The 56,020-nt window shown below is 47.2% G+C and carries 62 protein-coding genes, 1 tRNA gene and 1 pseudogene (2 of these 64 only partly in view); 18 read left to right on the top strand and 46 right to left on the bottom strand.

Translation table 11 applies throughout. The features are described 5' to 3' along the window. The 5 genes from MHB80_RS11760 to MHB80_RS11740 form a co-directional block, all read right to left on the bottom strand. On the bottom strand, positions 1-503 hold the 5' end (the start) of the coding sequence (locus MHB80_RS11760) for a glucose PTS transporter subunit IIA (protein ID WP_341282309.1). Its footprint begins 1,384 nt before the window's first position; the window shows 503 of its 1,887 coding nt (coding positions 1-503); it begins with the start codon at positions 501-503; its stop codon lies off the left edge, out of view. Between the two features lie 163 nt (positions 504-666). Beyond that, positions 667-1,284, bottom strand: a complete 618-nt coding sequence (locus tag MHB80_RS11755; RefSeq protein WP_341282308.1) for a hypothetical protein — start codon at positions 1,282-1,284, stop codon at positions 667-669. A gap of 106 nt (positions 1,285-1,390) precedes the next feature. Then, on the bottom strand, positions 1,391-1,831 hold the full coding sequence (locus MHB80_RS11750) for a CoA-binding protein (RefSeq protein WP_341282307.1): 441 nt from the start codon (positions 1,829-1,831) through the stop codon (positions 1,391-1,393). 49 nt (positions 1,832-1,880) lie between these two features. Next, complete coding sequence (gene aroA / locus MHB80_RS11745) at positions 1,881-3,176, bottom strand: 3-phosphoshikimate 1-carboxyvinyltransferase (protein ID WP_341282306.1); 1,296 nt, start codon at positions 3,174-3,176, stop codon at positions 1,881-1,883. After that, positions 3,177-3,704, bottom strand: coding sequence for a shikimate kinase (locus tag MHB80_RS11740; protein ID WP_341282305.1), 528 nt, complete (start codon positions 3,702-3,704; stop codon positions 3,177-3,179). Positions 3,705-3,842: 138 nt separating this feature from the next. Between MHB80_RS11740 and MHB80_RS11735 the strand changes: the two genes are divergently transcribed. Next, positions 3,843-4,166, top strand: coding sequence for a hypothetical protein (locus MHB80_RS11735; protein WP_341282304.1), 324 nt, complete (start codon positions 3,843-3,845; stop codon positions 4,164-4,166). A gap of 27 nt (positions 4,167-4,193) precedes the next feature. Here the strand turns inward: MHB80_RS11735 and gndA are convergent, their stop codons facing one another. The 7 genes from gndA to MHB80_RS11700 form a co-directional block, all read right to left on the bottom strand. Then, the gene (gene gndA, locus MHB80_RS11730) at positions 4,194-5,606 is read right to left on the bottom strand and encodes an NADP-dependent phosphogluconate dehydrogenase (protein WP_341282303.1); all 1,413 of its coding nucleotides are present in this window, start codon (positions 5,604-5,606) and stop codon (positions 4,194-4,196) included. A gap of 291 nt (positions 5,607-5,897) precedes the next feature. Next, on the bottom strand, positions 5,898-6,494 hold the full coding sequence (locus MHB80_RS11725) for a hypothetical protein (RefSeq protein ID WP_341282302.1): 597 nt from the start codon (positions 6,492-6,494) through the stop codon (positions 5,898-5,900). 240 nt (positions 6,495-6,734) lie between these two features. Next, positions 6,735-8,456: a DUF4179 domain-containing protein gene (locus MHB80_RS11720; RefSeq protein ID WP_341282301.1), complete on the bottom strand. Its 1,722-nt coding sequence runs from the start codon at positions 8,454-8,456 to the stop codon at positions 6,735-6,737. Next, positions 8,410-8,967 (bottom strand): RNA polymerase sigma factor, encoded by a 558-nt coding sequence (locus tag MHB80_RS11715; protein WP_341282300.1) that lies wholly within the window; start codon positions 8,965-8,967, stop codon positions 8,410-8,412. The genes MHB80_RS11720 and MHB80_RS11715 overlap by 47 nt, the downstream gene beginning before the upstream one ends. 222 nt (positions 8,968-9,189) lie before the next feature. After that, positions 9,190-10,341 carry an ABC transporter permease gene (locus MHB80_RS11710; RefSeq protein ID WP_341282299.1) on the bottom strand — a complete coding sequence of 384 codons (1,152 nt, stop codon included), beginning with the start codon at positions 10,339-10,341 and terminating at the stop codon, positions 9,190-9,192. Then, positions 10,334-11,494 carry an ABC transporter permease gene (locus MHB80_RS11705; protein WP_341282298.1) on the bottom strand — a complete coding sequence of 387 codons (1,161 nt, stop codon included), beginning with the start codon at positions 11,492-11,494 and terminating at the stop codon, positions 10,334-10,336. The genes MHB80_RS11710 and MHB80_RS11705 overlap by 8 nt, the downstream gene beginning before the upstream one ends. A gap of 13 nt (positions 11,495-11,507) precedes the next feature. Further along, positions 11,508-12,452, bottom strand: coding sequence for an ABC transporter ATP-binding protein (locus tag MHB80_RS11700; protein ID WP_341282297.1), 945 nt, complete (start codon positions 12,450-12,452; stop codon positions 11,508-11,510). Between the two features lie 227 nt (positions 12,453-12,679). On the opposite strand from MHB80_RS11700, the gene MHB80_RS11695 reads away from it, so the two are divergent. From MHB80_RS11695 to MHB80_RS11685, 3 genes are read left to right on the top strand one after another with little or no spacing between them, the layout of a single operon-like run. After that, positions 12,680-13,849, top strand: coding sequence for a sensor histidine kinase (locus MHB80_RS11695; RefSeq protein WP_341282296.1), 1,170 nt, complete (start codon positions 12,680-12,682; stop codon positions 13,847-13,849). Between the two features lie 15 nt (positions 13,850-13,864). Beyond that, positions 13,865-14,560 carry a response regulator transcription factor gene (locus tag MHB80_RS11690; protein ID WP_341282295.1) on the top strand — a complete coding sequence of 232 codons (696 nt, stop codon included), beginning with the start codon at positions 13,865-13,867 and terminating at the stop codon, positions 14,558-14,560. Between the two features lie 4 nt (positions 14,561-14,564). After that, positions 14,565-15,227: a DUF1054 domain-containing protein gene (locus tag MHB80_RS11685; RefSeq protein ID WP_341282294.1), complete on the top strand. Its 663-nt coding sequence runs from the start codon at positions 14,565-14,567 to the stop codon at positions 15,225-15,227. A 132-nt stretch (positions 15,228-15,359) separates the two neighbouring features. On the opposite strand, the gene MHB80_RS11680 is transcribed toward MHB80_RS11685, so the two are convergent. Continuing rightward, the gene (locus MHB80_RS11680; RefSeq protein ID WP_341282293.1) at positions 15,360-15,635 is read right to left on the bottom strand and encodes a hypothetical protein; all 276 of its coding nucleotides are present in this window, start codon (positions 15,633-15,635) and stop codon (positions 15,360-15,362) included. Positions 15,636-15,774: 139 nt separating this feature from the next. On the opposite strand from MHB80_RS11680, the pseudogene MHB80_RS11675 reads away from it, so the two are divergent. Then, a pseudogene (locus MHB80_RS11675) lies at positions 15,775-16,083 on the top strand (DinB family protein); the annotation flags it as partial. 165 nt (positions 16,084-16,248) lie between these two features. Here the strand turns inward: MHB80_RS11675 and MHB80_RS11670 are convergent. Then, the gene (locus tag MHB80_RS11670; protein ID WP_341282292.1) at positions 16,249-17,424 is read right to left on the bottom strand and encodes an MFS transporter; all 1,176 of its coding nucleotides are present in this window, start codon (positions 17,422-17,424) and stop codon (positions 16,249-16,251) included. A gap of 21 nt (positions 17,425-17,445) precedes the next feature. Then, positions 17,446-18,732: an MFS transporter gene (locus MHB80_RS11665; RefSeq protein WP_341282291.1), complete on the bottom strand. Its 1,287-nt coding sequence runs from the start codon at positions 18,730-18,732 to the stop codon at positions 17,446-17,448. 123 nt (positions 18,733-18,855) lie between these two features. Between MHB80_RS11665 and MHB80_RS11660 the strand changes: the two genes are divergently transcribed. Further along, on the top strand, positions 18,856-20,325 hold the full coding sequence (locus MHB80_RS11660) for an aminotransferase class I/II-fold pyridoxal phosphate-dependent enzyme (RefSeq protein ID WP_341282290.1): 1,470 nt from the start codon (positions 18,856-18,858) through the stop codon (positions 20,323-20,325). A gap of 119 nt (positions 20,326-20,444) precedes the next feature. Here MHB80_RS11660 and MHB80_RS11655 read toward each other — a convergent pair whose 3' ends face one another. The 3 genes from MHB80_RS11655 to MHB80_RS11645 form a co-directional block, all read right to left on the bottom strand. Then, on the bottom strand, positions 20,445-20,759 hold the full coding sequence (locus tag MHB80_RS11655; RefSeq protein WP_341282289.1) for a DUF1292 domain-containing protein: 315 nt from the start codon (positions 20,757-20,759) through the stop codon (positions 20,445-20,447). A gap of 216 nt (positions 20,760-20,975) precedes the next feature. Then, a complete protein-coding gene (locus tag MHB80_RS11650) occupies positions 20,976-21,539 on the bottom strand; it encodes a stalk domain-containing protein (RefSeq protein ID WP_341282288.1) in 564 nt (187 codons plus the stop codon). 227 nt (positions 21,540-21,766) lie between these two features. After that, positions 21,767-21,970 (bottom strand): hypothetical protein, encoded by a 204-nt coding sequence (locus MHB80_RS11645; protein WP_341282287.1) that lies wholly within the window; start codon positions 21,968-21,970, stop codon positions 21,767-21,769. Positions 21,971-22,108: 138 nt separating this feature from the next. Here MHB80_RS11645 and MHB80_RS11640 point away from each other — a divergent pair, with 138 nt between their 5' ends. Then, positions 22,109-22,834, top strand: coding sequence for an MBL fold metallo-hydrolase (locus MHB80_RS11640; RefSeq protein WP_341282286.1), 726 nt, complete (start codon positions 22,109-22,111; stop codon positions 22,832-22,834). 101 nt (positions 22,835-22,935) lie between these two features. Here MHB80_RS11640 and MHB80_RS11635 read toward each other — a convergent pair whose 3' ends face one another. The 4 genes from MHB80_RS11635 to MHB80_RS11620 form a co-directional block, all read right to left on the bottom strand. Continuing rightward, complete coding sequence (locus tag MHB80_RS11635) at positions 22,936-23,187, bottom strand: DUF3892 domain-containing protein (RefSeq protein WP_341282285.1); 252 nt, start codon at positions 23,185-23,187, stop codon at positions 22,936-22,938. Positions 23,188-23,498: 311 nt separating this feature from the next. Further along, the gene (locus MHB80_RS11630; protein WP_341282284.1) at positions 23,499-23,621 is read right to left on the bottom strand and encodes a cyclic lactone autoinducer peptide; all 123 of its coding nucleotides are present in this window, start codon (positions 23,619-23,621) and stop codon (positions 23,499-23,501) included. Next, the gene (locus MHB80_RS11625) at positions 23,599-24,147 is read right to left on the bottom strand and encodes an accessory gene regulator B family protein (RefSeq protein WP_341282283.1); all 549 of its coding nucleotides are present in this window, start codon (positions 24,145-24,147) and stop codon (positions 23,599-23,601) included. Before MHB80_RS11625 ends, MHB80_RS11630 begins: the two co-directional genes overlap by 23 nt. Further along, positions 24,107-24,769 carry a hypothetical protein gene (locus MHB80_RS11620; protein WP_341282282.1) on the bottom strand — a complete coding sequence of 221 codons (663 nt, stop codon included), beginning with the start codon at positions 24,767-24,769 and terminating at the stop codon, positions 24,107-24,109. Before MHB80_RS11620 ends, MHB80_RS11625 begins: the two co-directional genes overlap by 41 nt. Before the next feature lie 130 nt (positions 24,770-24,899). Here MHB80_RS11620 and MHB80_RS11615 point away from each other — a divergent pair, with 130 nt between their 5' ends. Both MHB80_RS11615 and MHB80_RS11610 read left to right on the top strand, forming a co-directional pair. Next, positions 24,900-25,742 carry a Ku protein gene (locus tag MHB80_RS11615; protein WP_341282942.1) on the top strand — a complete coding sequence of 281 codons (843 nt, stop codon included), beginning with the start codon at positions 24,900-24,902 and terminating at the stop codon, positions 25,740-25,742. Beyond that, positions 25,739-26,626 carry a DNA ligase gene (locus tag MHB80_RS11610; RefSeq protein ID WP_341282281.1) on the top strand — a complete coding sequence of 296 codons (888 nt, stop codon included), beginning with the start codon at positions 25,739-25,741 and terminating at the stop codon, positions 26,624-26,626. Before MHB80_RS11615 ends, MHB80_RS11610 begins: the two co-directional genes overlap by 4 nt. A 301-nt stretch (positions 26,627-26,927) precedes the next feature. Here MHB80_RS11610 and MHB80_RS11605 read toward each other — a convergent pair whose 3' ends face one another. Together MHB80_RS11605 and MHB80_RS11600 are read right to left on the bottom strand one after the other, a co-directional pair. Further along, positions 26,928-27,305, bottom strand: coding sequence for a hypothetical protein (locus MHB80_RS11605; protein WP_341282280.1), 378 nt, complete (start codon positions 27,303-27,305; stop codon positions 26,928-26,930). A 2-nt stretch (positions 27,306-27,307) separates the two neighbouring features. Then, positions 27,308-27,496, bottom strand: a complete 189-nt coding sequence (locus tag MHB80_RS11600; RefSeq protein ID WP_341282279.1) for a hypothetical protein — start codon at positions 27,494-27,496, stop codon at positions 27,308-27,310. Between the two features lie 951 nt (positions 27,497-28,447). Between MHB80_RS11600 and MHB80_RS11595 the strand changes: the two genes are divergently transcribed. Continuing rightward, positions 28,448-28,639 (top strand): hypothetical protein, encoded by a 192-nt coding sequence (locus MHB80_RS11595; protein ID WP_341282278.1) that lies wholly within the window; start codon positions 28,448-28,450, stop codon positions 28,637-28,639. Here the strand turns inward: MHB80_RS11595 and MHB80_RS11590 are convergent. The 4 genes from MHB80_RS11590 to MHB80_RS11575 all read right to left on the bottom strand — a co-directional run bounded on the left by MHB80_RS11590 (position 28,630) and on the right by MHB80_RS11575 (position 30,369). Further along, a tRNA-Val gene (locus tag MHB80_RS11590) sits at positions 28,630-28,702 on the bottom strand. The genes MHB80_RS11595 and MHB80_RS11590 overlap by 10 nt on opposite strands. A gap of 157 nt (positions 28,703-28,859) precedes the next feature. Further along, the gene (locus MHB80_RS11585) at positions 28,860-29,567 is read right to left on the bottom strand and encodes an expansin EXLX1 family cellulose-binding protein (RefSeq protein WP_341282277.1); all 708 of its coding nucleotides are present in this window, start codon (positions 29,565-29,567) and stop codon (positions 28,860-28,862) included. Between the two features lie 174 nt (positions 29,568-29,741). After that, positions 29,742-29,987, bottom strand: coding sequence for a YolD-like family protein (locus MHB80_RS11580; RefSeq protein ID WP_341282276.1), 246 nt, complete (start codon positions 29,985-29,987; stop codon positions 29,742-29,744). Between the two features lie 238 nt (positions 29,988-30,225). Beyond that, entirely contained in the window at positions 30,226-30,369 is a 144-nt protein-coding gene (locus tag MHB80_RS11575) for a hypothetical protein (protein ID WP_341282275.1), read from the bottom strand. Positions 30,370-31,137: 768 nt separating this feature from the next. On the opposite strand from MHB80_RS11575, the gene tnpA reads away from it, so the two are divergent. The 4 genes from tnpA to MHB80_RS11555 all read left to right on the top strand — a co-directional run bounded on the left by tnpA (position 31,138) and on the right by MHB80_RS11555 (position 34,344). Continuing rightward, positions 31,138-31,539, top strand: a complete 402-nt coding sequence (tnpA, locus tag MHB80_RS11570) for an IS200/IS605 family transposase (protein ID WP_341282941.1) — start codon at positions 31,138-31,140, stop codon at positions 31,537-31,539. A gap of 6 nt (positions 31,540-31,545) precedes the next feature. Beyond that, entirely contained in the window at positions 31,546-32,547 is a 1,002-nt protein-coding gene (locus tag MHB80_RS11565) for an RNA-guided endonuclease TnpB family protein (protein WP_341282274.1), read from the top strand. 443 nt (positions 32,548-32,990) lie between these two features. Beyond that, complete coding sequence (locus MHB80_RS11560; protein WP_341282273.1) at positions 32,991-33,167, top strand: YjfB family protein; 177 nt, start codon at positions 32,991-32,993, stop codon at positions 33,165-33,167. Between the two features lie 187 nt (positions 33,168-33,354). After that, positions 33,355-34,344 carry an S-layer homology domain-containing protein gene (locus MHB80_RS11555; RefSeq protein WP_341282272.1) on the top strand — a complete coding sequence of 330 codons (990 nt, stop codon included), beginning with the start codon at positions 33,355-33,357 and terminating at the stop codon, positions 34,342-34,344. Between the two features lie 144 nt (positions 34,345-34,488). On the opposite strand, the gene MHB80_RS11550 is transcribed toward MHB80_RS11555, so the two are convergent. From MHB80_RS11550 to MHB80_RS11525, 6 genes are all read right to left on the bottom strand, one after another. Then, complete coding sequence (locus tag MHB80_RS11550) at positions 34,489-35,166, bottom strand: uracil-DNA glycosylase (protein WP_341282271.1); 678 nt, start codon at positions 35,164-35,166, stop codon at positions 34,489-34,491. A 27-nt stretch (positions 35,167-35,193) separates the two neighbouring features. Beyond that, positions 35,194-35,856, bottom strand: coding sequence for a ribonuclease H family protein (locus MHB80_RS11545; protein ID WP_341282270.1), 663 nt, complete (start codon positions 35,854-35,856; stop codon positions 35,194-35,196). 241 nt (positions 35,857-36,097) lie between these two features. After that, positions 36,098-36,730 carry a Bax inhibitor-1/YccA family protein gene (locus tag MHB80_RS11540; protein ID WP_341282269.1) on the bottom strand — a complete coding sequence of 211 codons (633 nt, stop codon included), beginning with the start codon at positions 36,728-36,730 and terminating at the stop codon, positions 36,098-36,100. A 195-nt stretch (positions 36,731-36,925) separates the two neighbouring features. Next, on the bottom strand, positions 36,926-37,330 hold the full coding sequence (locus tag MHB80_RS11535; RefSeq protein ID WP_341282268.1) for a LysM domain-containing protein: 405 nt from the start codon (positions 37,328-37,330) through the stop codon (positions 36,926-36,928). 96 nt (positions 37,331-37,426) lie between these two features. Then, positions 37,427-39,409 carry an ABC-F family ATP-binding cassette domain-containing protein gene (locus tag MHB80_RS11530; RefSeq protein ID WP_341282267.1) on the bottom strand — a complete coding sequence of 661 codons (1,983 nt, stop codon included), beginning with the start codon at positions 39,407-39,409 and terminating at the stop codon, positions 37,427-37,429. A 301-nt stretch (positions 39,410-39,710) separates the two neighbouring features. Next, a complete protein-coding gene (locus MHB80_RS11525) occupies positions 39,711-39,854 on the bottom strand; it encodes an RAxF-45 family protein (protein WP_341282266.1) in 144 nt (47 codons plus the stop codon). A 62-nt stretch (positions 39,855-39,916) separates the two neighbouring features. Between MHB80_RS11525 and MHB80_RS11520 the strand changes: the two genes are divergently transcribed. Together MHB80_RS11520 and MHB80_RS11515 are read left to right on the top strand one after the other, a co-directional pair. Further along, complete coding sequence (locus MHB80_RS11520; protein ID WP_341282265.1) at positions 39,917-40,453, top strand: helix-turn-helix domain-containing protein; 537 nt, start codon at positions 39,917-39,919, stop codon at positions 40,451-40,453. A 15-nt stretch (positions 40,454-40,468) separates the two neighbouring features. Next, positions 40,469-40,780, top strand: coding sequence for a VOC family protein (locus MHB80_RS11515; protein WP_341282264.1), 312 nt, complete (start codon positions 40,469-40,471; stop codon positions 40,778-40,780). A gap of 140 nt (positions 40,781-40,920) precedes the next feature. Here the strand turns inward: MHB80_RS11515 and MHB80_RS11510 are convergent, their stop codons facing one another. Together MHB80_RS11510 and MHB80_RS11505 are read right to left on the bottom strand one after the other, a co-directional pair. Continuing rightward, on the bottom strand, positions 40,921-42,006 hold the full coding sequence (locus tag MHB80_RS11510; protein WP_341282263.1) for a PD-(D/E)XK nuclease family protein: 1,086 nt from the start codon (positions 42,004-42,006) through the stop codon (positions 40,921-40,923). Positions 42,007-42,201: 195 nt separating this feature from the next. Beyond that, positions 42,202-42,423 carry a helix-turn-helix transcriptional regulator gene (locus tag MHB80_RS11505; RefSeq protein WP_341282262.1) on the bottom strand — a complete coding sequence of 74 codons (222 nt, stop codon included), beginning with the start codon at positions 42,421-42,423 and terminating at the stop codon, positions 42,202-42,204. Between the two features lie 126 nt (positions 42,424-42,549). On the opposite strand from MHB80_RS11505, the gene MHB80_RS11500 reads away from it, so the two are divergent. Next, the gene (locus MHB80_RS11500) at positions 42,550-42,864 is read left to right on the top strand and encodes a DUF6809 family protein (RefSeq protein WP_341282261.1); all 315 of its coding nucleotides are present in this window, start codon (positions 42,550-42,552) and stop codon (positions 42,862-42,864) included. Positions 42,865-43,199: 335 nt separating this feature from the next. On the opposite strand, the gene MHB80_RS11495 is transcribed toward MHB80_RS11500, so the two are convergent. The 3 genes from MHB80_RS11495 to MHB80_RS11485 form a co-directional block, all read right to left on the bottom strand. Further along, positions 43,200-43,988 carry a Nif3-like dinuclear metal center hexameric protein gene (locus MHB80_RS11495; protein WP_341282260.1) on the bottom strand — a complete coding sequence of 263 codons (789 nt, stop codon included), beginning with the start codon at positions 43,986-43,988 and terminating at the stop codon, positions 43,200-43,202. Positions 43,989-44,066: 78 nt separating this feature from the next. Beyond that, the gene (locus MHB80_RS11490; protein WP_341282259.1) at positions 44,067-46,148 is read right to left on the bottom strand and encodes an alpha-glucuronidase family glycosyl hydrolase; all 2,082 of its coding nucleotides are present in this window, start codon (positions 46,146-46,148) and stop codon (positions 44,067-44,069) included. A 35-nt stretch (positions 46,149-46,183) separates the two neighbouring features. Next, positions 46,184-48,337 (bottom strand): glycoside hydrolase family 52 protein, encoded by a 2,154-nt coding sequence (locus MHB80_RS11485; protein WP_341282258.1) that lies wholly within the window; start codon positions 48,335-48,337, stop codon positions 46,184-46,186. 194 nt (positions 48,338-48,531) lie between these two features. Here MHB80_RS11485 and MHB80_RS11480 point away from each other — a divergent pair, with 194 nt between their 5' ends. Next, complete coding sequence (locus tag MHB80_RS11480; protein ID WP_341282257.1) at positions 48,532-49,491, top strand: AraC family transcriptional regulator; 960 nt, start codon at positions 48,532-48,534, stop codon at positions 49,489-49,491. Positions 49,492-49,554: 63 nt separating this feature from the next. Here MHB80_RS11480 and MHB80_RS11475 read toward each other — a convergent pair whose 3' ends face one another. The 7 genes from MHB80_RS11475 to MHB80_RS11445 all read right to left on the bottom strand — a co-directional run. Next, positions 49,555-50,355 (bottom strand): alpha/beta hydrolase-fold protein, encoded by an 801-nt coding sequence (locus tag MHB80_RS11475; RefSeq protein ID WP_341282256.1) that lies wholly within the window; start codon positions 50,353-50,355, stop codon positions 49,555-49,557. A 31-nt stretch (positions 50,356-50,386) separates the two neighbouring features. Continuing rightward, positions 50,387-51,856, bottom strand: a complete 1,470-nt coding sequence (gtfA, locus tag MHB80_RS11470; protein WP_341282255.1) for a sucrose phosphorylase — start codon at positions 51,854-51,856, stop codon at positions 50,387-50,389. Position 51,857: 1 nt separating this feature from the next. Continuing rightward, positions 51,858-52,541 (bottom strand): PfkB family carbohydrate kinase, encoded by a 684-nt coding sequence (locus MHB80_RS11465; protein ID WP_341282254.1) that lies wholly within the window; start codon positions 52,539-52,541, stop codon positions 51,858-51,860. A gap of 30 nt (positions 52,542-52,571) precedes the next feature. Further along, positions 52,572-53,378 (bottom strand): Nif3-like dinuclear metal center hexameric protein, encoded by an 807-nt coding sequence (locus MHB80_RS11460; RefSeq protein ID WP_341282253.1) that lies wholly within the window; start codon positions 53,376-53,378, stop codon positions 52,572-52,574. A 39-nt stretch (positions 53,379-53,417) separates the two neighbouring features. Continuing rightward, positions 53,418-54,311, bottom strand: a complete 894-nt coding sequence (locus MHB80_RS11455) for a carbohydrate ABC transporter permease (RefSeq protein ID WP_341282252.1) — start codon at positions 54,309-54,311, stop codon at positions 53,418-53,420. Positions 54,312-54,323: 12 nt separating this feature from the next. After that, complete coding sequence (locus MHB80_RS11450) at positions 54,324-55,250, bottom strand: ABC transporter permease subunit (RefSeq protein WP_341282251.1); 927 nt, start codon at positions 55,248-55,250, stop codon at positions 54,324-54,326. 72 nt (positions 55,251-55,322) lie between these two features. Next, positions 55,323-56,020: the 3' end of an ABC transporter substrate-binding protein gene (locus MHB80_RS11445; protein ID WP_341282250.1), read on the bottom strand. 835 nt of this gene lie beyond the right edge of the window; the window shows 698 of its 1,533 coding nt (coding positions 836-1,533); the start codon falls outside the window, past its right edge — the gene reads right to left on this strand; the stop codon is at positions 55,323-55,325.

Below are 56,020 nucleotides of genomic sequence, written 5' to 3'. Positions count from 1 at the left end.
CCAAGCTCTTCAAGCATCCGTTCAATATATGGCGTGAGTCCAATCATAAATATGGAAAATAAGACCGATATAAAGCTGACGAACAGCGGTACAAACCGCGGCCCTCCAAAAAACTGTATGTATTCAGGCAAACGCAAATTTTTAAATCGTTCATAACTAAAGCCTGAGATAATGCCCATCAACGTTCCGATAAACACCGTCGGCTCAATTTCCGGCACAGCTGTCTGCGTGATGCCTACATAAATGAACATCCCGCCGAGTGCCGATAAAGCAGCTGCAAGCGCATTTCCTGTCATGCCAAGCGCAATGCCTACCGCAAACAAATAAGGAAGGTAAGTAAAAATGGCATGACTTGCAGCCTGCAAATAAAGCGTTAGCTGCGGCAATCCAATATAATCCCATGGCAATTGACTGAGGCTCGAAAATATAGCTGCTGCTGGAAGCACAATCATTGGCAGCATAAATGCTCTTCCGAGCTGCTGCAGGCTTCCTAATATATTCACTTTCGTACCCCCTTTGCTGATTAAAATGTCTTTTTCTCGATGGTAAGGCTTTCCGCACGTTTTGTCAAAGTGAAGAGCGGGCCTTTCGGCCCGCTCCTGTTGATGATTCTTCCTTATTATAACGTTACAGCGGCGGGCTTAGCTTACGCCCTGCGTAAATGGCTTAGCGATTTGGGCCAGCCTGCCATCCCAATTGCGCAATGACCGGACCGGACTGTGCATATGCGTTCGTTGCGTGGTACACCGGATTTTGACCTGTCGCCGATTGTACTGGCATGCCGCCATGCGTTTGGTTTTGGTTATTGGACATGCCTGCATATCCGCCGCTTGAGAAGTTTTGGTTTTGGCCTGCATACCCCGTGTGGGACTGTACATAATGCTGCTGCGGGCTCGCTTGGTAGCCTAAGTGCGAGATTACAGGGTTCGTTGCATAATTAGTTGAGCCTAGGTGCGAAGTATAGCTTGAAACATGTGGCTGCGCCGTGAACGATTGGTAACCGCTGTTCGGCTGATATTGATGCTGCATCATGCCTGTATTTTGTTGATGGCTTGGCAAATATGAAGCAGAGCTGTAGCTGTGCTGGTTCGTCGCCTGATTACCGCCGATAGGAGATTGCACAATGCTGCTTTGGTTCTGGTTAAAGGTTGGTTGGCTCAGTTGGCCTTGATAATGCGACTGTACGAAGCCCGCTGGCTGATAGTTGTTCGAAAACTGACCTTGTTGACCCAGTTGACCTTGCTGCCCTTGGAAATATCCTGGCTGTTGCGACATTTGATTCACGTGTTGTCCTCCTCGACATTTAAAAAGAAAGTCTTCATGAACGACATGCTGCATCGCCCCTTGAAGCCTTTCTTATTGTGCTAAGTCGATCGGTTTTTTATTACAGTCAGGTTTTGGATTTTCCTTGTGGGAGCAAAATCGAATCTTCTACCTTAATGCAGCGGTCCATAATCACTTGCAATCCACCAGCTTCAGCAATGCTCGCCGCTTCATCATTAGCTATGCCAAGCTGGAGCCATAAAATTTTCGCACCAATGGCAACGGCTTCCTCCGCGACTTGCGGGGTCTGCTCGCTGCGTCTGAAAACATTGACGATGTCCACTTTAAACGGAATATCACTTAACGTCTCATAGCGGGTTTCACCCAAAATTTCTGCCGCCTTCGCAGCTGGATTAACCGGAATGATGCGATAGCCTTTAGCCTGCATCGCCTGCGATACCATGTAGGAGACACGGTCAGGCTTGTCAGACAAGCCGACCACTGCTACAGTAGCGCTTTGCTCAAGCAGCTGCTTAATTTCCTCGCGTGATGGATTTTCAAATGCCATATGAACCGCTCCTCCCTTATTCCACCTATTTATTTCTTCTACCTCAAGTTTATTCTACCCACTCTACGTTCGCACCAAGCGCCTTCAAATGGTCAAAATAAATCGGGTAAGACTTCGCCACATGGTGCGCGTCACGAATTCGAATCGGCTGCTTCGAGCGCAGTCCGACAATCGAGAGTGCCATAATGACGCGGTGGTCATAATGCGCATTAATCTCGACGCCGCCTTCAACGCCTTCTGGACGTCCGTGGACGATAATTTCACTTTGACGCTCTTCTACATTCGCTCCCGCCTTGCGAAGCTCGTTCAAGTAGTCGGTAATGCGGTCGCATTCCTTATATCGCAAATTTTCAACATCATAGAAACGCGAGGTGCCTTCTGCAAATACAGCTGCTGCTACCATCGCCAGCACCGCATCCGTCGCTTGGTCGCCGTCGAACTCAATGGCTTTCAGCTTGCCGTTGCCCTTGACATGAACAATATCATTGTCATGAGTAAGCGGCACTTCCATCATGCGAAGCACATCCACGATCGCACGCTCGCCCTGCTTGCTTTTCTCAGCGAGACGGTGCACGATAACATCCGATTGCGTCACTGCCGCAGCCGCGAGAATCGCTGCCGAACCTGGATAATCTCCCTGTACGATATAGGTTTTCGCTTCGTAGCTTTGGCCGCCTGGAATGCGATAGCTCATCAAATCCTCGCTCGCATGAATGACGATGCCCGCTTGCTCCAGCACCTCCAGCGTTTGTCCAACAACAACCTTGGATTTCAAATCATTCAGCACTTCAATTTCACTGTCCTCTGCAAGCAGCGGAGTCAGAAACAGCAAGGCGCTCAAAAATTGCGAGCTGACAGCGCCGGACACTTGAATTTTGCCGCCCTTCGCTTGTCCACCCTTAATCGTGATCGGCAGCTTGCCTTCATTATGGGACACTTGCACGCCAATTTGCCCAAGCGCATCAATTAAATCACTGTGGGGGCGTTTGCCTAGCGAATCCGGATAACGGTTTACAAACGTCACATCCGGGCAGAGCGATGCGATAGCCATCAAGAAACGCAGAACAGCTCCCGCATTGCCTACATCCAGCTCCTTTACATCCTTTGGACTGCGGCCAAAGCCGGTTATAACGATTTTCTCTTCGTCCTCTTCTACAACAGCACCCAAATCGCGAATACAGCGGCGCATCGCATCGCTGTCCTCACTGTGAGCGGGATAATAAATCGTGCTCGTGCCTTCAGCAAGAGCCGCAACAAGCAAATAGCGGGTCGTATAATTTTTCGAGGAAAGCGCTTGAATTTCCCCGCTTAGCTTAGGTGTTGGCGTAACTAAAACATCTGTCATTTATTTTGTCTCCCTTGTCTGTAATATAGTTGCGCATACAGCATGCACATTGAGCGATGTCGTATCCAGCACAAGATGCGCAAAATCGTAAGCGTGCCTGCGCTGCTCCATAATCCGATTCACATTCGCGGCAACGTCGCCTTGCAGCAGCGGCCTTGACGAATCGGACTGCACCCTCGCAATAATCTGCTCGGCGCTAGCCTTGAGCGCGACAACGAGACTCCCACTCAGCATCGCCTCACGATTGGCTTCACGCAAAACAGCGCCTCCACCTGTCGCAATAATAGCTGGCTCCTTGCGGCTTAGCAGCTCTTGAATCATGCCGCTCTCCAAATCACGAAAGCCTGCTTCTCCGATTTCCGCAAACAGCTCTGCGACCCGCTTGCCCTGCGAGCGTTCGATTTCCTCATCGGTATCGAATCTTGCATATCCGAGCTGCTCGGCCAGCAGGCGGCTGACGGTCGATTTCCCTGTTCCCATAAAGCCTACCAGCACAATTTTGCCGTGGCGGCCTGCCTCCTGATTCATTCTCTAGTGCCCCCATCAAATTAGTGTATCCTATTAATTTCTTCAACCATCATATCATTTTTTGCAGCGAATCGGGTATAAAAAAGTTCGTTTTGCCGTATCGTTGATAATAATTAGAACGATAGGAGGGCTGCCGTCATGACCAATGATCGTGAACACTCAGCCGCACAGAAGGCGGAATTGCGTATTAGCCGTATTTTAAACCCCAATCATCCGCTTTCCCGCGAAGATGTCATCTGGATGCTCGAATATATTAAAAAAAAGGTGGCTGACGATGATCCTGGTTTAACAGGTTTGTCGCAGCCACGATTGATGCGTAATTTTCATTGCTTTGCTGAAGCGGCCATGAGCCTCATTCATCGCGGACGCGCTTCCGACCAGGAAGCCGATCGTTTGCGGAGCTGGCTGAAGGAAGCGTCCCACGGTTTAATCGCAGCAAAAAGGAGCGAGCCGCACGAATAATGCCGCTCGCTCCTCTTAAGGTCTCGATTAAGATTGAATCCAGTTATAGTGGAATGTGCCTTCTTTGTCCAGACGCTTGAACGTATGTGCGCCGAAGTAGTCGCGTTGTGCTTGAAGCAGGTTCGCTGGAAGACGCTCTGTACGGTAGCTGTCAAAGTAAGCAAGCGCACTTGCGAATGCCGGAACTGGCGTACCGTTTGCTACAGCTACGGAAACCACTTCACGCCATGCGCCTTGGTACGATTCAACGATTTCCTTGAAGTAAGGATCAAGCAGCAGGTTGCGCAGATCCGCATCGCGGTTGTAAGCATCTGTAATGTTTTGCAGGAAGCGGGCACGGATAATGCAGCCGCCGCGGAAGATTTTCGCGATTTCGCCGTATTGCAGGTTCCAATTATATTCATCGGAAGCTGCACGCATTTGAGCAAAACCTTGCGCATAAGAGCAAATTTTACTTGCAAACAAGGCTTTGCGTACGGATTCGATGAATGCCGCTCTGTCGCCTTGGAATGGTTGTTTTGCAGGACCGCTAAGCACTTTGCTTGCTGCTACGCGCTCTTCCTTCATTGCGGACAGGAAGCGGGTAAATACGGATTCCGTAATGATCGAAAGAGGAACGCCCAAATCGAGCGAGCTTTGGCTTGTCCATTTGCCAGTACCTTTTTGACCAGCGGAGTCCAAAATCACATCTACCATCGGCTTGCCTGTTTCTTCATCGTATTTCGAGAAGATGTCGGTTGTAATTTCAATCAGGTAGCTGTCCAGCTCGCCTTTGTTCCACTCGCTGAAAATGCTGTGCAGCTCTTCAACGCTAACGTCAAGCACGTTTTTGAGCAGATCGTAAGCTTCGCAGATCAGCTGCATGTCGCCGTACTCGATGCCGTTATGCACCATTTTTACATAGTGGCCTGCGCCGTCTGGTCCAATGTATGTGCAGCAAGCGTCGTCGCCGACTTTTGCCGAAATAGCTGTAAGGATTGGCTCAACCAGCTTGTAAGCTGACTCTTGTCCGCCTGGCATGATGGAAGGGCCTTTCAGTGCGCCCTCTTCGCCGCCGGATACGCCCGTGCCGATGAAGCGGATGCCTTTATCTTCAAGCGCTTTGGAACGGCGCTGTGTGTCAGGGAAATAAGCGTTGCCGCCGTCGATAATGATGTCGCCTTTGTCCAGATGCGGCAACAGGGAGTCAATTGTAGCATCAGTACCCGCGCCTGCTTGTACCATGATAAGGATTTTGCGCGGCACTTCAAGCGATTGTACGAACTCTTCCACTGTATAAGCAGCAACGAGATTCTTGCCTGCTGCTTCCTGGATCAGGTCGTCCGTTTTCTCGCGGGAACGGTTAAATACCGACACCGTAAAGCCTCTGCTTTCAATATTAAGGGCCAAATTTTTGCCCATGACTGCCAAGCCAATTACACCGATTTGCTGTTTAGACATCTGGTTCTTCCATCCTTTGTTATTGTATTTGGGTCAACAATAGCTCTATTTTACTCCTTTTGTGCAGAGAAGAAAACTAGTAGGGTTTAAAAATATAACCAAAACACCATCAGTTTTATTGACCGCTTTAGAAAGTTTACCTTATATTGCGCCAGAATGCGACCTTCCACTAGCTAACGGCGTTGCCATTCTGAATATATTTTAAGAAAAAATAAAAAAAACGGGAATAACCGCAGTGGCTAATCCCGCTTTATCTATTTTGTACAACCTTTGTTCTGAAATAGACGACGTTTACAATTCAAGTTGCAGCATTTCCAGCCGCAGCTCGCCAAGCTTTGCTTTTGACGAAAGGACAGCAGCCTCATCCTCAGCTCCCAGTGCTTCATGCAGAACGGATAGCTCGTAATCAAGCTCATAGCGCAGCACCGGAACGCGCTCCTCTGCTCGTTTGGATTGAAAAGCTTTGATCATTTCTTCCATGGTGACAAGCGGCTTCTTCTGATAAATAATCCGATGTTCCATACCGGACACCTCCACAAGTCGTATAATCTCACCGAACATAATGCTCTCAATGACGATTTGACGATCCTTCATTCGCTTGACCACCGCATGACCTCTGGAATCATTAATGAGCTTTTCCAGCAGCTCCGACAACCTCTCGTCCCGGATTACATAGTCTCCCACCATCTTGTAGCTATCCTTCATCCGCTGAAACTTAAGCTTCACCAGCTTGCGGCCTGTTCGAATCGAGATGAGAAACTGGACCTCCGTTTCGCTCCAATACAAGGAGTACCCTTCCTGAATGAGATCGCGGATGAGATTTTGGATTTGCCGCCGTTCAAATCGCAGCTCCAAATTGCAATACTCGACTTCGTGGCTCTTATTCACGGCAATCCCTCCTTCAAAACTGTGTCGTAACACCTTTCACAAATTTGACTAAATGTTCTGACAATTTGTTCTTGTTTCTATCTTATACTCCATCCTATGTTCTGGCAACTTGGTTTATTGACTAATTTTAATGCAAAAGCTGATTTTGGGCAAAAAAATAATACAAGCCGCCCAAATTGGGCGGCTTGCAGCAAGCGCTGGATGCGCTCGAACTAATCTTTTTGGAGCATCTTATCGTTTTTATGGCAGCAGCGGCGTGCGCAGCTCCTTATCCGGTGCATCCGTCGTGTAGTAATAGATGGACAAATCAAGGCTGTCTCCCTCATAGTTCCGGTAAACCTCTGTCGAGCTGTTAATGCCGTCGCCGGAGAAATTAGCGGTTAGTATTTCGCTAGGCACGCTGTCTCTCCCTTTTCCACGGAACGTCTGGTTGACACCGCCGAACGTTTTGTCGTCGCTTTCGTTTTGGATGAACACATCTGAACCTTTACGGTAATAGGTCCACTTAACTGGATAGCCGCCTACTTCCGTCGTCATGTACTGCTTCTCTTCCTTTATATCGCTCAAATGAATGACTGCATCTTTGTCTGTATGCGTTGTTACCTCATAGCTTTGAATGAGCGTAATCGGGGTCTGCTCCGAAATAACAAGTCCCTGCGGACGCTCAAACCGTATAGCATTGTTATAAGGTTCACTGCCTCCCCAAAGGTAACCTTCTAACAATGTTCCTCCAACATCGAGCTTATAATTTTGGAAAGGGTACTGCATATATTTTTGCTCATGGCTTGTTGTAAGCCTGATTTGGGTTGGCGTAATGACAATCTGATCGATTTTAAAGCTATTTTGCTGCAAATCAATCGGCACCTGAACGTCACGTTTAATCGTGCCGGAAAGCATCTGCTGCTTGTCCAGCTCAAGCGGTATGCTCCACCCTCCGTCAATTTGTCCTTCTTCACGGGCATAGCTGAGGCTATAGGTAAAATCGCTGCTCGTTAAATCACTCAGCTTAAAATATTGCAGCATCGTATATTCACCATTAGGCCCCGGCTTCCCAAATGTCCCGCTGCGGCTTGTTTTAACGAGACTGTCCCCGCTCTTAATTGTTAACTCTGGGAACGCATAACCCTTTACAGTTTCATCTGTAAAGCTGAGCGCGGAGGAAAGCAAAACCTCATCCCCATTTTGCTTGAAAAGCTGGACCTCCAGCTTGCCCATCCCATCCTGATCCAAATTAAAGCGTTGTATGCTATCGCTAGTTAGGTCCAGCTCTATTGGGATGGCGGCGTTCGAAATAAAGCTTGCCCCCGACGCCGAAAAATCCACCTGATCCACCAGCTGCTCTGGCGTCCATTCCGTCTCGAAATAACCACGGTATGAATGGCTGGCCTCATCCCAGCCTCTCATCGAATAGCTGCCTTCAATCGCTTTCCCCTTTGAATCCGTCAATCGCATATCTGAAAAGGATAAATAACCGTCCTCTCCGCCGGCTGGAGCGAGACTGTAAAGCAATACTGTACGGTTGTCATCAACAACCGCCGTATGAATCGTAAAGATCGCGCCGTCCTGTACGGCCGACTTCTCCATTTTTTGTCCCATGCCTTGAGCAAGAGCCGATTGAATGCCGCTTCTGCCATTCAACAGATGAACCCAATCTAGTTGATAGGCAAAAACAGGAGTCGCCGCAACTAATGCAATTGCCGCCGCAATCACTAGACCACGCCTCAGGCTGCGCGGCTTCTTCAACAGGCGCACCGCTTCGCGTCCCGATGCTTCCGCACCGCTGCCCTGCTGCGAGCTTGCTCCGCTAACTTGAAAACCTGCTGTTCCGACTGCCTCCTTGCTGCTGGCAGCAGCTTCAACGCCTGCATGCCCAATTCGCTGCCACATCGCCTCAAAATCAGGATAGGCTGGCGGTTCAGCTTTTTTCAAGCGCTGAATCATTTCGTTCTCTGATGGTTTCATAATGCATGCCTCCTTGTTCATAATTACCGTCTTTGGCCTCCAGCGACTGCTTCATCAGCTTTAACCCTTTGTGCAGCCGCGACTTCACCGTGCCTACAGGAATACCTAGAATGTCCGCTATTTCTGGCATTGTCTGCTCCTGCATATAGCGCAGCGCTATTACCGTGCGGATTTTCAGCGGCAGCTGCTCCACGAGCCTGCTGTATTCTTGATGCGCTTCCCGCTTCTCGACCACCTGCTCCACCGTTTCCGGTTGTCTGCGCGACAGCCAGCCGCTTAAGCTTTCTTTCAGCCTCCCGTTTTTGGAGCGGCGGATTGCATTTAGACAGGAATTAACTGTCAAACGCAGCAGCCACGCTTTCAGCTGCTCAACCTGCCGCCATTCCTTGCGGAATGCCGTCACGAACACTTCCTGGCATATATCTTCCGCGTCCGCTGCATTTCGGAGCATATAGTAGCACGTTTTATAGACGTCCTTGTTATATTGCTCAAACAGCTCTCTTTCCGTCATAACCCGCTTTCCCTCCTCTCGCTCTTGCCATGTACACCCTATAAACAATTAACGGAGTCAAAAGGTTCACTTATCGCTCCTTATTTTTATACCGCTCGATTTTCAGGCATTCTCGGCAACAAGTCGACGCAAAAATAGCGCAAGCACTCCCCACCAGCAGCTGCGCCAGTGAGCAAGTACATGCACTATTGTAAACGATTCAATAGGGAAGCTGAATGCTCATTATTGATGACTTGGACGAAGCACAGCTGCTCCGAAAATAAGCAGGATGACGGCGAACAGCATTAAAATCAGAATCGGCTGGGCAATATCTATGAGCCCGCCACCTATGCTCAGTCGGTCAATGGCCAGCAGCGCCCATTTTTGCGGCATAAAATTGGCCAGCTTCTGCAAAAAATCCGGCATCATCGATAGCGGAAAAAAACAGCCGCTGATCATCGAGGTAGGCGTGACTATGAGCAAATTGATTTGACTCAGCTGATGGGCATTTCGCACGAGTCCCCCAACTGCCGTCATAACGCCTATTGCCGCCAGCATAAAGCATTCCAATACGAAAAGCATAGCCCCGAAGGAAACGCCTGGCGAATATCCAAACACAAAATAAGTCAGCGAAAGCACCAGCACAAGCTGAATGGTACCCACTATTATGCTGCCTAAATAATTGCCTAAAGCAATATCAAGGGCGCGAAGCGGCGCTGTATACATGCGCTGCATCGTCCGCATTTCACGATCCTCCATAATGAAGCCGACAGACTGGCTGACCAGCAGCATGAGAAAAAGCAAAATCGACCCAATCATAATCGGATTGGCAGCAACTACACCTAGCTTCATAGGAGTATGTTGCGCGCTGACCGCATGCCTCGCCTGCTGCTCCAGCAGCTCGCTAAGCTTCCCGGCATCGAGCGCAGCACCGCCAGAGGCCGATTGCAGCAATTCGACGGAAGCTGCCATACTGCGCGCCTGAGTCTCAAGCGAGGATAGCAGCGAGGCGTTCCACAACTGCTCCGTCCAGCGATATAGCACCGGCTGCGGCTGCTCGCCGGCAAGCAAACGCTCCGTAAAATCGGCTGGAATAAAAATCGCCGCATCTGCGTCACCAGTTGCAACAGCTTCCCTAACCAGCTTGCCCGTCGAATCTGTCTGCATTTTCACCTCATAAAGCGAGTCCTGATTGACAAGATCCAGCATGTAAGCGCCGAAAGCTCCTCGATCTGCATTGCTGACAGCAATAATTTCTTTATCCGCTTGCAGGCTGCTGAACAAACCAGCAATAACCGACAAGGCGATTGCAGGAAGCAGCACATTTAGAAAAAAGCCCCGGCGAGTGCCCATCGTTCTGCGAATGAGCTGCATCGCAATTGGCAGGCTACGCATGCTGCTTCACCACCTTAGGCAAGCGAATAATCGCAAAAATAGCCAGTACTGCGGCTATAGCCGCCAAAATACCGATATTTTGCCAAACGAGAACGCGGCTTGATCCATCCATCAGCCCACGCAGCGCCGCATTGGCCCAAAAATTAATATTCAGCTTGCTGATGAGACCCAGCTTATTCTGAACCATCGCAACCATACCCCCGCTTAAAAAAGTCATGCTGAAAATAAGCGTGTTAAACAGCGTCTGCATCGTTTTGACGGTTTTGACAAAAGAAGCTATCGTCAGCGCCAGGCCAGACCCCGCGATAATGGTCAGCAGTGAGATAAGGGCAATTCCCCAGTATGCCCCTCCCCAATCGACGCCGTAAACATACTTGGTAAAAACAATCATAATAATCGTCTGCATCACGCCGAGCAGCGCCGCTCCGCTAATAATGCCGGCTACAACCGCACTGAACGAGGCAGGGATGCCATACAAGCGCTGTAAGGTTCCTTCTCTTTTTTGCCGCAGCAGTGAAATGGCTCCTGTCATGCCGCCATACTGCAAAAACATGATCAAATAAGCGACAGAATAATATTGAATAGCCGATACAGAGCCGAAGGATTGATCCGATCCGCCGCCCAGCGTCTGTACTTCAACGAGTGCGGCGGCATCCGTCTGACGGTTATCCAGCGCGGATAAGCTTTCAGGCCCAAGCACCTTGAAGGCCGCCGCCTGCATGTTCACCTGAGACAGGTACGCACGAACGATAGAATGGGCCGCAATGTTTTTACTCCCGTCATGGCCTTCGAGAGTGTGCCAGCTAACGCTTTCTCCGGCTGCAAGCTTGTCGGAATAATCCGCAGGAATGATAACGCCGTAATCGGCCGTTCCATCCTGCACCTCTTCCCGCACCTGAGCCTCCGAGGAGAGGGCTATGGGACGGGCATATGGAAGGATGTCAGCCCCTTGCCAAAAAGCATCTATACCTTCTCGCATCGTCCCTTGATCGGCATTGTATACCGCCACCTTCGCCGGCTTGATTTCGCTGTCAAAAGCGCTGCCGAGCAAATAGATGAGCAGCAGCGGAAGAGCAGCGAGCACCACAAGCAGCGCGTGCATTCGACTCATTTTTATCCATTCATAGGTTAACGTAATCCACCATGTCCGCATGCTTTCGCACCTCCTATTCATCGCGCAGCGAGCGGCCGGTCAGTTGGAGGAACAACGACTCCAAATTCGGCTCGACGCGGGTCAGCTGGCGCAGCGTAATGCCGTGCTTTTGCAAAATAAACAGCAAATCCTGAAGGACGGAGGGCGAATCCTTCACGGTGACCTCAAGTCTCCGCTGACCATCCTGCTCGTCTATGTGCTTAACTGCTGGATGCTCGCCCATCTCCTTCGCCGCAGCCGGATGGGCCTGATCGACTTCGAAAATAATCCGCTCCTCCTGCCCAACCTGCTGCCTTAGCTGCTCCTTGCTGCCGCAGGCGATGAGCTTTCCTTTATCGACAATGCCGATTCTCGAGCAAATGGCATCTACTTCCTCCATATAATGGCTCGTGTAAATAATGGCCGAACCCAGACGGTTAAGCTCGCGCACCGACTCCAAAATATGATTGCGCGACTGCGGATCGATGCCAACCGTCGGCTCATCCATAATAATCAGCTTTGGGCGATGGGTAATCGCGCAAGCAATGTTAAGCCTGCGTTTCATGCCGCCCGAAAACGTTGACGGCTTGTCTTTTGCCCGCTCCAGCAGCCCGACAAATTGCAGCGACTCCTCCACCCGCTGCTTCAGCAGCTTGCCTCTGAGTCCATACAGCTTTGCGAAAAAGGATACATTTTCCCAAGCGGTAAGCATGTCGTAAATCGCCAGCTCCTGCGGCACTAGGCCAATGAGGCGCTTGACCTCCAGCGGCTGCTTGCGAATTGAAAATCCGCCTACCGTAATTTCGCCGCCGCTCAGAGGCAGCAGCCCCGAAAGCATATGGATCGAAGTGCTTTTCCCCGCTCCATTGGGCCCAAGCAGTCCGAATATCTCGCCTTCGCCAATATCAAAAGTCAAATGGTTGACGGTAATGGTGCTGTCATATTTTTTAACAACATCTTTAAATGTTACTAGGCTCATATAGCCCTCATCCTCCCTATTCATCATCTTGTGTCCATTATAAAACGCCGCTTGCAAGCATACAGCTCTACAAAGTCACAAAATGAAGGTGACGAAAGTCATATCATTAGCGCCTGCTGTATACAGTCGGTTTTTTGGCGATTATGCTATAATGACACGATAGGAATCAAAATGAAAAAACGCCTTAGGACGATAAAAGCCTATTGCGCTGCGGGAGCTAATCCGACATGAATGTACCGTTTCACTGGTTTCGAGGCCTATTGATTGCTGTACCCGCAGTCATCAGCGTATTCTCGATTTCAGCCGCAAGCTATGCCTTTTATACGATCGGCGTCTTAATAGCATTGTCCGTCATTAAACTAGATACGCTGTTTCCTAAATACGCGGTGCTGATTTTGTTTATGGAGCTGCTTGGCTTCGGATGGTTCTCCTATCATTATGGCGGCGTCTTGTTCCTGCTTCTCTTCTCTACTTTAATAGCAGCCTTAAGCACGAAGCCCTCAGCTGGCATGGCCGCAATATGGATCATGGCTGGAGGGGCATGCCTCTGGATCGCCATGCGCGAACTAGCGCCGAGCATGATAGCTGCTATGCTGCTGTTGTGGCTGACGATTGGGGCGGTGCTTCAGGCTACCCAGCAGGTAGAGGGCAAGCGAAGCCAAGTGGAGACGCTGTATGCAGCGCTTGCGCAAAGCCATGAGGAGCTGGAAGCCGCAAGGCGCCGCATGCAGAGCTATGCCTCGCAAATCGAGCAGTACGCGCAGACTGAAGAACGCAATCGCATTGCGCGAGACATACATGATGATCTCGGACATCGCTTAATCCGGGTGAAAATGATGTCCGAGGCCGCGCTGCATCTATTTCAGGCGGACCCTGCTCGCGCACAGACGATGGTCGGACAAATTCGCGACCAGCTGCAGGACAGCATGGAGCGGATGCGCCAAACCGTGCGCAGGCTCGCGGTGCCCAGCGAAGGAGACTCCAGGCAATATGCGCTGGACCGCCTCGTTAAAGATTCCGGCGAAGCGCTCGGCATTGCAGTCGCATTTGAGGTACAGGGAAATCCACTCCCTCTCTACCCGAGCATGGAATTTATTTTGTTCAAAAACGCGCAGGAAGCCATTACAAATGCGGTTCGCCACGGAGGCGCCACAATGGTAATGGTTACGCTGCTATTTCAACCGCACACCGTAGCCTTAACGATCGCCAACAATGGGGCTGTGCCCGAAGGGGCCATTACAGCAGGGCTTGGCATGCGCGGCATGCGGGAGCGTATATCATTAATCGGCGGAAAGCTGTCTTGGCAGGCGGAGGATAGCTTCAGCGTGACGACCGAGCTCCCGCTGCTAGGCGGCGCTAGCGGTGCTGACGAGAAACATGCATTTGTGAAAGGATAGGAGGAGGCCGCTGCTATGATTACCGTATTAATTGTAGATGACGATCCGTTTATTCGGGAAAGCATGCAGGTTATTTTGCAGCTCGACCCTGCGCTCCACGTGGCGGGAGTATGTGCCGACGGCAAGGCTGCAGCTGATTTTGTGCAAAGGACGAAGGTCGATGTCGTACTGATGGATATTCGCATGCCCGGCTGTGATGGCGTCGAAGGCACGAAGCTCATTCGGGCATTGGAGCAGCCCCCTGCCGTACTCATCCTGACCACCTTCGATGATGACGACTATATTGTGCAGGCAATTCGCTGCGGCGCTGGCGGCTATTTGCTGAAGAACGTACCGCCAAGCCGCATTATTAATGGCATTAAAACCGTTTTTGAAGGCTCGCTGCTCATTCATCCCGATATCGCCCGCAAGCTGGCGGGCATGATTACGATGCCAGACACAGAAGAAGCTGCATTGACCGAGCTTTCTCCGGAAGAGCAGACCAGCAGTGAGCTTGCGGCACGTTACAGCTTGACGCAGGCCGAGCAGCAAATTATTCGCCTCGTTGCCGAAGGGCAATCGAACAAGGAAATTGCCGCATCGCTTTTTTTGAGTGAAGGCACGATCAAAAACTACATTTCCGACATGCTTCACAAGCTGGGGCTGCGGGATCGTACGCAAATGGCGATTTTTTATTTGAAATTATCATTCATTCCAAGCAAGGAGAGATAAACGTATGAGCATAAATACGATAGCGAATAGCACGACCGAGCTTAAAGGCTTTACACAAGAGGATTTCGATGTGTTTCAGCTTCAGGGACTAGCGGAGCGGATGGCGGGAATCCAGGAAAAAATCCAGCCTAAGTTCCACGCCATTGGCGAGCGCTTGCGCATCGAGCTTTCCATGCAGGCAGGCGACGAAATGTTTTTGCACGTAGCAAAGCATGCCCGCCGCTCCGTAAATCCGCCTAAGGATACGTGGCTCGCGATTTGCAATAATAAGCGCGGCTATAAGGCGCATCCGCATTTTCAACTGGGCCTTTTTGACGATCATCTGTTTATATGGTTCGCCCTCATTTACGAGACGCCGAATAAATCCCGCATCGCCTCCGCTTACTTAAACGAGCTGGATGAGGTCATCGCGCAGGTTCCTTCCTCCTATGTCATTTCGCTGGATCATATGAAAAAGGAATCCGTGCCCGTCAGCGACATGACAGGCGAGCAATGGAAGCATGCTCTCGTCCGCTTCCGTGACGTGAAGAAGTCAGAGCTGCTCATCGGCCAGCATATTGCGGCCGACGACCCGATTTTGCGCGATGGCGAAGCGCTTGTGAAGCTTGCTTCCTCAACCTATGAATCGCTGCTGCCGCTGTATCGCCGCTCGCTCGTGCAGGAATAAGACACATAAAATATCGCATACGCAAAAAGCCGCTGCCCTTGTCACTTGCAAGGTGAGGCGGCTTTTTGCCGATTAGCAGATTTCGTAGATATGCCCGCTTGATGGAAAACGATTGGTAAGTAAGTAGTCTGGTCACTTGGATATCTTGCGCTTCAACAGCCTTACCAAATAATAGGCAGCTACCCCAACTAACATGACGGGCAATACTTGCAGCCACGCCCAAATAGGAGTGTTGTCCACCCAGCCAGCGGTTACGTTTTTCTGCAAATAGTCTACAGAAGCATATTGTTCCATTATGTCGGGGACATAATGCTCCGTCATATACATGCCGCCGAGTATTTGCGCACCGTAATAAACAATGACAAAGGCAACTCCTGTCAGCAATGCGCGAAAAATCGTTTTTTTCATCTACTTCACCTCTCTTTGCATTCATATCCTCATATTACCATATATTTTTGTGAAAAATTAATTAGCTGTCCCTTTTGTTCTTCATATAAAACACAACTCGAAGCATTCCTTGCTGATGCCCAAAACGACTGAGACAAGCCTTTCCACTCCAATGCCGTTTCGGCGGGAAGCTTTGGAAAGATGTGAAGACGTACTGGAGGAATTCGATACGAACGTCGTCAAGCTAGAAAAGCTGTTAGCCGATTGCGATGAGAAAACACTCGGGGAGGAGTGGACCTTGCGCAGCGGCGACCATATCATTCTGCGCCAACCGCGGGCGCTCGCGCTTCGCACCTTCGGACTCAGCCATATGGTCCACCACCGGGCCCAGCTTGGGGTATATTACCGGCTGCTCGATATTCCGGTGCCTGCTCTCTACGGTGCATCAGCCGACGAAGAAGGCAAATGAATGTAGAATGAATGTAGACGCACCATACAGCCGAACCGTCGCGGGACATCGGTCACTTCTCGTTTGCGTTTAGCCAAAAAGTCCCCTAGAAATGAAAATAGAGCTGCCCGAAGGCAGCCCCAAATAGAATGATTATGTTTGATCTGGATGTCGGTATTGTAGAAATCAGGCTTGCGCTGCTGCCTTCTTTTTATCCATTTGCCGGAATTGTACGAGCAGCAGCAGCGCTGCCAAACATAGAATGCCCCCTGATACATATGGAAGCCTTAAATCAAGCGTGAACAGGAACGTTCCTGCCAGCGGCCCCGCAATCCGTCCCAAGCTGTCCATCGACGAGCTGAGCCCTGAGGCAACGCCCTGTCCAACCGTCGTCTTCTGAGTAATTAATGACGTTACACAAGGGCGAATGAGCGCATTGCCAATGCCGAACACGGCCAAGGAAAGCGTGGCCCACCAAAGCGAATGCGCAGCAAGCAGCATGAAAAAGCCAATGCTGGATATGACAAGCCCGATGGCAATGTATTTGCCCTCTTCGCCTGCTTTGATTCTTCTCCGCACGACACCGCCTTGAATTAACGCACCGACAAAGCCGCAGACGAAAAATAAAATCCCCACCTGCAGCGGCGTTACATCAAAGCGCCTCATGCCGAAAAACTGCAACGTCGCTTCCAATCCTGCCAGCGTAAACGTGACGAAAAAAGCCAGTATGTACAAATATTTTAGCGGCCCGGTAAAAGCTTTCCAGCGCGACTCGCGGCGGCTTGACCCACTGCGGCGCTGCTCCGGTGCAAGCGACTCCTTGAGCTTGGCCCATGCGAGCACGAATGTAATCAGCGCAAGCGCAGAAGCTGCATAAAACGGCGTTTCCAGCGACACAAGGCTCAACAGTCCGCCAAAGCCAGGTCCAATCGTAAAGCCAAGGCCGATTGACATGCCGACCAGTCCCATGCCCTTGGTGCGTTCCTCAGGCGTTGTAATATCCGCTACGTAAGCAACAATAACCGAGGTTACTGCACCGGAAAACAAGCCTCCCAGCACACGGGATAAATACATCAGCGTCAAATTGCCCGACGACAAGCCGAATAAGACAAAGCTTAGAGCGAAGCCAAGTACGCCAATGAGAATGATAGGCCGTCTGCCGATTCGGTCAGACAAGCTTCCCCATACCGGAGAAAGCACAAACGATACAGCCGAATATACCGCGAGCATTAAGCCCGTATGCGCCTCCGCGCCAAGCGGATCTGCTGCTTTAATAATTTCGGGCATGACCGGGATAATAATCCCGAAGCCAATAAATGTTGTCATTAAGGTAGCCATTACAATTAACAAGCGTCTGTCCATTAAGCTCATCCCCTCCACACGTTATGTTATCATAACTGGCTGTTTTCTGGTAATGAACAAATGGAGAACAAATAGGACAAGCAGCATTGCTCCGCTGACTAGAAATGGCGCCTGATGGCCGAAGGTATCCCACAGCTTGCCGGACAAAATCGTGCCCAGCACCATGCCTGAGCCTTCGATCGTCAGGAAGAAGCCCCATACGGCACCGCGCTCCGCCTTCGGAATCGCTTGGGCAATTAAAGCATTCCAGGCCGGAATGATGCAGGCATAGCCAATGCCTACAATCGCCACAATAACAAGTACAAGCGGCAGCGAACGGGTCATGCCAAGCAGCGGCAGCGAGATGGCGGCGAGCAGAAACCCGACATGCAAAAACCATTTTGTCCCGACCCGATCCACAAGCTTCCCTACCGGAATGAGCCCCAGCACCGTAATGGCTCCGCCAGCGATGAGAAACCAGCTGTACTGGGCGGGCGTCAGATGGAGCACCGAACGCGCGAACAGCGTTAAGATCGGTGTAAGCAGGCCAAGCGAGAAGTTCTGCACAAACATCGCCGGGTAAAGCAGCTTGCTGGCATGAAGCGACTTGCCTACTTTGGCAAAATAACGGCTGGCGCGAACTTTGAACGGCTCTCTGACAGCATCGCCTTTTCCTGCTGCATGCGAAGCCGTCTGTGACGCAGACTCTTCCGCTGCACCTGAACGCTGCTTCATGCGCCCGCGTCCGGGCAGAAACATCGTCGTCAGCACAACGACGATCATACCGCCAATGATGAGGCGGAAAGCTGCCGTATACGAGCTGGATAGCAGAAAATTAATCGCAATTGGCCCCGCGCCCACACCAACCAGCCAAGCAACATAGACAACACTCATCGCCCGGCCATTCGCTTCCTCTCCAGCCTCCTCTGTCGCCCCTGTAATGACGCACGGCCATAGGGGGGACGTCCCAATGCCAAGCAGCAGACAAGCGGCAACTATCCAGCTTGTATGATGGGCAAAAGCGACCAGCAATACGGCCGTAAAGGTCAGCACAATACCCGCAAGCATCACGGAGCGGTAGCCCAAACGGTCAATGAGCCAGCCAATCGGGCTGCGAAACAAATTATCGCCAATATATTGCAGCGCCAGTGCCCAGCCAATCGCGTAGGCTGATAAACCAAGCACCGTTCCCATGTACACAGGCAGAATGGAAATGAGCAGCGCTCCCTTTACAAATTCAATAATAAACATAATGATCAGCAGTTGAATAATAAAAGGTGAGCGCCAAATAACGACGCCGGATGGCTTTTTGCCTGTACGTTCTTTCATTTAATATCGAGCCTCCGTTTCTGCCGCAAGCAAGCGTTTAAAAAAAAGCTTCTTGCATTCCGACTTGTTTTTGCTATACTCAACCTTGTTTGTATTTTAACTAGAGAGGCAGGGATGAAAGCGATGGATCATAACAAAACCCCGCTCTTCAGCGCATTACGCCGCCATGCGGAACAGAATCCAACCCAATTTCATATTCCAGGACATAAGAAAGGTTTAGGCAGCGATGCCGAATTTCGTGCATTTATCGGCGATAACGCGTTATCGATCGATTTAATAAATATAGCTCCGCTGGATGACCTGCATCAGCCTACCGGCGTTATTGAGGAAGCCCAGAAGCTTGCAGCCGATGCTTTCGGCGCAGATTATACTTATTTTTCCGTACAAGGCACAAGCGGTGCCATTATTACGATGATCATGAGCGTCTGCCTTCCCGGCGATAAAATCATCGTCCCGCGCAATGTGCATAAGTCCATTATGGCGGCAATTATTTTTGCAGGTGCCCGTCCGATCTTTATCTCACCCGTGCGTGACGAAAATCTCGGCATTGATCACGGCATTACGACACGCGCTGTCAAACGTGCGCTGGACAAGCATCCCGACTCTAAAGCCGTGCTTGTTATCAACCCGACGTATTACGGCGTATGTGCCGATCTGAAGGAAATCGTTGATCTGGTGCATACATTCGATATTCCTGTGCTGGTAGATGAAGCGCATGGCGTGCTCATTCATTTCAATGAAAAGCTTCCCATGTCCGCCATGCAGGCTGGCGCAGATATGGCAGCGACGAGCGTTCATAAGCTGGGCGGCTCCATGACGCAAAGCTCCGTGCTGAACGTGCGCGGAGGCCGGGTTAATCCCCACCGTATTCAAACGATTATCAGCATGCTGACGACAACGTCGACGTCTTATATTTTGCTGTCGTCGCTCGATACGTCGCGCCGAAATTTGGCTCTAAACGGCCACAAGCTGGCTGAACAAGCGATCGAGCTGGCCGAGTATGCCCGCAAGAGCATCAATGAAATTTCCGGCTTGTACTGCTTTGGACGGGAAATATTAGGTGGAGAGGCTACCTTTGATCTCGACCCAACCAAGGTCGCTATTCATGTCCGCCATCTCGGCATTACCGGCTATGAGACGGAAAACTGGCTCCGTGACCATTTCAACCTCGAAATTGAAATGAGCGATATGTATAACATTCTTTGCCTTGTTACGCCGGGTGATACATCCGATTCAATAGAAAAATTGCTGGAGGCGCTGCGTGCGCTGTCGGACAGCTTCCATGAAGGCGCCGAGGCTCGCGAGCTCGTTGTCAAAATCCCGGATATTCCCCAGCTGTCGCTCTCGCCGCGCGATGCTTTCTACGGACAGACCGAGGTCGTTCCGTTCAAAGAGTCGGCTGGTCGGATTATCGCCGAATTTATTTATGTTTACCCGCCAGGCATCCCTATTCTACTCCCAGGCGAGGTTATTTCCCAGAAAAATATTGACTATATTGTGGAGCATGTTGAAGTTGGCCTTCCTGTTAAAGGTCCAGAGGACCGCAACGTTGAATTCGTTAAAGTTATTTTCGAGGAAACAGCTATTTCCTAATATTCGAACAAAAGACACCTGCTGTCCCAAGAGCATTCGCCCTTGGTGACGCAGGTGTCTTATGCATGCACAGCTAAGGTGCATGATGACTTGCTAGGTCAGCGGAAAGAGAGGAAAACCTACTCTTCTTTTGCTGCGTTTTCAGTAACGGCGATTTCTTCATAAATCTTCGTTACGCGATCCCATTCTTCATCGTCTTCGATACCAACGAGGTATGCCTCGTCGTTCTCTTCCTCGATGCGGAAAATAACGCCGTCTGCTTCAGGATCATTGCGATCCAGCAGTACCGCATAAGCGTTGTTCTCGGATTCAAACGTATAAACCATGACCATCTCGCGTTCCTGGCCCTCATCGTCCGTTACAATAAATACACTTTCTTCATGTTCATGGTCTTCTCCGCAACCGCAATCTGCGCCATGATTATGCTCAGTCATTGTTTTACCCCATTTCAGTCAATTATCCATACCTGAGTATCGTACCATGAGACCTAGCAGCGGTCAAACAAGCGTAAACGGCCGTCGCCGTCATCCGGAGGCAAAGCTACCGTTTCGCGATGAAATATAAGAAATTATAAGCTTGAAACTAATAATTTCTTATATTTCGAAAAAGCCCGCGTTTCCTCCACTTGGAAGAAACGCAGGCCGTCGCCGTTATTGCGAAGAAATCAGCTTCTCCGAGACGAGCGTCCAATCGTCGGATGAGCTCATTTTCAGGAAAAATCTCACCGCATATTTCCCCGAATACTCGAAATTATACTTCAAGTCTTCCGTCCGATACCAAAAGTTATCCTTCGTAATCTTATCGGTCTGCGTCTGAATGACCTTCTCGCTGCCATACGGATCAAATATCGATACTTTAACCGCGGCAATATCCGTCTTCAAATTGTCGACCTGCGACAATACGCTGAACGTATACGAGCTGCCCTTGGTCACATTGCCAAACAACTTGCTATCCTGCATCAGTACAATATGTACATTCGGTCTCGTTAAGGTTGCCTTCTTATTCTGCCCATCCCAATTGACGATGGTTTGCAGGCTATTGGCTATTTCCCGAATCGGCAGGTAAGTCTTGCCATCCACCATAATGCCGCCTTCTTCAAGCTCGCTGCCATTCAGGAGAACCTTCACGGTCTGCGAGGCCGCATTGGCAATCATTAAGGTACTGCTGCATAAAAAAAGCGCCAGCAGCAAAATCGCTATTTTTCTGAATTTCATAGGTGAGTACCCTCCATCCGCTTTGTCTGGATATATGGTTATACTCTTCAAAATGAATAGAGTTGCGCTGTTACAGAAACTTTTTCAGCCCTGTACCAGCGCTATATGATGGCTCCAGCACAGGCTTGCGCTCTCCCTTTTTTCACACCATCATTTACAGGGATTTAAGCAGCTTGCCCGCGCGAAAAAAAATGTAGAAATATGCGGTTGCCTTGTAAATATTCCGGTTAATGATAGGTGCGGGTGAGCACGCAAGGAACCCCTTTTCCAACTGCGCCCGGCTCGGACATTCGGTCCAAATACGCGAGTCCCCTTGCACAAGGTGTCGGACACACTTCGCAGACGGGGGATAGCACCAATTTATATTGGTACTGCTTCCGTTCACCTGACGGTTGTTTCTTCTTAACGTTTTTGCCTTTTCCTTTGCTCATTGCTGCTCTGTCCTCCCTGCCGGATCTTGCTCCTGCATTATATGTAGGTACCCGGCAAAGGGTATCTCTATTTGTCAGTTTGCCAATCATTTGATACATTAAATGTAGCGAGATGATTTCGAAGACGGGGGTGTTCCATTGCATATACAAATGATCGGAACAGGGAGTGCTTTTGCCAAGAAATATGATAATAACAATGCGCTAATTGAGGTGCCAGGATTTAAATTGCTGGTCGATTGCGGCATTACGCTGCCCAAAGCGCTGCATGAGACGAATCTTTCGTTCGATGAGCTGGATGCGGTGCTGATCAGCCATATTCATGGCGACCATGTGGGCGGGCTGGAGGAATATGCTTTTCAAATGATGTTCCTTTACGGGAAAAAACCCGTGCTGTACATCGCCTCCTCGCTAGTGGAGCCGCTGTGGGAGCAGACGCTGCGCGGCGGGCTGACGCAAGGAACATTGCAATCGATTGATGATTTCTTTGAAGTAAGACGGCTGGAGGAAGGCGCCCAGCATGAGCTGCATCCAGGGTTGACGGTAAAGCTGCTTAAGACCGAACATATTGCCTTGAAAGACAGCTATTCGTTTATTTTCAATCAGCACTTCTTCTATTCGGCAGATATGAAGTTCAGCCAGTCTTTGCTGGAGCAGCTTGTGGAGGATGGCGTGGATACGATTTTTCACGACTGCCAGCTGATTGCGCCAGGTGTTGTACATGCCTGTCTCGACGAGCTGCTGACACTGCCGGAGCCGCTGCAGGAGAAGGTATGGCTCATGCATTATGGGGATACGATGGAAAATCACATAGGTCATACGGGGAAAATGCGGTTTGTAAAGCAGCGTGAGACTTATACGGTGTAGGTTCAATACGCAGAAATGACCATCAACCATTGCAAAAAGAGCCTGACGTTTTTTCGCGTCAGGCTCTTTCTCTGCTGGCTATGCTCAGATCGGCGTTCTGCTTAAAACATCGGAAGCTGATCCAAATTGTTCGTAGGATCGCCGTCTGCGTCGCCACGGATGTACGTTTCGCCATCTCTGCCTTTGAAAGCATTCACGCCAGCGATTTGCCCTGCCTGCACCTCTTGCAGCGCCGTCTGGTAATCCAGTACACGGCCCGATGACGTTTTAAAGCTCGTCAGATCCCCGTCACCATTTTTCTGTACCGCTACAATTTGCTCTCTTTCCCCATTGCTCCATTCGTTCGCGCTCATATTAAGCTCGCCTCCTTCGTATTGTGAGCGGCAATTACCGCTCGCCACTCGGCATTCAATCGATAGGATGCGTAGCTTTTGAGAATTTTATGCGGGATGGATTATACGCAGAAAAAATTTGAAGCAGACAGTCTTGAATTACCTTCAATTTTCTAACCATATCGCATTTAAACCATTGAAAAAAGAACCAGTCATCGATTTGACATCGACAACTGGCTGCTTAGTTAGGTGATTCATTACTGCCTAATATTCATTCACTTCAAAAAATAGTATTTATCAAGGGTTTCTATTGTGTGCACTTGTGTTCACTACTATTTCAAAAGCTCTTTCGGTGTCTCTGGTTGATTGACGTAAAGAAAGCTTGCTGTTCTTACTGAAAGAACAGCCGCGCCGTCCAGTAATGTAGCCAATTTATATACTAGATTTTTTAGCATGAGTACTCACCACCTTAGCCAGAATTAACGTAACGCACTGCACTAACAATGTTAATGCAATTATAGACGATTCTATCCATAAATTGCTACTTATAATTACAACTGATATCAATTTTAGTACCGGGTAGAAGCGTCTAGAAATTCGCGACTGTTTCTCGATGTCTGATGGAGCGAATAACAGTGCAAGCAGCAGATTGATTGAATTGATTACCAACAGCGTTCCACTCGAAAATGCTGGTGTGAACGACAGCGCCGTCGCCACCCCAATCGATACCACGACACACATCGTTCCCGATTTAAGATGTAGCCCACCTGATGCCTGCCTAAGTACCGCAAACGAGATAAGAGCCGCTAATACACCGCCCAGCTTGCCTGTGAATAACGCTATGAGCAGCGCCCCTGAAATAATAAATAGAGCGTTTAAGATTAATGACAAAGCGTACTGCAGTCGCGCTTCCGAAGCTGGATGCTCTGGGACAATGGCCTTAATGCTTATTGCCAGTCTTCTCGAAAAAGTTTCCAACATTGGACCTGACCTCCTTCAGGTACGAATAAACAAAGAAAAATAACGCAGTTGCAAAATAATAAACGATATTAAGAATCTCGCTGCGCTGATGCAGAATGAATGCAAAACCTATTAAGATCGCAATAATAAAACCTCCGACTACACGCCGTTCATGCGGAAAGCGCATTTTCTCAGAAATTTCCTCCACAAAACCTATTCTAAGCCTGTTTAAGCCCCAAGCTATAGATAAATTAATACAGGCTGTGAACATCTGCAGCAAGTATCCCATATATGGCTGTGCTTTTATCTCGGCTACTGAAAAGAACGGAAATGTGTTTACAATTGCGCCCTGTATCATGGCAAAAATAAAATAGCCCAATCCGGTAATAATCAACGATGCAAAAAACGGAATCTTTTTAACAACACTCAGGAATATTACGAATATGAAAATGTTAATGACTGGAACTACACTTTCAAGCGAAAGCTCCTCCCTCAAAAAATAACTTTGCAGGCTCGATAGCGTTATGACGATAAGAGCAGAGTAAAAGCTGGAAGTATCATGTCTGTAAATCTTTAGCATCAGAAAGAGAATGCCAAAACCCTCGATAATTGAAAAAAGCATAAATAATACAAACTCTATCATTATTTTCTCCCTTTATCTTTTAATCCATCATTGCATGGGGACATGCTGAATGCAATACAGAATTTGATGCTAAATGAATAGCTTCCCAGTAAATGTACACTCTAAATTAAAACAACAAGGAGTGTTATATATGCATACCGTCTGGAAAGGCGCAATTAGCTTCGGGTTGGTGCATGTCCCCGTTAAAATGCACTCGGCCACGGAGGACAGGGACATATCATTTCGCAGCTTGCACAAGGATTGTGGCATGCCAATTAATTATGCGAAAACATGTCGCCATTGTAATAAGGAAATTGGCCCTGACGAAATTGTGAAGGGTTTCGAGTATGAAAAAGATAAATATGTGATTGTTAAAGAGGAAGAGTTGGAGGCAATCAAGCCAAATTCAGCCAAGACTATACAGATTTTAGATTTTGTAGACCTCGCTGAAATTGATCCCGTTTATTATCAAAAAGCCTATTACCTTTCTCCTGACATGGCGGGCGCTGGCGCGTATAGCCTGCTGCTAGAGGCGATTCGACAAACAGGCAAAATAGGTATAGCTAAAATATCTATTCGCTCCAAAGGCAGTCTTGCAGCGGTTCGGGTAGTCGGGAACTGCTTGTGTTTGGAAACGATGTTTTTTCCCGATGAAATTCGTGCTATCAGCCAGGTTCCAAGCCTACCCGCACAAACAGCTGTGAATGAAAAGGAACTCGATATGGCTAAGATGCTGATTGAGCAGCTCAGCGAGCCCTTTGACGCTGCTAAATATACGGATGACTACCGCATCGCGCTTACTGAGCTGATACAGCAAAAAATAGCCGGTCAAAGTGTTGACGTTGTATCCGCTCCAGCAGCTTCAGGACGAACCAATGTCATTGATTTGATGGCCGCGCTGCAGGCCAGCTTGGATGCAACAAAGAACGCGACACCGCCTGCGCCGGCTCCTAAGAAAAAACGCGCCTCCAAAGCAAAAGGAACTGCATCATGATGCAACTGCAGCTTCCTGCCGTTCCTATGGCTCCTATAACATCTCCTGATATACCGAGCGGCCCTGAATGGTGCTATCAGATAAAATGGGATGGCGTTCGTACTTTGGTTCGTTTAGACGGAAAAGGAGGGGTAGAACTGTTTGGGCGGCGTTTAGAGCCGCGTAATCACACTTTTCCAGAAATCGTGTCCTTATTAGAACCCCTACGTGTAGGGCCTTGCATTTTGGATGGCGAGATCGCTTATTTTGATGGCATACGACCAAACTTTCAAAGAGCCAAACTCGGGGTCCGAAAACGAGCCCATGAGGATGGCCTTATATTTGTAATGTTTGACATGCTCAACTCAAATGGTGAGGATATACGAAAGCTCCCTTTTAAACAACGTTTTGAGAAGTTACAAGCTTCCTTCCCTGAGAAAATGCCACGTCTATTTGTAACTGATTTGCACTTCGATGGACAGCAGCTTTGGAAATGGCTTAATGATCGTGAATGGGAAGGAATTATCTCAAAAAGATTAGATGGCCCATATATGGAAGGAAAGAAACATCAATATTGGTTTAAAAAACGAAAAGAAGTCCGGTTAGTTGCAGACGTCGTCGGCATTAAACAGCGTGACGGACAGGTATCAAGCCTGGTCCTACGATATGAAGGCAGATACATCGGGCATGTGTCAGGGCTCGACAATGCCTCTAAGCAGGTGCTGAAGCAATTTATGATGGCGCATCCGGGCGAATGCCCTTTTCCCGACCTTTCTAATGGCATGAAAAAATCTGACGTCGTTTGGATTGCTTCTCCCTTCAACTGCCGGGTAAGTGCGCTCGAATTTACGGAATCCGGCCTATTAAGACAGCCTAGATTACTTGGGTTTGGTGATGGCGAATGAAAAAAGGCAATAAGTTCAAACCCGCGGATGCTCAAGCTGGTTTGTCCCCATCCCCTTTTCACTGACAGTACGCAAAAAAATCCTGAAACCCTTATATAAAGGATTTCAGGATTTTTAATTGTATGATCTGTAGTGGGCTCGAACCACTGACCCCTACCCATCTATTCCCTTACGTTTTTTTAGTGGCTTTTTCTCACATACTGTCTTAGTGTAGTGTATTCTCCCACAATACTTGCAGCTCTTATACATATCGTCACCTACCTACACGCAACAAAAAAGCCACTCTAATATAAGAGTGACTTTACCAGCCTTCTTCTCCAGATTCCATAAACTCTTCAACTTTAGCCATAACCTGTTGAAAATCGAACCTAGTCATTTGTCCAATATAGTTTTCTTTTCTAAATGTAGATGAGTCAACTTGAGCAACACAATTAGCCTTAACATAGGAAGGCTTTTCTAAATCAATCTCATCCCACTTGAAAATTGGCACTTTCCACTTATCGTATCGAAAATCAAAATCAACTATCCCTTGTCCAGTTATTGTAGCAAATGTAGCAAATGTAGCAAATATTGGTAATCCGTCTTTTATCTCCAAAATAACTACTCGTCTAGTTTCACTTATCCCTCCCTCAGGATAATGAACCTCATACCAAAATACCTGACCTTCTTTTAGAATCAAATTTACTTCTTGAATTCCTCAAACCATTTACGATGTAAGGGGTAATCGGAGTCAATTTGGGCTTTACCTTCAGAAACGTTCAGACGGGGAACTTTTTGCTGGAATTTTGGATTATCAGATAAAGACTTTTTTATAGTCTCATGATTAATTGCGGCGTTCATATCTTTTTCCTCCTCATTATCACTCATCATGACGCACCTCCTAGAACTATTCTAAGATGTATTAACCAAAAACACTGTCGGTTTGAAGGTCGATGAGATAATATTAATGTTGTAGTTTCGATAGGTATAAACAAAAGGTGACTTGGATAAACTAATAATGAGGTTGTCTGTCAAGTTTTCGCGAACATCGCGAACAGCACTCCCAGTATTACCCTGTAAAAATTATACTACGTATCAAACAAATACGCCACATAATTACAGGTAATTTGACCCCAGAAAAAAGAGTCAAAACAGATACAATTTCTCGACTAAAAAAAGTACTCATCTATTCTAATTATTTACCTTCTACAATATAGGAAATTCTAGAGCATTTTTCACAACCAATTTTCAATCAATTCCCACTCATATTTCTCTCCACTTAAATAACAACATGTCTCCATGTCCTTCCTTCAAGAACATCAAACGCATCCCGTTAACTATCTCTAATCTGTTTAGCCACAATCAAATCTCTGCCACTATAGATCAACAACTTACCCATATTATATCCGTGAGTAAGCAGGGCATTAGCAAGACGCTAACGATGCGGAAAGATATCAGAAGGATTAAGCATCTATTAAATTGCTTTCTCTCCCTTAGAGAGTTTTCTTTTATCTTCAATAAAGCCATATGTATCAAGGGTTATAAGAATTTTTGATAAAAGAGAAATATGAAATAGATTGAAAACCCTAATAATATCAACGGTTTCAGCGATTTTCTATTAGGTAAAGTAATCACGGAATCTGAATCGATCCTTTTATCGCCTTATTGTAAAGGCCGAGGTTACGAAAATCCGATTTCATGATATGCGACACACACACGTTGTTATGCTGCTGAAGATGCGGGAAAACAACAAGAGGATAGCTGAACGCCTGGGATGGGCCAGCGTTAAGATGCTGGACCGCTATGCGCATGTGACACCACATATGCAAAGGGAAACAGCGGATGCATTCGGGGATATGTTTTTCAGTTCCGACACCAAAAATGGCACCAGTTCGCTTTAATCAAGTAAAGGGCACCAATCCGGCACCAGATGCCGATTTTGGGGCGATCTTTATGTATGCCCAAAAAAGCAAAAAAGCCCGGGAAACCACGTATAATGCGGCTTCTCAGGCTTTTTCTTTGTATGATCTGTAGTGGGCTCGAACCACTGACCCCTACCCTGTCAAGATAGTGCTCTCCCAGCTGAGCTAACAGATCGTATATTAGCGACGTTTATTAATATACCAAGTTCGGGCGGAAAAGTCAACCATTTTACTACTACTTTTTTGGGATTTCAAACAAAAAGCTTCGTCCTCCTACAAATCGGAGAATGAAGCTTTTTATTTTCCCTATTATTTTCAACCCACTTTTAATTTCAGCTCGGAAATTGAACATTTCCCGGGACAATATAAGCTCCTGACGTACCGTTTGCCGGAAGCGCGGGTATCGTATCCAGAACGGCCTGACCGCGAATATCAGTTATTCGCACCTGCAGCGGACTTGTACCCATATTCGTCCCCAAAAAATGATTATAGTCCATCTTCTCCAGATTGATCCATGCGCCAGCCTTCTTATACTCCATTTTCATGACCGGATAAAAATGATTGCGCACCTGAATCGCCGCCCACCACTGGCTGCTGCCTTCCTTCATCCGATATGAAAAATTGCCGGTTATCGGCGCTTTCACAACTTTCCACGATATATGGATTGTGCCTGCTGACATTTCTCCAATTTTAGCAAAAGCATTTGGCGACAAGTCCAGCGCTCCCGGAGCGCCTTCTGGGTACAGATCGGTGACATAAACGACCGTTTTGCCTTTAGGCCCCGTAACCTCCAAATAAGCGCCAGCAAGCGCTGCTTTGACCCCATTGTAATTCATATCGGCCTTATTTAACGCCGTTATTTCCATATTCGAATTAATCGGGTCCAGCAGCACCGCACCTCCAGAATATCCCGAGCCTGTATAAGTCGCATAGCTTGTACGCACATCATTCCAAGCGGCAAATGCCTGCACCGCAGGGTACAAAACGAACATCGCAAGACAAATGATTCCAAACTTGACTGCACCGTGCTTTTTCTTCATGACTGAAACCTCCTCCACATTTCGGAAACCCTAAATCTTCCAGTAGAGTCCATTCTAAGTGGTGAGGAGGTAGGTTTGCTAGCACTTTCGATACTTCTTTTCTTGCATTTTGATGACATTAGCCAACAATTACACACTTTATTCGCAAAAAAATAGAAGCTCCTACCGCTTTGGCTAGCTTGCGTTGTTATTCACCTTCATGATATCCATAAAAGGTATTTTGGTAATTTCTTCGCCTTTCGCTACGTGCACCAGCCTCGTTCGGGAATCCATTTTCACAATTAGCCCCGACACAGGTTCTTCCCAGTTCCACACCTCAAAAAGCAGCTCAATCCCCTCTTGATACGCTTCAACCAGGCGCTCTCCGAGCTCCTCTAATTCAAACTCATCCCTTGTCGGGCGCTTTGGTTTCTTTGCCATTGCCTCCGTCTCCATTCTATGTTTTAGTACATGACCTTTGCTGTCATCCATGCCTTTTTTAACCCATCTTTAAATCATACCCTTTCTTTAAAGCATTTGTCATGGAGATTATGAAATTAGGCAAAAAAACATCCCCTGCCATAAGCCTGGCAAGGGGACGCTTCTTCTCTATTGTTAACTTAAAATGCATGGTTAAGGAAATGACTGATGCGGTCAGGATCGAGCTAATCCACTTATATTAGTACATACAGGAGCAAATGATGATGACCAATAGAATGAACAGTACTAGAATAGCGCCTGGGCTTGTGAAAGCACCGCCTACTTTATTTCCGCAGCCACCGTATCCTGGACCTACTCCTACATTTCCTACTTCATATCCCATTTCGTTGCTCATCTCCTTTTTTTAAGGTACACAGCATCATATGGTCAAACGCTTAAAAGGGTTGGGCTTTCGGGCAAAATGGGTATTCGCCTCGCAAGACAGGCGCTCCCCCTTCAATTTAATTTTCCGTTTACAATACGTTCATTCCCAGATAATCAAACAGGTGCATACTGATTTTAAGCAGGAGGTGATTTGCCCATGTATTATGATGAAGATCGCGTACCGTTTGATGCGCCAGATGAAGTCGTTGTCAAAGAGGAGAGAAAAGAATAATGCAGCGCCAAGGCTTCCCGGACACAATGGGAGCTTTTTTTATTTTCAGCTTCGTTTCAGTACGGCTTCAGATGGTTAATCCATACTAGCAACATACTCCCTTTTAATATACAGTTGGGTCCGCTTGAATAGCGGGCCACTGAAAAAGTGTGAGTTTTGAAAAAAACATGAATTTCAGGGGGTCAAATATGACCCCCGACATATAAAACGAGCCTTAGAAGCGATTCTAGAGGCTCGTTTTTTTAGCTATTTAGTTATTTTTAGAAAAGGGGGACTTTTTCAGCGGCCTCCTTGAATAGAGGGCCATTTTTTTGTCTATTTTCAGAAAAATTTTGCTGGATGGCCGTCAAAATTAAATTTAACCGTTAGTTGTCAGAATTCCCCCTCTTCTAAAGTGGGGGATGAATGGCAACGGTCTGATTTACATTGACCCTTACAACTTAAAATAATATAATTTTATTATTCAGTCGTATACCATAAAAGGTTGTGTTATCAATAAAATTAGACTCCAATAACCATTCAGTGTTTTTGCTCCATTATCACCTGATTCTAGTCATCAAATATCGTAGGGAAGTCATTACCAATGAAATATCCGAACGTCTGAAAGAGATATTCGAATACATTCAGCCTACTTACCATGTGACTTTGCAGGAATGGAAGCCTGACAAGGATCATGTTCACGTTCTCATGAAGACGCATCCCAATACCGACATTTCCAAATTTCTCAACGCTTATAAGAGTGCATCGTCCAGGCTGATCAAGAAGGAATTTCCTATCCTCCGAGAATCGCTATGGAAAGAGCATTTTTGGTCACGTTCCTATTGCTTGCTTACAACGGGTGGAGCGCCAATTGATGTCATCCACACATACATCGAAAACCAAGGCGTGAAAGGATGATCGGAATTGCTGAAAGCCTACAAATACCGTATCTACCCTAATCAAGATCAACAACAATATTTAGCTAAAGTATTCGGCTGTGTTCGCTTCATCAACAACAGAATGCTTGCAGATAAAATGGAACATTACAAGCAAACGGAAACGATGCTGAAGAATACACCAGCGCAATACAAAAAGGAATTCGACTGGCTGAAAGAAGTGGATAGCCTTGCACTCGCGAATGCGCAAATGAATCTTGAAAAAGCCTATAAGCATTTCTTTCGTGATAAGAAAGTGGGATTTCCTAAATTCAAGAGCAAGAAGACGAATCACCATAGCTTCACAACCAATAACCAAAAGGGAACCGTTTCCATTGAAGAGGGAACCATCAAGCTTCCAAAGCTAAAAACGAAAATCAAAATCAAGTTGCACCGTTCATTTGTGGGGCTTATCAAATCATGCACGATTTCCAAAACACCAACGGGAAAATATTATGCTTCCGTATTAGTTGAAACAGAGATCGCCCAGTTGCCCAAATTGGAAACGAAGATTGGCGTTGATCTTGGACTGAAAGACTTTGCGATTACTTCCAATGGCGAAATCATAGCCAATCCTACATACTTGCGTAAGTCTGAAAAGCGATTAGCTAAGCTGCATGAAAAAATTAGCCATCAGCGTAAGGACTTCTTGCACAAAACGTCGGCCAAAATGATAAACGATAACCAAGTCATCGTGATGGAAGACTTACGTGTGAAGAACATGATGCAGAATCACAAGCTTGCAAAAGCGATAAGTGAAGTATCTTGGAGCCTGTTCCGTTCAATGCTTGCATACAAGTCTACATGGTATGGCAGAGAATTGATCATTGCACCGAAGAACTATGCAAGCAGTCAGTTGTGTTCATGTTGCGGTTACAAACATGCAGAGGTGAAGAATCTTGCTTTGCGTGAATGGACCTGCCCAAACTGTCATTGGCATCATGATAGAGACGTTAACGCTGCTCTAAACCTTTTGAAACTAGCCATATAAATGGCATTTGTTGGGTTAGGAATCTAGCCTGTAAGCTTGGGTAAACTTGGAGCAGTAGCTTCATTGACCAAGAAGCCGCCACCTCTTAGGTGGTTGGTAGTTCACTGTTGTTATCAGTTGGCATTCATTTTATTTTAAGGTTGGCTGCCTATACTAATCACATGACCCCCCACTATTTATATAGTATAACCTTGACGACCTGCCTTCCGGCGGGTTATTTTTTTGCTTAAGGTCGCGTTATTGGCGGTCTAAATGATAAAAAAACAGGATTAAGGTGAAAATCAGCTTCGTTTCATTTCTTTTTAAGGTACGAGGCGCATACTGACTTTACTCTCTTTTCGACATATATTGTTGTGACTCGCAGCGATGCGGGTTATTTTTTTGCCTACTTGTATTCATCCCTCCGCCATGTCTGCCGATAATAAAGGTGGAGGTGGTGAATAATGGATATAGCAGCATTATCAACGTCACTTAGTCAAGCATCACTCGGCACGGCCATATCGATTAGCATGCTGGATATGGGTCAAGAGCAGATGCAGGTGCAGGCGCAAGGGCTTATCAAAATGATGGAGCTCAGTGTCAATCCAAATGTCGGCAGCCTACTAGATATTAAAGTATAGTCACAGGCAAGCGTGGAGCGGGAAGGTCAATCCTTCCCGTTTTTTCATGCCGTACAGAAAAAACATGCTCGCTCATTAGCCTAAATGCGAACAAATGAATTGTTTTTGCTTCGTTCTGCAACAATAAAAGAAATAGCAACGTCTGGAATCATATAAGGCAGCAAAAAATATAAAGAGGTGACTGGACATGAAGAAAAAACCACTACTATTAACCCTTATCTTGACCATGATGATGCTGACAATCGGACAAAGCGCTTGGGCGTTCAACGATGTCAAAAACGACCCGAATGCCAAAAAAATTGAAGCGCTCCAGCAGCAAGGCATTATTACTGGTGACAAAAACGGTAATTTCCGTCCGCAGGGCAATCTGACTTATGCGGAAGGCATCTCCATGATTGTCAAAGGACTGGAGCTTAACTTTGATCATATTCGTTTTGTTAAGCAGCCGCTGGCAGCCGACTACTATACGAATATTAAAGATGACAAATGGTACTCCCAGGCTTTCATCATCGCCCATTTCTACGATCTTGGTGTAGCTAAAGATGTGAAAGCAAATGACGTGATGACTCGTGAGCAATTCGCTCAGCATTTGTTCAAAGCGATTGATCACAAAGTGACTTATGCGATGATTGAAATGTACGTGATGCTTAATGATGAGGCTGATGTAAATCCAGACTTCATGGGCAATATTCAAAAGCTGCTCCTCAGCAAAATCGCAACGCTTGATGCGAAGCAAAATTTTTACCCAACCGCTTCGATCAAACGCGGTGACGCTGCCGCATGGCTGCATGATGGCATTGCTTTTATGAAGAAAATGAAAGAAATCGAAGCACCTGTTAGCCAACCAGAGCCGTCTGACAATCCCTTCACGGATGCGAGATTAACGGTTACAGCCGTTAATGCGGAAGTTAATAAAGTGACGGTAACAGCAACAGTGCCTCACCCAGGTTATGGCATTCAAATTTCCGGCATCACGTTTGATGGCGACCAAGCTACTATTACGCTAGAGCGCACGGAGCCTAAACCAGATCAAATGTATGCTCAAGTGATTACAGAAGTACAGGTTACGACATATGTGGATGCCAAATTCAAGCCCGTCCTTCCAGCAGCCTCTGTTGCCTTTCAAGGCAGCTCCACTGCTGCTCCTGCGGGCAGCAATACGTCTGTCGCTTCCTAATATCATGACGGACTCCAACTAAAGCCATTATGAAAAAGCCGCTGAACAACGCGTAAGCAACTACGCGTGTTCAGCGGCTTTTTAGTTTTTACAATATGCACCACCTGCCCGGTCAGGGGCATAGCGCTTGCCTAGCTTGAAGAACTATAATGCCGGGATGCTCCAATCGATTTCACGCTCTCCCAGCTCCTGCAAATAAGCATTCGCCTGCGAGAACGGCTTGCTGCCGAAAAATCCGCCACGGGCGGACAATGGGCTAGGATGCACGGAGGTAATGATTTTATGCTTGCCCGTGTCAATGAGCTCCAGCTTCTTCTGCGCGGGATTTCCCCATAAAATGAATACGACTGGACGCTCGCGTTCATTAAGCGCGGTAATGATGCGGTCGGTGAAGGTTTCCCAGCCCTTTTTCTTATGCGAGTTAGCTGCCGCCGCTTCCACTGTCAGCACCGTATTAAGCAGCAATACCCCCTGCTCAGCCCACGCCCGCAGCGAGCCATGGGTTGGAATGGTACAGCCTAAATCTGCATGAAGCTCCTTGTAAATGTTGCCGAGCGACCTTGGCACAGCTACTCCCGGCTGCACGGAAAAGCTCAGGCCATGAGCCTGGCCAACTCCATGATAAGGGTCCTGGCCTAAAATAACGACGCGCGTTCCTTCATAAGAGGTGTAGTTAAGCGCATTAAACACATCCTCCTGCTTCGGATATACGGTTTTCGTGCTGTATTGCTCCGTCAAGAAAGCTTCCAGATTCTTGAAATAAGGCTGTTCAAATTCAGATTGCAGCCTATCTGCCCAATCATTGTTCAACTGCTGAAACACCGCGAAGTCCCCTCTCTATGTACAACATTATTTTCGTCCAAAATCGGCTTTAATTTCTCCCCATTCCTCGGTGTTCCATTTGAGCACCTTGTTCGGATAGGTGTTCGTCTTCAGCCATTTCTCCGCTTCATCGGTCAGTGCCCAAATTTTCGCTGTAGAGGCGTCTCTTACGAGCGTTGAAGCAACCTTCTTATTACGCAGCCAGCTTAGCGCTGTCCTAGAGTCGCTGTACACCGTTTTCGCGCTGCCCTTCTGCTTCAAATAAGCGAGTGCATGCACAACGGCGATGAATTCTCCGATATTGTTTGTCCCATTTGGAATCGGTCCGACATAAAATAAAATTTCGCCCGTCTGTGTATCGACGCCCTTGTATTCCACCGGACCCGGATTGCCCCGCGTACCGACATCTACAGATATGCTGTCATAGTCGATTTCTCCGGACTCCTGCGGCTTGGAAGCGGTCTTCTTAAAACCGCCCGAGCTGCTGCTTGCACCGCCTGTCGTGCTCTTCCCCTTGCCCCAGTGGCTGCGCCAGCCTTCCTTGAAGGCGGCATCCGCCAGCGCCTTGGATTCAAAGGATTTATATTTCGCATCCTGAACGCCGTTCACCTGCTCCTGGCATTCCTTCCATGTTGCAAATACGCCTGCTTGCTTGCCTACCCATACGACATAATATTTTGATTTCGCCATTAGCGTGTTCTTACCACCTTTACCAAACGTCCATTCCTCTATTAAATCGAAAAATGCAGCTCCTGTCCACCCGAACGACAGAATTAAACAAGCGTAAATGGCTGAAGCTGTCCTCTAACGGCAAAGCTACCGTTTCGCGTTGAAATATAAGCCCATTTATAAGTGTGAAGCTTATAAATGCTCATATTTTGCAAAAGAGCGACCAGCAGCGCTGATCGCTCTTCCTTAACTAAGTAGCTCCTTAGTCCCGACTAGCACCAAGAAAACGCAGTATAAACAGGAACAGATTGACGAAGTCAAGATAAATGCTCACGACGATCATTGGAATGTCCTCATCGCTAAAGCCTTGGCGAGTAAGACGCGAGAAGTCAAACAGCGTCCAACCGATGAAAATCAAAATGCCGAAGCCGGATACCATCAGCTCTGTCGTTCCCGAGAAAGGAAGGAATAAGCCAACGAGCGTCATGAGTACAAGCACAATGGTTGAAGCGAACAAGAAGCCGCCGAGAAATGAAAAATCCTGCTTCGACTTAATCGCATAAAGCGCCGTGCCGCCAAAAGCGAATATCGCAACGCCAAGGCCTTGCAATACGAGCGAAGCACCAAGAATGCTAATGTAGCTAACAATGACGAAATACATCGTCAGGCCAGAGACGAACATAAAGCTGTACATCAGCGTGTAGCCGATCGATTTCTTTTTCCGTAAAAAGAGCAATGCAATCAGCAGACCAATTTCCACAATGTAAAGCGGCATAGCTAGTGCAGGCGGAACGACCTGACCGATCAAGAAGCCGACAAGCGATACGATCAGGGAAAGAAATAAGACCCGAAAAACTTTCGGCAGTAACAGCTGCGACGAATGAATCGTATCCATAAAACAAGCTCCTTTAATATTAAATTTCGTTTATTCTATTATCTAGTTTACACCAATTCCTTCAATAATAACACTCTATGTAAGCATAGCTTTTCAAAAGGTTATGCTGTTTATCGACTGAATATTTACAGATATAAGAAATAAACCGCCAGATCACATTGATCGGCGGCTTACTCTCATTTGCAAATGAAAAGATTAGGAATGCTGCCCGTGATACATCATGGGCTGAGTTTGCTGGCCGCCAGCCGGCATCTCGGAATATGTCTTTTGACACATCATATTAGAAATTCGCGGGATGTATACCATTTCTCCTGCATTCAACTGAGCCGGGTTAATATGGGGATTCGCTTCCTCCATTATCGCATGAGGGACATTATATTTGTGACAAACTGCCGCCAGCGTCTCACCATGCTGAGCCTGGTGCTGGGCATATATCATGTCGTCCGAGCCGCCTTCTCTAATAAAAGGGAACAAAAATGGTGAGAAAAAGAAAAACGGGAACAGAACACGGTTAGGAAAAAAGGGATGCGGGAACGGACGAAAGAAAGGACGACCGAACCCGCCACCAAAGCCACCACCAGGAATAAATGCACGATCCATAATAATACCTCCGTTTGATATAGTCATTTGTCTATATAGCGTATTATTTTGGGCGCCATTGGTGACAACTTTTTTTGAAAATGGAACGAATGCGTGTTAGCTTGACAGCTCCAGCCACTGTTCCAAACGCTGATCCAGCCCCGCTTGCAGCTCTTCCCGCTCCCTCCATTTCTTTTCAAGATTTGCCGTATCCCCCGTATGCTCGATTTGTTCCAGCTCTGCATCTGTTATCGCAATTTCGGCTTCAAGCTTTGCAATCTCCTGCTCGACATGCTCAAGTTCTGTCTTGTACCTTAACGCACTCGAATGGGTTGCTGTATTTGCCTGCTGTGTTGTCTGCTTATTAGCGGGTGCTTCAGCAGCAGCACTTCTATTCGAGCGCTTCTTCTCCAAGCCTGCGCCACTGGCTGCTCCTTGCGTTCCTTTTACGGTTGAGTTTGCTTGAAGCCGTTCTTCCCGCTTTGCCTTAAAATCGTCATAGTTGCCTATATAAGTGGCGACCTTTCCTTGTCCCAGCTCCCACACCCGCTTCGCCAAGCGATTGATGAAATAGCGGTCATGCGAGATCGCAAGCACCGTGCCAGGGAATTCCTCCAGCGCCTCCTCCAGCGCCTCGCGCGATGCCACATCCAGATGGTTGGTCGGCTCATCGAGCAGCAGCAGATTTGGCTTACTTCTTACAAGCAGCGCGAGCCGCAGCCGTGACCACTCTCCACCGGAAAGCGCTGCGAGCGGCTTGAATACGTCCGCCCCATAAAATAAATATTTGGCCAGCACATTCCGTGCTTCGCCTTCCTCCAAGCCGCCCTCCAGACGGAAATGCTCCAGTACAGTTTGCTTATTTCCCTTTAACGGCTCCTGCTGCGCCAAATACCCGATTTCCAATCGTGTTCCCTGCTCCACTTGCCCACTGTCAGGTTCCATCTCGCCTAGCAGCAGCTTAAACAGCGTCGTTTTCCCGGAGCCGTTATCGCCAAGCAGCACGACTTTCTCGCCATATAGCAGACCGCCCTCTGCCTCCTGTAAAATCATTCGTTCCCCGAACTGCTTCGTCAAACCTTCAAACGAAATGACATTGCGTCCAGAACGGTCGAGCGGCGACAGCTCAAACTCAGCTGTTCTTCGCTCCAGCACAGGACGCTTCACCGCCTCCATGCGCTCCAATGCTTTACGTATCGAAGCTGCGCGCTTGAAAAACTTCTCATTGCCGCCGACGCGGCCCCATTCTTCCAGCTGGCGAATCGTTTCTTTCATTTTTCGAATGACCTTCTGCTGCTCTTGGAACTCGGCAAATTGCTGAAGCAGCAGCTCTTCCTTCTCTTTCAGATAACCGCTATAGTTGCAGAGATAGGTATGGGCTTCGCCATCCTCCAGCTCAATCATTTTTGTGCCGACGGTATCGAGAAAGTAGCGGTCATGCGATACGATCACACAAGCGCCCTCATAGTGCTGAATGAACTGCTCCAGCCATTCAATTCCTTTGAGATCGAGATGATTTGTCGGCTCATCAAGGAGCAGCAAGGCTGGACGTAAAACGAGCTGTGAAGCTAGAACAATACGAGTTTTCTCGCCGCCCGACAAGCTTCCGAAGCTCCGCTGATCGCAGCTGCGATCAATGCGCAGGCCGCTAGCAACCTGATCAATCGCCGTATCCATGTCGTAGCCGCCGCCTTGCTCGAATTTTTCCTGCGCAACAGCGTATATTTTCAGCAGCCTCTCCATTTTCACAGGGTCATTTACCGCTTCTTCCCCCGCCATCTCGCGCTCGAGCTCCGACATTTCCTGCCTGCAGGCCGTCAGCTCGCGAAAGCCGTAAGCCATCACCTCATATACGGTAAGCGATTCGAACGCCACTGGAATTTGCGGCAAGTAGCCGATAAGCAAATCCCTTTTCACAGTCAGCAGCCCATCATCGACCTGCTCATGTCCGGCAATCAGCCGAAGCAGCGTCGATTTTCCACTGCCGTTGCGGCCAATGAGCCCTACCTTCTCTCCCTCCTGAAGCTGAAGCGTTATGCCATCCAGCACCAGATTTGCCGCGTGGTATTTTTTTATTTGTTGTACATTTACAATGATCATTTGAAGAGCCTCCTATTTGATGAGGAAGACCCTAGCTTGAAAACACAAGCAAAAACGACTTCGTCGTCCTTCTAGGACGAGCGAAGAGCTTTGCCTTAGAATTCTAAGCGAATATAAGGATGAAACTTATAAATGCTTAGAATTCAAGGTGAAACGGCTGTCGCCGTCCTCTGGCGATGCAGCGCGTTTCATTCCGAGAATTATAGAGAAAGGATAGAAACATCACTAACTTTCCTACAATTCAAAAAGAGCCGCAGCAACAAGCCCGCGACCCTTCGAATAGCAAAGCAATCCGTTGTGGTTAAGGTAGGCGTCTTCTCGCGAATGGTATATCCGTATGATTAAAAATGGACAGACTGATCCCGTTCGCGGAAAATGCATGCATAATGCCAGCCATAGCAATCGGCAGCTGGCTAATTCGGTTATTGACCAATTCGTGATTCACCTACCTCACCCCCCTTTACGTTAGTCCTTCTAATTTAACATATTTTGTGGGGCTACGCAAATATGCGCACGATCGCCCAGAAGGCGGGAATGACTACAGGCGCCATTTACCGCTATTTTCCCGATAAAAACGCGCTATTCGCCGCTTTAGTCGGTCCTACTGCCGATGAGATCAAGCACCATTTCGAGAAGCTGGCTCACTTTCAAATGAGGATGCTGGAGCTACATAACAAAATAGAGGAATTTGCAGAGTCTAGCGATAGCTTGCTTCAAGTCGTAGACTTCATTTTCAACCGATTCGAGGTGTTTAATTTATTAATCAATCGTTCAGCGGGCTCTGCGTGGGAAAACTATGTCGATTCCTTAATCGAGCTCGACCTTACCTCTACCCAAGCCTACCTTGAAAAAATGGTGCAAATGAAACTGCTGGCGCAAAGCCCTCCGCCTCGCCATCTTGCTATTCTTGTTAAGCAAAGCTATGAGCAGGTGCTGGAAATCGTAGCTTCGCAAATGAGCCGCGAGGAAGCGCTGGAATATATGCAGCTGTTGATTCCTTTTTTATATGCGGGATGGAGTACGGTTCTAGGAAAAAATACATAAGAGGAGGAAAACAACATGAACCGCTTCGCGATCGGACATGTCTTAATCAAAACTAGGCAGCTGCAGCTGGCTGTGAAAAACTTTCAACAGCTCGGTTTCACCGTAACCTACCGCACTGATCCTTCCAAAACACATAATGCACTTATTTATTTGCAGGATGGCTCTTTTCTTGAGCTGTTCAATCCTAAGCCCATCAATCTTCCGGATCAGCTGCTTCGTCCCCTCCATCCAGCCGTGGTCAATCGTTTCCTCTATTATTTGAACAGTCAGGAAGCAATGCTCGTTTATTTTGGGCAAAAAGCATACCGTCGTGCTTCGGCTGGCTAAGCAGCATCGGCTGGCAGAAATTCACTTAATATCGTCGATTCCTTTAAAAAATGAGCTTCGGCTCCAGCCGGATTTGTCCCATGGCGCGACAATTATGATGAAGTCGGTATAAGTGCACCGAGTATCTTCCGTATCTTCTGTTAGTCAGCAGCTCCGCTGCCTTTGGATTTCCACTCCAATTCCGGAGTTTGCTGCTTTAGCTTGTACAGCTCATTCAATCGTTCAATGAAAAATGCCTGAATACTTTCGATATGATCATCTGTTGATAAAAATTGCAGCAGGCTCTTGTCGTAATAAATCATTGACCATGCGGTATGATCGTCGATATCTTGCGAAGACCAGCCTTCATTTTTCTCTAAAAAAGCTTTCATGGCTTGTATAAAGGCTGGTCGATTAGGGCATTTAGGATTCACTTGAAACATAATAGAAATAAGCGGATAGTCCTCTTCCGACTGATGAAATCCATAGTTAATCGCACTGAAATTTCCTTGGTCATTTTGTTTCATATAGCGATATTCTTCCTTCAATTGTACGAACCGGTTTGTCCATGAGGTCGAGCGGTTAAAAAGCTTAGTTATCGCATGCTCCACTGGACCGTCCAGACATGCGTCCATCATTCGAACGATTCGCTCCATGTTTTGAATCACATACATATCCTGCGGCAGAAAACGCCTGCTGTCATTCAACCCGATCTCCTCCATATACGCTAAAATTATATCAATAAGCTCGCTGCGCTGCGTTTGCAGCCAGTTATAAACTTGAAACCAACGGATTTGATGAAAGGTCGCCTGATTGCCATTTTGTAAAATATCCGTCTCTCGCTTGGGGTCGTAAGCTTTCGTTATGTAAATAAGATGCGTACGGCAGCCATCAGCCTCATAATTGCGCAAATGATCTGCATAACGCTTCAACTGCTGATCTCCCTCACCAGTGCCTAGCTTATTCTCAATAAAAATAATATGAGATTGTTTGCCCTCTGCAAAACGTATCATCATGTCAGGCCTGCTATCGGTTACATGGTCGATCTGCTTCCCATATGTTTTCTGAGTAGTGATTTCATGAATATTCGTTGAAGCTACATGAATCGTTGTTAGTTGATATAAAAAATCTTGCAGCAGCCCTTCTTTTTCAAACACCTCCGCAAAAATCTCTGTAAAATAATCCTCCTGTTGATTGCGATCTTTGCTGCTCAGCAAGAGATGAAGTCGCTTAAATAATGTGCTCATGGCCGTTTCCCATCCTTCAGCTTCGCAATATCTGTTTGTCCCAGGAGATAATCCGTACTATCACTGTAAAATCAAGTTGATGTATACATTCTCATCACCCAACGCCATCATCATTTGTGCCTTTCCTTATTTCAAAATAAAAAACCGCTCCAGCGGAAGCGATTTAATCAATAAAATATCCCTAATATTATGACATTATTCCTCTGTGTCCATTATATCAATAATTTCACGAATATCTCTTATGTTCAGTGCTTCCGCAATTCGCTCGATATGGGCAAAGCTAATACTCTCACGCTTCCCATTAGCCAGCTCGCTTAATGCGGCATGGCGAACATCGGATAAACGCGATAATTCACGAAGGGAGATTTTGCGCCCCTTGGTTAACTTCTCTATTTTCACAACTACTCTCTTAGCCATTCTTAATCACCATCATCCTATAAACTCTTCTTGACTATACGCATTAACGTACCATATAACAATTTCAAATTCGGTACTCATATGCGTACCAATAGGAAGTTTTATCTTGTTCTAAGGAGGAATACTATGAGAAGCCTTTTAGAAGAACTTTATCATGGAGATCTGCGTCCCATAGAAAAAAGAATACTGAGGGATGCGACATATATACAAATGAATCAAAAAATAGCTGAAGCATTAGAAACGTGGAGGAAGCAGCATACCGATGAAGAATTTTCACAACTGGAAGCGCTACTGGACTTGTATGCTCAAACTCATACAATGGAGCTTACTTCAACCTTTACTTACGGATTTCGACTTGGAGCAGGCATTATGACCGAGGTGCTAACAGGGAAAGATGAGCTTGCTAGAAAACTAGGGACATGTCCTGAGAATTTAGCATAATAAATAATCGTTCCATGAAATATAAAATTCAGTTGTTGTGATTAAACAAAAAAGCATCGAAATAGATGCCGTTTTCACGATATCGATTCGATGCTTTAAATATTTATAAAAAATTTGCAGCTTTCCCTACGCAAGTTGAGCCCTCTTAGCACAAGCGTAAACGGCTGTCGCCGTCCTTTAACGGCGCGGCGCGTTTCAGTCCCAGAAATATAGAGAAAGGATGGAGAAGCATATCCTTTCCTATATTTTAAAAAAACTGCTCTGCCCTAATAGGAACTTCATAAAGTTCCCCTAGTAGCAAAGCAGTATTTGAAGGTAATGAACTATTCACTCTGTTAGAACACTCGGAATACAGGGTCATCTGCCAAAAAATAAACCGGAAGCTTCGGATACTTCTCCGTTAGCCATTCAGCTAAATATTCCATCCCCGGCGCTTCGCTCTCGGCATGTCCGAGCATAATTAAAGCTTTGCTGTGCCCTTGGTGCAGCGCATCCCTTATATATTCTGGCGTTTCCCACTCAGGTCCTTCGCCAGCTATAATTAAATCCACATTTTCTTGCTGGAGCAAGGGGATCGCCGAGCTTCCGCCCCCACTGTACCCTACCAAAACCCCTACACGTTTGCACATCATCGTGGATTCGCCTGCGACCCGCACATAGGGAATGTGCAGCCTGCTCTTCAAATATTCGGCTACATCTCCCAGCTGCATGGCTGGTATGTCCACAATGGCCCCTGTTGCTTGCATTTCGGCAGCGACCCAACCGAGCTTACGCAGCAATCCGATCATGACAGGGTCCGGCTGGTAGCGATGCATATAATCATGAAAGCGAAAAATGCCGACATCTGCTTGTTCAATAGCAGCCGCTTTGGCCTCTACAACAGCATCGTTGCGATGCCAATCTCCGGCCTTATGGTGGCTATAAAAAATCCCCTCGTGCGATACGATTAAATTGGCGCCCAAAGCAGACGCCCGCTCAATAATAAATTGCGAGGCTGAAAAGGCTGTAACAATCCCTTTGACTACGGTATGCTCTTGCCCAAAGAGCAATCTATCAACGGTAGAAGCAGGGACCTCTAGGTCTGCTTTCAAATCTTTCATCACATGTCCAATGGTAATGTTCATCGCGGCCACCTTTCATGCAGAATTAGCATAACGAAAAATGCCGTACAAATCAATTTCATTCGCAACCGAGCATTTAGGTTAATAGATTTTGCGGTGATGCTCATCTTCTATGCCGCTTTTGCGCCAGAAGTACGTATTGATTTGATCCCGCCATTCCTCAGCATGCCGAGCCTGCTCCCGCAAACGCTCCTCTACCTGCAAGTACAGCCCTTCCTCTAACTGCCCCTCTAGGGTGCTCCAAGCTGCCCGCAATTGCGCCGCCCGCTCCACCCCTTCAAAATGAGTATCATATATATGCTGAATGACCGTCTTTCCGGAATGAAGGACATGTGTATACGGAACATGATGAAAAAATAGCAGCAGCTCATCCGGACAATGCTCCAGCGAATTATAGACTTCCGCATTCGCCCCCATATATTGCGCAGTGTATCCGGTCCCGGTCTGCACCGTACGGTCAACGCCTAATCCTTTGTTGTCTGCAAAATGATACGTTCCCCACGGCGAATATTCATAACCATCGACGTTAGGACCGTAATGATGGTTCGGATTGACCATCCAGCCAATGCCAAGCGGTGCGGTATACGACTCATAAATGCTCCACGAATCCATCAGCAGTCCGCGAGCGACATCATGAACGGCTGTATCCAAAGTTAGGGTAAGCTGTATCCACTCACTCGCAATTTGTTCAGCCGTTAAATCCGGGTTCCATGCCAGCCTGCCGTAGCCATACAAATTAACTTGAGCCAGCAAATGCCCGCTCCAGTTTGAGTCTGCTCCTACATTAGTGACGGCTGCCATCCCGTTTATCGAGTTGCCCCACAAGGAGCCGTCCACTACACGCTTGACCGGAGCCTGCTTACCACCTGCATACGTATTAAACTCCAAAATTTCCTTCCATTGAGGAACAAGATAACACAGATGCCGCTGCTGCCCTGTATACTCCTGTGTAATTTGAAATTCAATTAACTGATTCGTATGTGCAAGTGCGCCAAAGAGCGGCGATACAGGCTCTCTGACCTGAAAATCAAGCGGACCGTTCTTAATTTGCAGCACGACATTATCGTTAAATTTTCCATCCAGCGGTTTAAAATGGTCATACGCCGCCCGCGCACGGTCGGTCGTGCGGTCACGCCAATCCTGCTTGCAGTTGTAAACAAAGCAGCGCCAAATGACGATGCCGCCATGCGGCTCCAGCGCTTCTGCCAGCATATTGGCTCCCTCTGCATGGTCGCGGTCATACGTAAAGGGACCCGGACGATTTTCAGAATCGGCTTTAACCAGAAAACCGCCAAAATCCGGTATGGCTGCGTAAATTTCCGAAGCTTTATTGCTCCACCAGGCTTGCACATTCTGATCCAGCGGATCAGCCGTCGCAAGCCCGCCGATCTGAATCGGACTCGCGAAATTGATGCTGAGGTACAAGCGAATGCCGTAAACTCGAAAAATATCAGCGAGCTTCGCCACTTGCGGCAGGTAGGTCGGCGTAATAAACAGCGTCTCCTCCTGATGAACATTGACATTGTTAATCGCAATCGCATTAATGCCCACCGAAGCCATCATTCTCGCGTAATCGCGCAGCCGCTCCTGATCCTCCGTAAAACGATTATTTTGATACAAAAAAGAGCTTCCGGCATAACCACGCTCAATGCTGCCGTCGAAATTATCCCAATGATTAATCATCCGCAGTCCGTTTACCGGAGCGCTGACGAGCTCAAGCTCATCGATTGCCGCGCCTGTACCTATAAGTCTCAGCAAATGAAATACGCCATAAAGCACACCTGCTGGAGATGCAGCACCGATTGCTAGACAGGAATGAGCAAAACTTGTGCGAATAACGAACCCTTCCGCTTTTGCAGCCTGAATATCTTTTTCGCTAAACAAGCTTGGATAGCGCACATTTAAGGAATCAAACGTTCCGAGCGAGATATAACGCTGCCCCTGCTCGGCAGCGGCTGACACGGAATGGCCCAGCATAGCTTCCAGGCCGAGCTTTAGTTCAGCCGCCGCAGCCTGAATCGTCTCCTGTTCTTCCAAGGAAACGATTGCGCCGCCCCACTGCCGATACTGCTCCAATTGCGCACCTGGCAAAGCCTTGTTATAGCTTAGCCAAGCATGATAGCCGCTTTCCGCTGACTTATGTTTCCTTGCAGTCTCATTCATCTTTTTAGCACCTCGCCTTATTGTTTGAATTTGCGTTAGCTGCTTTTGACAAGCGAATAGTCAGCCGACTTCTCATATAGCCACAAAATGGCGGTCACGCCGCGGGGGTAATATTTGCTGCCTACAATTTGACCGGACAATACCTGGTCGCTCCAGCACCAATAGGACAATTCAGGATGCAGCAGCCAATCGACATGAGCCGAATCGGCAAGCTGACCGCTCTCCTCCCACGGCATATCCATAATTTCCCGAGCAATAAATTGGCATAAATAAATTTTGCTAAGCCATGAATTATTGCTTGTCGAAGATAATTTCCACGCTCCGTCGTCAAATAGGCATACGCCAGGCACAAGCACCGTTTTCAAATGAAGGTGAAGACTGCTCAAATAGTCTGCGAATCTGCCATTTGGATCAAGGGCCTCCTTGCAGCCCGTAAACAGCGGAAAAACCAGCCCTTCAATCGCAGGAATGATGCGCGAGTGATTATTTTCACCGATAATAGCCGGTATATAGCCTTCATCTGTCAATGCAGCTGTAATGGACGCCGCACATTTATCTGCTTGACCGCCAGCCTCTGCCGACAATTCTAGCAAGCCTTCTGCTTGGAACAGGCGCTCGAGCGCCACGTAAGCGGCCCAGCATTTTCCCGCCATATAAATATTGTTGCGGGACTGGCCCAAAGAGGTGTCCAGACTGTCATAGGTGGAAATTTCGGCCCCGCCCTGCGTACGCGTGCTGTCCAGCGCCATGAGTCCGTTACGCTGCTCCCTTACCGGATGATCCCGGTTCAGCATGCTCTCAAAGCAGGAGCGGATGACCGGCAGCATGTTTGCCGTAAACTCCGCATCCTTCGTTTGCTCCATATATACAAGCGCCGTACAAAGCCAATTGACCAGCTCTTCATGGGACATATAAGAGAAGCAGTCGTCCAGCCCCGCCAGCTCATACGCCGAATATTGCGGACGTGAAAAAATATTCGCCACGCCGACATCATGGGTGAACGTTATACCGCCGGCAAATGGCTCCTGTTCACCAGGAAACGTCACCTGATCCTCGTAGCTGTACCTTTCTACGAACAGCTCCAATTCGTTTCTTACCGTCCAAGGATTCATGATCAATTCAAAAAACAGCTGATCCACCGTTAAATCCAGCGTATTCATCATCCGATATTCGCCTTCATTCACGATCCATAGCGCTTTGCCGTCATGGTCCAGCATTTGGGTGCTTCCGTAATAGCTGTGAATAGCGTGCGAGAGCATAAACTTTTGATCGACCGAAAGCTTGGAATCATTAATCCATTGATCTGCGTGCTGACAAGAGAGAGTCAGCTCCTGAAAATGCTCCAAGGCGTACGCAGCCACGCTGTTGATATTTTTAAAATAACGGGTGTATGCATAGGAGGCTTCAATGCCTGTTGTGACAATGCCATCGCGATAGAAGCAAATCGCAAACTTGTACGTGCGCGTCTCGCCCGGCGGCACCTCCATTAGAATGGCTCCGGTTCCGCCCAAGCCAAATGCATAGTTATGCTCATAGCGCTCATCCAAAATCTTCTCCATCGTAAATCCCAGCGCACTCTGAACATCGTCCGCATCGCAAGCGATAGCGGTCAAGCGGCCTTGCCCGATGCCTTCAAATTGCCCTCCGCTCGTATCGCCCAGTCTGCGCATCGCACTGTAGGGATCGCTGCCTTCATACCCAATAAAGCCTCTTCTGGACGCAGATCCTTTGCTGTTGTCCAGTGTCAATTCAGCGAAAACAGCAGGAACGATCGCTTGCTTCAGCTCCTCTGGGCTGGCTGTTGCCGGATCTGGTACCGAGCGGACAGGAGAATAAATACGCAGCATTACATCGCCCGCCTGCCATGTATCTGTACCTGCGCCGAGCGTTCGCGAGATTTGATCGTCATTAAATGCTCTCAGCTTAGCTGTCGCCTGCTGATCCTTATCGCTTGGCTCTACTTTTTCCACATCATATCTGGAGCTTTCGTCAGCGGCCGCTTCAAAAAACGGCAAGGCCTCATAAACGCTTCCATCTCTTGCCTGCATCCCTATATATATGTTCTGATCGGCTGGCTTCCCTAGCTCTGAGGCAAGTCCGCCCTTCTTTCCCTTGAAGCCCAAGGTGAAGCTCGAAAAAGCTCCGATGGGAGAGTGCTGAACATTATAAAATTTATTTTGATTAGCCAATGTTTTTACCCCTTCTTAACCGTTATCTAAAATGAAAATAAAGCGTTTGCATGATTTATTTTTATCCTAGCACGTTGGGTTGAGTCGAAGCCATTGTCAAATCAATCAATTATTTACCCAAATCGGGCTAAATGCGCTATACTCGTAGTTAAGCCTAGCATGGAAATTTGCGAGGAATGGAACGGAGGCGTTGCATGATGGCAGCCACTTTTATACCGCCTATACTGGGGCAATGCATTAGCGAAGCTATTGTTCCCGATGTCAAAACAACGATAAACCTGTTTGGCATGCATTTGCGCAAAGTAAGCGGACAATGGGATTACCCTGTGCATACCCATCCCCAATATGAAATCAATTACGTGCTTGAGGGCGAGCAATTGTTTATCGTCAATGACCGTCCTTATATCCAGCAGGCTGGGGCTCTCATGTTCCTTCAGCCAGGCGCCTCTCACGCCAGTAAAAGCGGGAACGGCAAGCCGTTCACTTATTTTTGCCTGCATTTTGACATCGATGATCGCATGTTTTTATCCTTATTAAGTCGGCTCGATTCTGTCCTTTTTGATACCGACAGCAATGTCGTCCAGCAATTAAGGCCCGCTCTCAATAAAGTTATCGAAATGTCCAGCCAGCTCGCTGAACATTCCGCAGTTAAGCTTACGGAACGGATGCGGCTTCAATCCGCTGTTTTTGAGCTATTCGGCCAGCTCTGGGAAGCCCTTTCTGCGGAAGCCGACCTCCACTCTTCTGTCTCCTATGAGAAAGTCCAGCTGGCTCATCAAATTCGCGACAAGCTGCAGGGACTTATCTACCAGCAATTCAAGCAGGATGCTGCTGCAGTTAACCAGCATTACGGCATTGACGACATTGCGGCCGAGCTTGGCATCAGTGTCTCCCACTGCAACCGCGTGTTTAGGAAGGTTTTTGAAATATCGCCGCGCGTGTTTCTCTCAAAGGAGATGCTGCATGAGGCGAAGGTGCTGCTTAACGATCCGCAAATGTCAATCAGCCAAATTTCCGCGATTCTCGGCTACCGCGATATTTCGCATTTTAGCCGGCAGTTCAAGCGCTGGCATGGTGCTTCGCCGAGTGAGTATCGACGTTCGAATGACGAAAAAAATAGGACAGCGGCAGCCATGGATGAGAACGAATCCTAGACTGCCGCTGTTTTATGGAAATCACTTTACCCATCGAGCTTTACGTCTAACGTACATCTACCGTTATTTTTCATCATCCAGCGCCCAAAGAATAGCTTTTTCGAGGTAAACATTCCAAAAGTCCCACGTATGGGCACCAGGGCTTTCCGTATACGAGATTTCAACATTTTCAGAAACCAGAAAGTTATGGAACTTCTGATTGACGTCGAGTAGAAAATCCTCGGTACCGCAAGCCATATAAATACGAGGAATCTCCTCGTTGCTTCTTTTTAGGTTTAAAATCAGCGCTTCCGGATCTTTATCGCTCCCTAGCAGTTGATTTAAGTCGCCGAATACCCGTGTAAAATAGTTGTAATCGGCTACTCCATCCCGATAATCCTCCGCAGCTCCCGCAATTTGATAGGGTAAAATGGCAGAGGAGAACGCCATAATTTTGCTGAAATTCCCGGCATACTTCAAGCCATTGCGGATCGCACCGTAGCCGCCCATGGATAAACCGCCAATAAAGGTATCCTCTCTTCTTACCGACAAAGGGAACATTTCTCGTGTAAAGGCGACCAGCTCATTGCCGACATATTCTCCGAACAATTCACCTTTGCTCGGGTCATCCACATAAAAATGATTTTCTCCGGATGGCATGAACACCGCGATTTGATGGTTATTGGATAGCTCCCTAATTCTTGTGTAGCTAATCCAGTCCATGCAGCTTCCCGAATAACCATTCAATAAATAGAGTGCCTTCATCGTTTTTTTCTCCGCTATCGCTTGACCCGGTATTTCAAACTTGTCTAATGGAATCAGCGCATTAAAAGTGACTTCTCTTCTCAGCGATTTTGAATAAAAATGAACCTGCATCATTGCCATTGTTCATATCCCCAATCTATTTTCATCATCATTACACGTCGTATTCAACGGTAAACCCGCCATTATCCATATAATGAATCACTGACTTACTCGTCCTCAGATTAATAAACAACGTGCATTGCTTATTATCCTTCTTCCATTCCAAGCAAACTTCATCGTTTGCCGAATCCAAGACGTTAAATTCTCCGTTAAAAGCGTCGTACTCATTTCTGAATCTGATGAGCTTTAGCAGCCGCTGAACCACCTCTTGTTCCAGAGAGGCTTCCATTTCTTGAACGGTATAATTATGGCGATTAATTTCACGGCCTTCTCCGGTCCGGAACACGCTTTTAATATCGTTTTCGCCCGCGAGCAGTCCGACATAATAAACTTGAGGGATACCTGGCACAAAAAATTGAATCGCTCTTGCCGCTAAATAGGCATCATCATCGCAATTGAGGACCGAATAATACGAGCATCTGATTTGATGGACGTCGAAACCGTCTGCGGCTTTGTGCTCATCCGACAAGATCAGGCTCAGGTTCGAGCCTCTAGCTAAGCATTCATCCACAACTGCCCTCGCCATTTGGGTATCAATCAGATCGTCTAAATCCGGCTTGACGGGAATCCCGTCATGGCAATCCAGCATGGTGAACTGCTTGGCTGGCCTTGATATGAGGTAGCGGCGAAGTGAGCTGCTTGTTTTATTTATCAAGGTGTCAAGTACGATGTAGGGCAATATAAAATCATATATCCAGTACCCACGCTCCGCCAGTTTGTATTGAATCGTGTAATGGGAATGGACCTCGGGCAGCAATTCGATGTCAAGCGATTCAGCAAGCTCCATGATCCAATCTAGAAACGCATAGATTTCCGGTTCCACGAAGAAGCAGCTTGTCCCCAGCTTTTTGATCATATATCCGACTGCATCAAGCCTTACAATCTTTATGTTTTGTTTCTTGAAGTTAGTAAAAAACTCGGTTAGCAAAGCTTTTACCTTCAACGAATTAATGTCTAAATCAATTTGCTCAGATGGGTCCGATTTTCCAAAGGTCGTCCATACTCGCTCTTCTTGGCCGGATTCATGAATTGTAAAGGTAGAGTACGGCAGCGGTCTCCGCAAAAACATTTTATCAATATTTGCTTGTACCGGCTCCCCGTCTTCCCATATCTTATCTAAAGTGATAAACAAATCGGCGTATTGCGAGTTTCTGCCCTTTTCCAGAAAGTCTTGGAAGTATTCAGATTGTCTTGAGATGTGATTGACCATTAAATCTACCAATACATCAAATTCTTCACCGATGGCTCTGATATCATCCCAGCTCCCGAAGGCAGGATCGATCTCCAGATAGGTTAATGGCGCAAACCCTCTGTCGCCCGATGACGGAAAAGGAGGTACAATATGAACCCCTCCTTTAAAAACGTCGGAGAAATGTTTCGTCAGCATATGATGAAGCGCTTTCAGATCACCTCCCATTGAATCTGGATATGTAATTAACTGTACTTGATTTTTCACGGTCATATCAAGTTCTCCTATATTGCTTTGCGATTTGATTCTCATGCGAATCCTTTCCGAACAGTCTTTCCGCATCATCCTCGGATGGCTTGATAATATCAACTTTATGGATGATCGACTTCACATATTGAACCCCATCCTCGCCCTTTTGCCAGATCATAGGGTGGTAGTTGGGATCAAAGCCGATCAGGATATGATTTTTCTTTGCTATTTCAATCACTTTTTCAATGGTTTGACGAACCGGTGCCGTAGAGATCGGCCAACAAGAGAAGTGAACAATTTTGGAATGCAATAAGGCTTCCTCAAGGGTAGAAGTAAAAGCTAAATGGGAGTCCGCCCCTCTATAAAAAATAGGTATAGGCGTTGATTTGCTTTTCGTCACCACAACCATACTCGTCGAATAATCATTTCGCTGAACGCACCGTGTATCCATATCCGCGCTTTTCAACCGGTTTATCAAAAATGACCCCAAATCGTCTTCCCCTACCGCCGAAGCGACGATGGAATGGAACCCTAAGCGCTTAACATTCATCGCGATATTAGAAGGCGATCCGCCGAACAGCTTGTGGTAGTTCATATTATTCTCGTTATCGTCATAAGTCTCAGACATCATGTCGATTAGCAGCTCTCCAACGGTTAGAACATCATTCTTCTTATCTGGGAATACAAGTTTATCTTGAAAATGAAACAAACAAGCTCCTCCTCTATAGGACTTTACCTCTTACAAGTAGATAAAGGGCTCTTCAGCATCGATAAAGGAGACTGGAATACCTTCGACCAAAGGCTGCAGCCACTGCGCCATATGCTTCATGCCGGACTCCTCGCTTCGTTCATGTCCGATTACCAGCATGGCTTTATTTAGACCAAGCATCTTGGCATCATTAACATAGGCACACAGCGTCCATTCCACAATTTCTCCACACACCATCACATCAAGATTTTTATCCCGCATAAGCTCTATCGGCATTTGTTCTCTGCCAAGTCCCAAGCTTCCACCGCCGACGAGTATGCCAATTCTTGAACACGGCATTGCGGGATCGCCCACGATTTGGATGACCGACATATTTAGCTTTTGCTTGAAAAAATCAGCCAGTTCTCCCAGCGTAGTTTGAGCGATCTCGTACGTATGCGGCTGGTTCTTTTCGATCATTTGCTCCTCCCAACCGATATCCTTCAATAGGCCATCATAGATTCGGTCTGTATGTCCCATATGCATATGATCATGAAATCTCCAAATCGCGATCTTGCTATCTTCGATGAGCTTCTTCTTTGCCAGATAAACGGGGTCATGTTCCAGCCATGCGATTTCATCCTTCCCCGTATAGAAGGTGGGCTCGTGGGTAATGATCATGTTCGCGCCATGCGCAATCGCCTTTCTGATCACATCGACGGTAGCCATAAAGCTCGTGACAATACCCGTCACTTCCATATTAGGATCGCCGCTCATTAATAGATCCCCTGATTTCTCCAATTTCCGTTCGCCGCAAGTATCGAATATAACCGTGTCTATTACTTCTTGTACCTTCATTTTCTTCTCTCCTTTATCTATCCTTTGACTTTCCTCTCATTATCCTTTTACTGCTCCAATTACGACGCCTTTAGTCAAATACTTCTGAAGGAAGGGAAGGACAACTAAAATCGGCAAAATGCCAATAACAGCCATTGCCATCCGAACTGCCGTGCTGGGAAGCTCTACGGCGCCGGCACCAATCATACTGCTCGCCTGGTCAGACTTTAAAAATTGAATATTGTTCATTAACTGAATCAAAAGATTTTGAACGCCATAGTATTGAGGCTTCGTTATATAATACAAGGCATTGATCCAATCATTCCAGTACGTCAAGGCTGTAAACAAACCGATTGTCACCAAAACCGGAATGGATAATGGAAGCATAATTCTGTAAAAGGTTTTCAGCTCGGAAGCGCCGTCGATTTGTGCCGATTCGATCAAATCCACAGGCACATTATTTTTATAATAGTTGCGAACGAGCAGAACGTTAAAACCGCTTATCAGATAGCTAGGCACGATTAACGCCCACATTGAATCCTTAATATGAAAAAATTTCGTCCACATCATATAGCTAGGGACTACTCCACCGCTAAACAGCATCGTGAAAAAGACAATAAAGGCCAAAACATTATGAAGCTTAAAGTCTCTTCTTGCCATCGGATAGGCAAGCATGGCGGTCAGAATCGTGCTGACAGCGGTCCCGACAATGGTGACGAAGAAGGATACACCGTAGGCTCTCACAAAAGTTGAAGCGGTTGTGTACATGTACACATAGGCATCCAGGCTCCATTTTTCCGGAAAGTAGCTGTATCCGTTGCTGATCAAGGCCGACTCTTCCGTAAAAGAAGCCACGAAAATTAAAATAAAGGGTAAAAAAGCCGCTAAGGTGATCAAAGACATAACGATGGCTGAGAAATGGGCAAAGGTCCGTTCCCCTCTTGTTTGTATCAACGTATTTACCCCCTAAAATAAAGCATTGTCAGCATTTACTTTTCTGACAATCGCATTCACAATCAACACAAGAATGAAACCAACTAACGACTGATAGAGACCGGCTGCTGCGGACATTCCAATATCATTTAATTGAATGAGAGCACGGTACACATACGTATCGATCGTCTGTGTGGTGCTGTACAAGGCGCCTGCATTCATCGGCACTTGATAGAACAGGCCAAAATCAGAATTAAAGATTCTCCCAACCGAAAGGAGTCCTAGTATAATGATCGTTGGTTTCAGCAAAGGCAGCGTTATATTGAAAATTTGCTTCAGTTTGCCTGCGCCATCGATCTTCGCAGCTTCATAAATGCTCTTATCGATGCCAGCGATAAATGCAAAATAAACGATTGAGCCGTAGCCCGCAGATTTCCACAATTGAATGATAACTAATATATAGGGCCAATATTTGGCCTCCGAATACCAGCTGATTTCCGGAAGTCCCAACGGACGCAAAATGGAAAGATTAATAAATCCGCTATCCGAATTAAGAAAAGCAAATACGAGATAAGACAGCACCACCATAGATATCAGATTCGGGAGTACTAGACCGGACTGGAAAAACTTCGAGTATACCTTCGTTAACAGCTCAGACATGAGCAAAGCTATAAAAACCGAACAGATCGTGCCTAAAACAATAAAAGCTACGTTATATAAAATCGTATTTCTTGTCATGATGAAGGCATCGCTTGTATTAAAGAGAAACTTAAAATTATCGAACCCAACCCAATCGCTGCCAAATATCCCTTTCGTAAAATCTACTTCTTTGAACCCAATAAAGATTCCCAGCATCGGAATATAATTATTAATGAGCAAATAAAGCAGACCTGGGGCCGCAAGAAGCAGCAGCGGCATCATCTTTTTTAATTCCCGGCGTTTTGCAACCGTAGCGTTCATCAACATGTCTCCTTTTGTCTAAGGTGGAGCTTGCAGCCTGCTATAAGCTCCACCTTGGACATCTTACTTGTTTTATTGCTTCTTGTTCGCCAGCCACGCGTCAAGCTGTTCCTGTTTCGCCTTGATAATGGCTTCCGCGCCAGCATTGTTCAGCGCTTCTGTGAATTTTGGTATCGTCGTTTCTGGGTCAAGCGATCCGGTAACCAACCCAGGAAGGTATTGATTGACGACATTGTTAATAGAGGTCATTTGAGTTTTCACACTGTTTTGGTCGAAAATAAATCCAAAATACGGAGATCTTTCCGTCTCTTTATTTTCTTTCAGCTTCAGCTCAATATCTGACCAATCTGCACCCTCAAGCTGATACTGAAGAGACTCCGAACCAACAATTCCAGAACTCAAATACGCGGTGTAAGCAACCGTAGAAGCATTTTTTCCTTCTGGGAACTTGACATGATGCTCATCAACCTTCACATAATCCTCGCCTTCAATGCCATACAGCAGCGTGTTAATAAGTTCAGCATCCGTATATAATAAGTTTAAAAACTTCATGGAAGCATCTGGAACTTTACTCCTGCTGGAGACCATCCAAACAACAGCATTGACTGCAATCGTATCGAAATAGAAGGGTGCAATGCGTTTTGTCTCCAGATTCTTTCCCGTTTGTGCGCTAAGTGCTTGTGCAAGGGCCATGCCGCTATACCCTCCCATAAAGGCGAACCCGCGGCCTGAGGATATAATTTCAGAAAATGGACTTGAAGCGGTTGCCG

The sequence above is a fragment of the Paenibacillus sp. FSL H8-0537 genome, from assembly GCF_038051995.1.
Classification (GTDB): Bacteria; Bacillota; Bacilli; order Paenibacillales; family Paenibacillaceae; genus Pristimantibacillus.
The sequence above is the reverse complement of the archived record's forward strand: the minus strand, read 5'-3'. Positions and strand labels throughout refer to the sequence as shown.

What these genes read in the sequence shown, in the direction of transcription:
- MHB80_RS11750 (WP_341282307.1), bottom strand. Translation starts at nt 1,831, where the DNA reads ATGGCATTTGAAAATCCATCACGCGAGGAAATTAAGCAGCTGCTTGAG.
- aroA (WP_341282306.1), bottom strand. Translation starts at nt 3,176, where the DNA reads ATGACAGATGTTTTAGTTACGCCAACACCTAAGCTAAGCGGGGAAATT.
- MHB80_RS11740 (WP_341282305.1), bottom strand. Translation starts at nt 3,704, where the DNA reads ATGAATCAGGAGGCAGGCCGCCACGGCAAAATTGTGCTGGTAGGCTTT.
- MHB80_RS11735 (WP_341282304.1), top strand. Translation starts at nt 3,843, where the DNA reads ATGACCAATGATCGTGAACACTCAGCCGCACAGAAGGCGGAATTGCGT.
- gndA (WP_341282303.1), bottom strand. Translation starts at nt 5,606, where the DNA reads ATGTCTAAACAGCAAATCGGTGTAATTGGCTTGGCAGTCATGGGCAAA.
- MHB80_RS11720 (WP_341282301.1), bottom strand. Translation starts at nt 8,456, where the DNA reads ATGAAACCATCAGAGAACGAAATGATTCAGCGCTTGAAAAAAGCTGAA.
- MHB80_RS11715 (WP_341282300.1), bottom strand. Translation starts at nt 8,967, where the DNA reads ATGACGGAAAGAGAGCTGTTTGAGCAATATAACAAGGACGTCTATAAA.
- MHB80_RS11710 (WP_341282299.1), bottom strand. Translation starts at nt 10,341, where the DNA reads ATGCGTAGCCTGCCAATTGCGATGCAGCTCATTCGCAGAACGATGGGC.
- MHB80_RS11705 (WP_341282298.1), bottom strand. Translation starts at nt 11,494, where the DNA reads ATGCGGACATGGTGGATTACGTTAACCTATGAATGGATAAAAATGAGT.
- MHB80_RS11700 (WP_341282297.1), bottom strand. Translation starts at nt 12,452, where the DNA reads ATGAGCCTAGTAACATTTAAAGATGTTGTTAAAAAATATGACAGCACC.
- MHB80_RS11695 (WP_341282296.1), top strand. Translation starts at nt 12,680, where the DNA reads ATGAATGTACCGTTTCACTGGTTTCGAGGCCTATTGATTGCTGTACCC.
- MHB80_RS11690 (WP_341282295.1), top strand. Translation starts at nt 13,865, where the DNA reads ATGATTACCGTATTAATTGTAGATGACGATCCGTTTATTCGGGAAAGC.
- MHB80_RS11685 (WP_341282294.1), top strand. Translation starts at nt 14,565, where the DNA reads ATGAGCATAAATACGATAGCGAATAGCACGACCGAGCTTAAAGGCTTT.
- MHB80_RS11680 (WP_341282293.1), bottom strand. Translation starts at nt 15,635, where the DNA reads ATGAAAAAAACGATTTTTCGCGCATTGCTGACAGGAGTTGCCTTTGTC.
- MHB80_RS11670 (WP_341282292.1), bottom strand. Translation starts at nt 17,424, where the DNA reads ATGGACAGACGCTTGTTAATTGTAATGGCTACCTTAATGACAACATTT.
- MHB80_RS11665 (WP_341282291.1), bottom strand. Translation starts at nt 18,732, where the DNA reads ATGAAAGAACGTACAGGCAAAAAGCCATCCGGCGTCGTTATTTGGCGC.
- MHB80_RS11660 (WP_341282290.1), top strand. Translation starts at nt 18,856, where the DNA reads ATGGATCATAACAAAACCCCGCTCTTCAGCGCATTACGCCGCCATGCG.
- MHB80_RS11655 (WP_341282289.1), bottom strand. Translation starts at nt 20,759, where the DNA reads ATGACTGAGCATAATCATGGCGCAGATTGCGGTTGCGGAGAAGACCAT.
- MHB80_RS11650 (WP_341282288.1), bottom strand. Translation starts at nt 21,539, where the DNA reads ATGAAATTCAGAAAAATAGCGATTTTGCTGCTGGCGCTTTTTTTATGC.
- MHB80_RS11645 (WP_341282287.1), bottom strand. Translation starts at nt 21,970, where the DNA reads ATGAGCAAAGGAAAAGGCAAAAACGTTAAGAAGAAACAACCGTCAGGT.
- MHB80_RS11635 (WP_341282285.1), bottom strand. Translation starts at nt 23,187, where the DNA reads ATGAGCGCGAACGAATGGAGCAATGGGGAAAGAGAGCAAATTGTAGCG.
- MHB80_RS11630 (WP_341282284.1), bottom strand. Translation starts at nt 23,621, where the DNA reads ATGCTAAAAAATCTAGTATATAAATTGGCTACATTACTGGACGGCGCG.
- MHB80_RS11625 (WP_341282283.1), bottom strand. Translation starts at nt 24,147, where the DNA reads ATGTTGGAAACTTTTTCGAGAAGACTGGCAATAAGCATTAAGGCCATT.
- MHB80_RS11620 (WP_341282282.1), bottom strand. Translation starts at nt 24,769, where the DNA reads ATGATAGAGTTTGTATTATTTATGCTTTTTTCAATTATCGAGGGTTTT.
- MHB80_RS11615 (WP_341282942.1), top strand. Translation starts at nt 24,900, where the DNA reads ATGCATACCGTCTGGAAAGGCGCAATTAGCTTCGGGTTGGTGCATGTC.
- MHB80_RS11610 (WP_341282281.1), top strand. Translation starts at nt 25,739, where the DNA reads ATGATGCAACTGCAGCTTCCTGCCGTTCCTATGGCTCCTATAACATCT.
- MHB80_RS11600 (WP_341282279.1), bottom strand. Translation starts at nt 27,496, where the DNA reads ATGATGAGTGATAATGAGGAGGAAAAAGATATGAACGCCGCAATTAAT.
- MHB80_RS11595 (WP_341282278.1), top strand. Translation starts at nt 28,448, where the DNA reads ATGCATTCGGGGATATGTTTTTCAGTTCCGACACCAAAAATGGCACCA.
- MHB80_RS11585 (WP_341282277.1), bottom strand. Translation starts at nt 29,567, where the DNA reads ATGAAGAAAAAGCACGGTGCAGTCAAGTTTGGAATCATTTGTCTTGCG.
- MHB80_RS11580 (WP_341282276.1), bottom strand. Translation starts at nt 29,987, where the DNA reads ATGGCAAAGAAACCAAAGCGCCCGACAAGGGATGAGTTTGAATTAGAG.
- MHB80_RS11575 (WP_341282275.1), bottom strand. Translation starts at nt 30,369, where the DNA reads ATGGGATATGAAGTAGGAAATGTAGGAGTAGGTCCAGGATACGGTGGC.
- MHB80_RS11560 (WP_341282273.1), top strand. Translation starts at nt 32,991, where the DNA reads ATGGATATAGCAGCATTATCAACGTCACTTAGTCAAGCATCACTCGGC.
- MHB80_RS11555 (WP_341282272.1), top strand. Translation starts at nt 33,355, where the DNA reads ATGAAGAAAAAACCACTACTATTAACCCTTATCTTGACCATGATGATG.
- MHB80_RS11545 (WP_341282270.1), bottom strand. Translation starts at nt 35,856, where the DNA reads ATGGCGAAATCAAAATATTATGTCGTATGGGTAGGCAAGCAAGCAGGC.
- MHB80_RS11540 (WP_341282269.1), bottom strand. Translation starts at nt 36,730, where the DNA reads ATGGATACGATTCATTCGTCGCAGCTGTTACTGCCGAAAGTTTTTCGG.
- MHB80_RS11535 (WP_341282268.1), bottom strand. Translation starts at nt 37,330, where the DNA reads ATGGATCGTGCATTTATTCCTGGTGGTGGCTTTGGTGGCGGGTTCGGT.
- MHB80_RS11530 (WP_341282267.1), bottom strand. Translation starts at nt 39,409, where the DNA reads ATGATCATTGTAAATGTACAACAAATAAAAAAATACCACGCGGCAAAT.
- MHB80_RS11520 (WP_341282265.1), top strand. Translation starts at nt 39,917, where the DNA reads ATGCGCACGATCGCCCAGAAGGCGGGAATGACTACAGGCGCCATTTAC.
- MHB80_RS11515 (WP_341282264.1), top strand. Translation starts at nt 40,469, where the DNA reads ATGAACCGCTTCGCGATCGGACATGTCTTAATCAAAACTAGGCAGCTG.
- MHB80_RS11510 (WP_341282263.1), bottom strand. Translation starts at nt 42,006, where the DNA reads ATGAGCACATTATTTAAGCGACTTCATCTCTTGCTGAGCAGCAAAGAT.
- MHB80_RS11505 (WP_341282262.1), bottom strand. Translation starts at nt 42,423, where the DNA reads ATGGCTAAGAGAGTAGTTGTGAAAATAGAGAAGTTAACCAAGGGGCGC.
- MHB80_RS11500 (WP_341282261.1), top strand. Translation starts at nt 42,550, where the DNA reads ATGAGAAGCCTTTTAGAAGAACTTTATCATGGAGATCTGCGTCCCATA.
- MHB80_RS11495 (WP_341282260.1), bottom strand. Translation starts at nt 43,988, where the DNA reads ATGAACATTACCATTGGACATGTGATGAAAGATTTGAAAGCAGACCTA.
- MHB80_RS11490 (WP_341282259.1), bottom strand. Translation starts at nt 46,148, where the DNA reads ATGAATGAGACTGCAAGGAAACATAAGTCAGCGGAAAGCGGCTATCAT.
- MHB80_RS11480 (WP_341282257.1), top strand. Translation starts at nt 48,532, where the DNA reads ATGATGGCAGCCACTTTTATACCGCCTATACTGGGGCAATGCATTAGC.
- MHB80_RS11475 (WP_341282256.1), bottom strand. Translation starts at nt 50,355, where the DNA reads ATGGCAATGATGCAGGTTCATTTTTATTCAAAATCGCTGAGAAGAGAA.
- gtfA (WP_341282255.1), bottom strand. Translation starts at nt 51,856, where the DNA reads ATGACCGTGAAAAATCAAGTACAGTTAATTACATATCCAGATTCAATG.
- MHB80_RS11460 (WP_341282253.1), bottom strand. Translation starts at nt 53,378, where the DNA reads ATGAAGGTACAAGAAGTAATAGACACGGTTATATTCGATACTTGCGGC.
- MHB80_RS11450 (WP_341282251.1), bottom strand. Translation starts at nt 55,250, where the DNA reads ATGAACGCTACGGTTGCAAAACGCCGGGAATTAAAAAAGATGATGCCG.